Raw genomic sequence first — 56,366 nt, 5'->3', positions numbered from 1 at the left:
TTGAACGCCAGTTCGTCGACCGTCGAAAGTGCCCGGATGAGCACGTCCTGCCCGTGGCGCGCGGTCATCGGCGCGAGGCAGAGCAGCCGGGAGACGCCGTCCGCGCCTGCCGCGAGCGGGGCCGCGTCGGTGCCGGGTGTGGCGACGTAGACGCGGGTGGGGTCGAGGTCGTGCCGGTCGATCAGCTGCCGCGCGAGCCACGGCCCGGTGGCGACGGTCATTCCCGCGAGCCGCAGGGTCTCCCGCTCGCACGCGTCGAGTTCGGCGGCCTGCGCCGGGTCGAGCGCGGGGTCGTCGGCGAGCGGCTGGTGGACCAGGACGGCCAGCCGCAGCCGCCGGGCGTGCGGGACCACGATCTCAGGGACCCCGCAGGCGACCGTGCCGTCGATCAGGACCACGGTGTCGTCGGGCAGCGCGGCCAGCGATCGGGCCAATCTCGACCGGGACAAGGCCCTCGGCATCGGCCAGTCGCCGGCGATCGGCAGTTCGAGCAACGGGAGGCCGGTGGCCGGGAGGTTCTGGCACATGCGGCGGTCGTACTCACCGCTGGTGTCCCCGGCCTCCCCCGGCAGGACGAAGACGACCGGTTCGGTCACGCGGACATTCGAGGTGAACACGGTTACCTCCAGATGCGGGCGCCTTACCAGGGAACACGGACGCGGCGCCCGGCCGGTTCACACCGGAGGTGACAAACTTTTCACGCGCCGACGCGCGCGATCGCCGCCACGATCTCGTCCCGCAGCCCGGCGCCTACCGCGATGGTGGCCGCCGAACGCACCGTGTGATCGCCGCCGTCACTGTCGACGACCACTCCCCCGGCCTCGCGCACGAGGAGGACTCCCGCCATCGTGTCCCACGGTTTATTGGCGAGGATGACGCTCGCGTCGAGTTTGCCGTGCGCGACCCAGGCCAGGTCGATCGCCGCGGAGCCGAGAAAACGGACCCGTTGCACGCGGCCGCCGAGTTCGGCCAGCAACGCCATCCGGACCCGGTTCTTGACCTCCGCGCCCTCGCCGACCGCGAAGTCGCCGATGCTCACGATCGCGTCGGACAGTTTCGTCGCTTTCGAAGCTTCGAGACGCTCTTCGCCCGCGTACGCGCCTTGGCCCTCGGCAGCCGTGTACGTGACGTCGAGGAAGGGCAGGGAGATCGCCGCGACCGTGCTCTTCAGCCCGTCGACGAGGCCGAGCGAAACACCGCACAGCGGGATGCCGCGCGCGAAGTTCGCCGTTCCGTCGACCGGGTCGAGCGCCCACCACAGATCCGTGTTGCCTTCGTGCCCGCGTTCCTCCCCGAGGATGCCGATCTCCGGGGTCTCGCGCGCCAGGAACTCGCGGACGGCGTCCTCGACGGCGAGGTCGACGTCGGTCACCATGTCGCGATCGCCTTTGGCGGCAACGGAAAACGACGTCATCGAGCGGATGATCCCGGTGGCCTTGGCGACGGCCTCGCGGGCGACGGACAACAATGCGGCGTGGTCGGTCATGTGGGTACCGTAGCCGGGTGAACCTGTTCCCGACGGCCACGACGGCCGACGAGCGCGCCCGGGGCGCCGACGTCGCGGTGCTCCCCGTCGGCAGTTTCGAACAGCACGGCGCGCACCTCCCGCTCGCCACCGACGCGGTGATCGCGACGACCATCGCCGACGCCGTCGCCTCGGCGTATCCGGTGCTCCGGCTCCCGCCGATCACGATCGGCTGCTCGCACGAACACGCGGACTGGGCGGGCACGGTCAGTATCTCGGCCGCGACCCTGTACGCCGTGGTGAACGACGTCGCCGCCTCGCTGCGCCGGTCCGGCGTGCCGAAACTGGTGCTGGTGAACGCGCACGGCGGCAATTACGTCCTGTCCAATGTGGTCCAGGAATCGACCTCGCCGATGGCGCTGTTCCCCGGTGTCGAAGGCTGGCAAGCCGCGCACGACGCGGCCGGGCTCGAAACGTCGCTGGACAGCGACATGCACGCCGGGGAACTGGAGACTTCCCTTTTGCTGCACGCCCATCCTTCGCTGATCCGGCCCGGTTTCGAGAAGGCGGACCACCTGGCCGACGACAGGCGGCACCTGCTCACCGTCGGACTTCGGCCGTATTCGGAGTCCGGTGTGGTGGGGCGGCCTTCGCTGGCGACGGCGGAAAAGGGACGGCTGGTGCTGGAGTCACTGGTGGAGAGCTTCGGGGAGACTCTGGCCGCGCTGGGCTGAAGGGGACTTTCCCCGCATATCATGTGGCGAAGGGCGCTTTCGTCGCATGGCATGCGGCGAAGGGCCCCTTCAGCCCCCCGCCGCGCCCACCTGGCCGCGCTCTCCTGAGTCGACCAGGTCCAGATGCGGCAGGAAGTGGTGCATCCGTTCCTGTTTCGTCCGCAGGTACCGCAGGTTCTCGTCGTTCGGCGCCACCAGCAGCGGCACCCGCTCGCTGATCCGCACGCCGTGCCGCGTCAGCTGGTCGACCTTCGCCGGGTTGTTGGACAGCAGCCGCACCGAACGCACCCCGAGATCGGTCAGGATCGCCGCGGCCGCGCGGTAGTCACGCGCGTCCACCGGCAGCCCGAGCGCGATGTTCGCCTCGACGGTGTCGAGCCCTTCGTCCTGCAACCGCATCGCCTTCAGCTTCGCGAGCAGGCCGATCCCGCGTCCCTCGTGGCCTTGGGCGTATACGAGAACTCCGGCGCCTTCTTTGACGATCGCCATGAGCGCGGCGGCCAGCTGATCCCCGCATTCACAGTGCATCGAACTGAAGACGTCGCCGGTCAGGCATTCCGAATGGACTCGCGCCAGCGTGCCGAAACCGGCGATTTCGCCGTGTACCAGCGCCATCTGCTCGGTGCCGTCGGCGTCCAGGTATCCGTACGCGCGGAAAACGCCGTACCGGGTCGGCAGCCTGGTCTCCACCACTCTCTCGACGGTCATCGCGTGTCTCCTGTCTTGACGGGTGTCCTCGCCGCGAAGCGCGGTGCGGCCGGTGTGCGGGTCTTGAAGGAGCCGGCGAGCAGCACACCGGCACCGGGAAGGCTGGAGACGAGCGCGAGCACGCCGTAGACGACGGCCACGGTGACGCCCTGCGCCGAACCGAGCCCGGCCGCGCCGAACAGCAGCGCGCAAACGCCTTCGCGCGGGCCCCAGCCACCGATGTTCAGCGGCAGGCCCATCGCGAGCAGCGCGAGGATCATCAGCGGCAGCAGCTCGCCGGCCGGGGCGGTGACCCCGGCCGCCCGCGCGGCGACGACGAACAACGTGAGATGACCGGCCAGGGTGGCCACGGAAAGCAGGCTCACGCCGGGCCAGGTCTCCTTGGTCAGCAGGCCGAGCCGGACGTCGGCGAGCGTGACGGCGAATCCGCGGCGCCACTTCGATCCACTGTGGATCCAGTGTTTCCCCGCCGTCATCCCGGTGACGACGGCCGCGAAAGCGAGCACGACGACCACGATCCCGGCGACCATGACGACCCCGTCGATCGGCGGCGGCACCACGGACGGCGTACCGAGCACGACGGCGACCGACGCGCCGATCACCACGACCTGCCCGGCCGTCCGCTCCAGCACCACCGCGCGGACGCCGCGCAGGACGTCACCGGCGCCGCGGCCGTGCTGCACGGCGCGGTCGACGTCGCCGAGCACACCCGCGGGCAGGACCCCGTTGAGGAACAGCGCGCGGTAGTACTCGCCGACGGCCGTCGGCAGCGACAACTTCAGGCTGAGCCGCCGCGCGACCAGGCACCAGCGCCAGGCGCTGAAAACCGTGGTGGCGAAACCGATCGCGAGCGCGGCGGCGACACCGCCCGCGTCGACCTCACGGAGTCCGTCGAGGAACGCACGCGTGCCCAGCTGCCAGACGAGCACCCCGAGGATCGCGAGCGCGCCGAGGATCCTCAGCCAGGGCCAAAGTCGCTTCACGACGGCACCACCAGGAGGTCTTCGTGCTGGATCGTCGCGTTCAGTTCACCGGCCGCGCACTGCGCGAGCCGCCACTGGAGGTAGGCGTCGCCGTCCTGCGAAAGCTCCGGCCGCTGCTCGCAAGCGGCGGCGACCCAGCCGTTGAGCCATTCCGCGGTGAGCGCGGCCTGATCCGCCCCGAGCCGCCACAGGCTCGGCGCGCGCCGCACGGTGGCACCGAGCCGTTCGAAGACGCCGAACGCGACGTCCACCGCGTCCGGGCCGAGCAGCCACCGGCCGTTGGTCACGCGACGCTGGTGCGCGTTGAAGGCGTCGGAGATCTCGATGTCGAACTTGTCCTTGGGCGACAGCACCACCCGGCCCGAGACGCTCAACGTGAACAGGACCGCGCACCCCGCCTCGACGCAGGCCTCGGCCAGCCGCGACATCTCCTCGGCGGTGAGCAGATCGAGCAACGCCGACGCCGCCACGAGCGAGGTCCCGGCGAGGTCATCGGCGCCCAATTCGGTGATGTCACGCTCTTCGGTGACGACGGTGACCTCGCTCCCGTCCAACGCCTGCCCCGGACGGCTGGTGCGGGCCAGCGCGTGGGTGAGCAGGTCGGGGTCGCGGTCGTGCAGGATCCAGCGCTGCCTGCCGGGCAGCCGCCGGGCCAGCCAGCGGCCGAGCGAACCGGTCCCGCAGCCGAGGTCCCGGACGACGACCTCGTCCTTCCCGCGCAGGAACACCCGCACCGGCTCGATCAACTCGGTCGCGCGGGCGGCCGCGTCGGCGTCTTCCCGCAGTTGAAGCCAGCTCGGGGCGTACTTGGTCATGCCGCCGTCCGTTCGCTCAGCAGCACGGCGGCGACACCGCGGGCTGTCTCGTCCCAGCCGGTCAGCGTCTCGCGGCGAAGGCGAGCGGAGGCGCGAAGCTGTTCTCGGAGTTCAGGTTCGGTGAGCCAGCGGCGAAGAGCCTTCGCCAGCGCGCTGACGTCCTCACCCGGGACGAGCATCCCGGGGACACTGCCGTCGGGCGACCGGCCGAGGGTGTCCGGCAAGGCGTCGACAGCGGTCGCCAGCACGGGGATGCCGCGCGCGAGCGCTTCGGTGACGACCATACCGTAGGTCTCCGCGCGCGAAGGCAGCACGAGAAGGTCCGCGGCCGCGTACGTCGCTTCGAGCGCTTCGCCGGACCGCGGGCCGGTGAGGGTGAATCGGTCGCCGAGGGTGTGCCGCCGCAGGCGTTCGACGTAGCGGGTTTCGCGGCGGATGGCGCCGACGCATTCGCAGCTCCACGGGAGGTCCCTGAGCGACTTCAGCGCGTCCGCGAGCAGGCCCTGGCCTTTGCGCGGAGTCACGTTGGCGACGCACACGAGGTGTGTCCCGTCCAGGCTCCCGGAGGCGACTTCGGCCTTGTCGACCCCGGGCGGGACGGCGTGCACGCGATGCGGGGCGAGGTCGTGATGCTCGATCAGCCGCCGCGCCGCCCAGTCGCTGGTCGCGACCACGGCCTCGACAGCGCCGAGCGTTTCCCGCTCCAACCTGTCGAGTTCGGTGGCGAGCGAAGGCGAAAGTCCCGTTTCGTCGGCCAACGGCAGATGCACCAGCACCGCGATCGCCAGCCGCCGCGCCGCCGGCACGATCACTTCGGGCACCCCGCAGGCGACCAGTCCGTCGAGCAGGACCGCCGCACCGGCGGGCAGGTCGGCGAGTTCGCGCGCCAGCGCCTTGCGCGCCTCGGTGTCCGGCCGTGGCCAGTTCCCGGGCACGGCGATCTCGTGGACCTCCACTCCCGCCGCGGCGAGGCCGTCACAAAGCCTTCTGTCGTAGACGTTGCCGCCGCTGGGCGTGCTCGAGTCGTCGATGTCGTTCGGCAGGACGACGTGGAGGCCGTTCACAACGCACGCTCGTAACTCGCCCACGCGACGTGGGATTCGTGCAGCGAGACGGTGATCCCTTCGAGTCCGCGCGCGCCTTCGCCGAGCGCTCCCGCGTGGACGCGGCCGGCGAGCCTGTCGGCGATCACCTTGGCGAGGAACTCGGTCGAGGTGTTGATGCCGGCGAACTCGGGCACGTCGTCGAGGTTGCGGTAGTTCAGGTCGGCGAGGACGGCTTTGAGCTCTTCGGTCGCCTTGCCGATGTCGACGACGATGTTGTCCGCGTCCAGTTCGGACCGGCGGAAAGTCGCGTCCACCACGAAGGTCGCGCCGTGCAGGTTCTGCGCGGGTCCGAAGACCTCGCCGCGGAAGCTGTGGGCCACCATGACGTGGTCGCGGACGGTGATGCTGAACAACGGACCTCCCGGGTAGTGCCCTTAGCGCGTGTTCTCCCTCTGATAGGTGACACGGAGGCAGAGCGTTCCTGGTTCATTCGCGGCCAGACGCGGAAGGACGTCCGGTAGTTCATGGAACCGGCATTCCCCGTTGACCAGCACTTCAAAGGTGGGATCGGCGAGAATTTCCAGCGCGATCGCCAAGCGGTCCGCGTAGCTCCGGTTCAGGCGCCGGGCTGGCGAGACCATGCCGACCTGGCTGCACCGGATCGTCAGCCGTCGTGAGTGGAAGTTCTCGCCGAGCGGGACGCTGATCCGGCGGTCGCCGTACCAGCTCAGTTCGATGACCTCGCCTTCCGGCGCCAGGAGTTCCAGGGAACGCGCGAGCCCCGCTTCGCTCGCGCTGGCGTGCACGACGAGGTCACAGTCGCCCAGCGCGTCCTCCGGTGCCGAGAAGTCGACACCGAGCGCTTCGGCGACCTTCGCGCGCTCCGGGTCGACGTCGATCAGCTGCACCCTGGTCGCCGGGAAGCCGGACAGCAGCTTCGCGACGCTGCTGCCCACCATCCCGGCGCCGACGACGGCGATCCGGTCGCCGAGTTTCGGCGCCGCGTCCCAGACGGCGTTGACCGCGGTCTCGATGGTCCCGGCGAGGATCGCGCGCTCCGGCGGCACGCCGTGCGGCACCGGCGTGACGGCCGACGCCGGGACGACGTAACGCGTCTGATGTGGATAGAGGCAGAAAACGACTTGCCCGACGAGATTTTCGGGGCCACGTTCGACCACCCCGACGTTGAGGTAGCCGTACTTCACGGGCCCTGGGAAGTCGCCCTCCTGGAACGGCGCGCGCATGGCCGTTCGTTGACTGGCCGGGACCTCGCCGCGGAACACGAGCGTCTCGGTGCCCCGGCTCACGCCGCTGCACAGCGTGCGGACCAGCACCTCGCCGTCGCCGACCGGAGGGAGCGTGACCGGCCTGAGCTCGCCGTCACCGGAACCACTGAACCAGAAGGCGCGTTCCATCGTGTCCTCTCATGCCGGACCCCGGAGACGGGGTCGCCGTCACCATAACGAGGAGGCCTCGTGATCAACCCCGGTATTTTCCTGGGGGTCCTCGTCCAGCTGGCGTTGCTGGGGACGCTGGACGCCGTCGCCGGACTGGGCCCGCTGGGCTGGCTCGCCGGTGCGGCCTACGGCATCGCCGTCGGCGGATTCCTGACTTACGGCCTGCACCGGAGCACCGCGCGCTCCCTGGGTCCGGCCGACGCCGTCACGCTCGCCCGTTCCGGACTGGTCGGCTGTGTGACCGCGCTCGTCGTCGACACCGCGGGCCGGGAGATCGTCACGATGGTCGTCATCGCGTCGGTCGCCTGGACGCCGTCGACGGCCAGGTCGCGCGCCGCACCGGGACGGCGTCGCCGCTCGGCGCGCGTTTCGACATGGAGGTCGACGCGTATCTGATCCTGATCCTGAGCGTGGTCGTCGCGCAGTCGCTGGGCCCGTGGGTGCTCACGATCGGCGCGATGCGCTACGTCTTCGTCGCCGCGAGCAGGCTGTGGCCGTGGCTGAACGCCCCGCTGCCGCCGAGCATGGCGCGCAAGACGGTCGCGGCGGTGCAGGGCATCGTGCTGGTCGCGGTGGCTTCGACGGTGCTGCCGCTCTGGGCCGGTTTCGTGGTCACGCTGGGCGCGCTGGGGCTGCTGACGTGGTCTTTCGGCCGCGACACGTGGTGGCTGCTGGAGCAGCACACCTTCGCTCCCGTTCCCGCCTGATCAGGCGTACTGCGCTTCGCCGTTCCCGAACGACCAGTTGACCAGGTCCGTTTCGGAGATCGTGACGAACACGTTCCGCGGCTCGGTCCCCGCGTACTCCCCGGCGAGTTCCGCGATCCGGCGGTACAGCGACTTCTTCTGCTCGTCGGTGCGCCCGGGCCGCATGGTGATCGCGACGAACACGATCCCTTCGTCCCGATGGATCCCCAGGTAGTCCTCGTACTTCAGGGTGCTTTGGCCGTTGAGGACCTGGAAGCGGTCGTCGGCCGGGATGCCGAGCGTTTCGACCATCGCGTCGTGGACGGCGTTGCCGAGGGCTTCGAGCTTGTCGGTCCCGGCGGCGTCGATGCGGACGAAGGGCATGTCAGTTCTCCTTGGTGGTGAGCAGGCCGAGGGCGCCGTCGACGGCTTTCGCGAACACGTCCGGTGACCCGGCGGCGCGGGCGAGGACGTAACCGCCCTGCAGCACCGCCACCAGCGCGATCGCCGTGGCGAGCGGGTCGAGCGAGGCGTCGAGCTCACCGGCCGCGCGGCCCTCTTCGAGCAGTTCGGCGAGACGGCCGGTGACCCAGCCGAAGGCGTCCTCGACCGGCTTTCGCAGGTCCGCGTCGGCCATCACGTCGGGGTCCTGGGTGAGCTTGCCGACCGGACAGCCCTTGAGCGCGTCGCGCTCGCGGCGCAGGTAGGCCGTGACCCGCTCGACGACCGTGCCGGGCCCGGAGAACTCGGCCTCCGCCCTGGCGCGCAGCTCGTCGGCGTTGCGGCCGATCGCGGCGAGCGCGAGTCCGGATTTGCCCTGGAAGTGGTGGTACATGCTGCCCTGACCGGCGCCGGAGCGCTCCTGGATCGCCTTCGGGCTGGTGCCGACGTACCCGCGCTCCCACAGGAGCTCGCGAGTGCTCTCGATGAGCTGTTCCCTCTTGTCCACACCCAGACTGTACATACTAGTAGGTACAGCTACAACCCGAGGCAGCGGGAGCAAGGGACCTTTGCTATCACTTTCCCTCGAACCCGCAGGTCAGCGCTCCGCCACCCCCGCGACAGACGCATTTAGTCCTCTGAATGCGAGGCCACCCACCCAAGTACATGAAGGCCCCCATCCTTGCGCCCAGCTCCGTGAAGGACCCCTTCATGTACTTGGGCCATCGCGAAGGCCCCTTCACGCGCGCCTGATGTGACACATGAGACGACCGAGGTTCCTGAGGCGATTCGGCGGTCCGTGAAGGCCTCCTTGAGGGACCCAGGGTCCGTGAAGGGCCCCTTCACGGACTTGCCCCGGGACCACGCCGAGAACGCATTTAGTCCTCTAGATGCGGCCCGGGCTGTCCGTGAAGGCCTCCTTCCCTACCCTCAAAGTAGGGAAGGAGGCCTTCACGACCCACCCAAGTACATGAAGGCCCCCATCCTTGCGCCCAGCGTCGTGAAGGACCCCTTCATGTACTTGAGAGACCACCAAGGCCGGAGCCTTCAGCCCTCCGGACCCGACAACCGGCACGCTCAGGAAGGCGTCCAGTCCTGCCCGAGCCGCTCCCACTCCCGATCCCAGGCCGCCCGCCGCGCCCGGTTAAGCAGGCGCAGCGCGAACAGGTATCCCGAAGCCAGCAGCGTCACGCCGACCAGCCATACCCCCACCCCGACGCCGATCCCGGTACTCGCCGCGTCCAGCGGCATCACCGGCGGAGCGACGACGGCGTCGGACTCGTCGAGCCACACCGTCACCCCGTCACCCGCCGAAGCGCCGAGATCGGCGGTCGCGAGGCCATCCTGAAAGGTCCCGTCCGACAGCTCCCAGCGAGCCCGCACGCGAGCGGTCTCGGCGGACGGAGTCCCGTCGACGCCGACACGCGCCGGCGGAGCGTCTTCGAGCAGGACAGCGTTCGTCGCATGACGCGTGGCGGTCTCGAAGTCCGAGCGCGCCATCATGGTCGCGTAGGCCTCCGAACCGGCCGCGGCGGCCAGCGGGACGCCGAGCAGCGCCGCCAGGGCACCACCGATGAGGATGGCCGCCTCGATCCGGTCGGTGATCCGGGCGAGCGGGTTCCGGCCGGGGCAGACCCGGCGCCACAGGAAAACGAACGACACGACGGGCCTCCTCACCGGTTCCCCACCGACAAGACTGCGTCGCGAAGAGCCGGAGTGACAGGAGGCTTTGGTCCCGTCAGCCGCGAGGAACGATCTCAATCGGGATCACGTACGCGGCGGCCGCCCGGTTCACCGCACCACGTGCGGGTACTCGGGCTTCAGGTCCCCCAGCGGTCCCGGCGGCGCCACCAGCGGCCCCTTCGCCCAATCGCAGCCGAGTTCGTGCAGCACCTTCAACTGCTGCGCGGTCTCGACTCCCTCGGCGACCACCACGAGATCGACAGCGTGCGCCATCGCCATGATCCCGGCGACGATCGGCTCGGCGTCGCTCGAAATCCCGAGGTCTGCCACGAACGACCGGTCGATTTCGATCACGTTCAGGTCGAGTCTGCACAGCTGGGCGAGCGACGAGTACCCGGCGCCGAACCGTTCCGCGGTCACCCGCACGCCGGTCTTCCGCAGCGCGTCGACGGCGTCGGCCGCGTCCTTCAGCGCCGTCTCGTCGACGTCGAGGCTCAGATCCCCGGGCCCCAGCCCCGCCTTCTCCAAAGTTGTCTGTACCACTTGCAGCAACGTGGGATCGCCCAGTTGGCGGACCGAAAGGCTCACATTCACATTACAGTGCACACCATGATCGGCACGCCATCGCGAGATCTCGCCGGCGGCCTTGGCAAGGACTTTCGCACCGATGATCGTCAAAAGATCGCCGTCGTCGGCGATCTCGGCCAATTCCGCCGGATCGATCGACCCCCGGGCAGGGTGATTCCACCGGGACTTCGCCTTCACCGCGACCATTTCGCCGGTCCGCAAATCCACGACGGGCTGATAAACGGTCTCGACCAGGCCCTCCGCGACGGCGTTGCGCAGATCCTGCTCCAGTGCGAATCGGTCCCGTACTCGTTTCCGCATGAGTGGCGCATAGAAGGCATAGCGGCCCGGTCCGAATGTTTTTGCCTGGTACATCGCCAAATCGGCGTCTTCCAGCAATTCGTCGGCACTGCGGGTATCGCCGGGCTCTGCGATCACTATTCCGATACTCGTATTTATATGCAGTTCCCGGCCGTGCACCGTGAGCGATTCCGCGAGATGTCGCTGAAGGTGATCGGCCAGCGCCCGCACCTCGGCGGCTTCGGTATAACCGGTGGTGATGACCAGGAACTCGTCCCCGCCGAGCCGCCCGACCAGGTCCGATGGGCCGGCGGCGGCCCGCAGCCGGTCGCCGATGATGCGCAGCACCTGGTCGCCGACGGTATGACCGAGCGAGTCGTTGATGATCTTGAACTTGTCGAGATCGATGAACATCACGGTGGTCGTGCGAGCCGGATCGGCGATCGTGAGACGCAGCCGGTTCAGCGCGAGCGTGCGGTTCGCGAGCCGGGTCAGCGGATCGTGGGTGGCCTCGTAGGCCAGCCGCTCGCTGATCGCCCGCCGTTCGGTGATGTCGGCGAAGGACGTCAGCACCGAGGGCACGCTCTGCCCCGGCGCCATCAGCGGACCGGAGGTCAGCGAAAGCCAGCGGTGCGCACCGTCGCGCCGCCGCACCTGCACGACCCTCCCGGTCTCGACCTTCCCGGACCGCCGCACGCGCGCGGACGGCAGATCCTCGACGGGCACCGGGGCGCCGCTCTCGTCGTGCAGCCGCAGCGTCCGGCTCTCCAGTCCGACCAGGGAGCCTTCCGGGACACCGGAGATCCGGTGCGCCGCGGAGTTGGCCAGTTCGATCCGCCCGCTGGGGCCGACCACCAGCACCCCCTCGTCGAGCGTTTCGACGACGGTGGCGAATTCGGCCTCGGCCCGGCGCTGCGCGGTCTCGTCGGCGCACAGCAGCACGTAGCCGTCGAACATCTCGGCCGCGGAGACCCGCACCACCAGCGCCGTGCCGTCGGCGCTGTAATGCGTCGCCTGCACGACACCGCCCGCCGCGACGACCTCCCGCGGGCTCATCGGCGCGCCGACGACCTCGGCCACCGGCACACCGATGACCTGGTCGAGGTCGTGCCCGTAGACGGCCTCGGCCGCCGGATTCCAGCTCGTCACCAGCCCGTCGGGCGAGGTCGCGATGATCGCGTCACTCGCGTGTCCGACCAGCGCGGCCTGGAACCGCAGGCCGACCTCGGCCGCCTTCTGCGTGGTCAGATCGCGCATGATCACCTGATAGGCGGGTTCGCCCTCCCAAGTCGTCAGCACCGCCTGCGATTCGACGGTGACGCCGCGGCCACCGAGGGTCCGCAGCGTCATTTCGGTCGGTTCACTGAACGAGCCGGGCGAAACCAGCGAACCGATCCGCGCCAGCAGCGCGTCCTGCGAATCCGCCTCGACCAGGTCTGTGATGTGCATCCCGATGAGCTCCGTCGACACCTTCGCGCCGACGAACCGCATGGCGGCGGAGTTCACGAACACGATTTTGCCCCGCTGGTGGACACAGATCCCGTAAGGGCTCGCCTCGACCATCGTGAGATATTGCGTACCCAATGCGCCGCCGTCGGAATTTTGCTCCAAAAGGCGGTACCCCTGGCCGAGAAAGGCGAGCGCGGGTTCACCGCGGTGATCCCTCTCGGCGGACAACTCGGTCAGCAGACGGACGAGCGAGGCATGCCGGTCGGGTTCTCCAACCGTGCGGGTCGCGGCGCCGTTCGCTGGCGAGGAATCCTGATCCGAGGGCCGGTGGGTGTCGGGAGTCCCACCGTCGAGATCGTCAGGATCCATCTGATCCAAACCCCCTACTCGACTGCTGTAGCTTCCGATTAGATCACTAAATCGACGTAGCCGTCCCCCTCGGACAGCTGATCGGTGCGGCTATTCCACCCCAGCGTTGACTGAATGTAGTTGAAGGGAAACACGTGCGGAGCAAAACAGACATCTGCGGCATCGGCGCCGTAACCGCCTACGGCTGGGGCCGCGAATCACTCTGGGAGGGCCTCGCGAGCGGCGTCCCCTGCGCCCAGTTCACCGAAGGCTTCGGCGAGACACCGGATCTACCGGGCTGGGTCGCGCACGTCGCCGAGGGTGGCAGATCCCGTGACGGCAGTCTGCACGCCCGCGCTTTGCTCGCGGCGGCACGTGACGCGATCGAAGACGCCGGCTCACGGGGCTGGTCACCGGGACGACGGGTCGGCGTCATCGCCGGCGGCGTCCGCGAGGACCTGCGGAGCTGGGACAGGCTCACCGAGATGGGCGATCAGCTCATGTACCGGCGCGAGTTCATCGGCATGATGCCTTCGACCCCGATCGCTTCGCTGATGGCGGAGTTCGGCTTCCACGGCCCGTCGATGACCACGTCCGCCATGTGCGCGACCGGCAGCGCCGCGACCCTCACCGCGAAGATGTGGCTGGACGCGGGCATGGCCGACGACGTCGTGGTGCTCACCACCGACCTGTCCGCGACCAGGCCGGTGGTCCGCAACTTCGTGCACTGCGGAGTGGCGATCACCGACGTGCCGCCACTGGAGGCGTGCCGTCCTTTCCAAGAGGGCACAATGGGTTTCACCTTTTCCGAGGCCGCGGTCGCGATAGTGCTGACCCAGCGGAAGACCGATTCGTACGCGTCCGTGCTCGGCGGCGCCATGACCCACGAGGCGCACAACGCGATGGCGCTCGACCCCGACCCGACGACCGCGATCGCGGCGGTGACCGAGGGACTGGAGAACGCGAACGTCTCCGCCGCGGACATCCGCTACGTGAACGCGCACGGCACCGGCACGAAACTCTGTCACCGCACGGAATCCCGGATCCTCGAGACGGTCTTCCCCGGCAGCACCCGGATCTATTCGATCAAACCGCTGACCGGGCACAGCCAGTCGAGCAGCGCGCTCACCGAGATCGCGGCGAGCTGCCTGGCCGCGGAGCACGACCTGATCCCGGCGCCGAAACCGGTGGCCGACGGGCATCCGCAACTGCTGGAAGGCCCGACCCGGCCGGAAAGCGGGCTCACCGTCAAGACGTCGATCGGGATGGGCGGCTACGTGACCTCTGTCGTGCTGGACACCGCGTAGACGGCCAATTCGATAACACACGGTCTCAACGTCGTCACGAACCGTCATTTACCGTGCTCACGTGGTCGATACTCCCGAGTAGCGACAACGCATTGAGCACGGAGGCGATCATGAGCGCGCGAACGGCATCCGACAATCTCGTCCGCAACTACCTGTTCCTGCGGCGCGCCATAGGTTTCCTCGGGATCGGGCTGCCCTTCGTGCTGATCTTCGGGAAGCTGATCGTCGACGGCGGTGGCCTGCTCAACTCGATCAGCGGTTACTACTACTCGGGAATGCGTGACGTCTGGGTCGGCGTCATGTGCGCCATCGGCGTCTTCCTGTTGTCCTATCGGGGTTACGGCCGGGTCGACGACATCGCCGGGAACATCGCCGCGGTGGCCGCGGTCGGGGTGGCGCTCTTCCCCACCACACCGTCGAACGGTGACCGCGAGGACGTGTTCATCGGCTACCTGCACCTCGGTTTCGCCGCCGTCTTCTTCCTCACCTTGGCCTTCTTCTGCATCGTGCTGTTCACCAAGTCGGACAAGGAGATCCCCGGCGCCCGCAAACCCGAACGGAACCGGCTGTACGTCACCTCGGGCGTGATCATGCTGGTGTGCCTGGCCTTGATCGTGCTCTGCGGCCTCGTCTTCGACGACGCGACGAAGTCGCTCTACCCGGCGCTGTGGCTGGAATCGGTGGCGATCTTCGCGTTCGGCGTCGCGTGGCTCACCAAGGGCGGGACGCTGCTTCCCGACCGGACGGTGACACCGGAGACACCCGTGACGGCCTGACCAGTACCGGAGCCGAGCGGATCAAGGTAAAGGAACCTTTATCATCGGCCGGGTCGTTGAGGCCTTATGACCGATCGCATCGCACTCCAGCTCGGCCGGCGCGATCTGCTGGTGGTCGCGGGGATTCCCGGGGCCGGGAAGACCACACTGCTGTCCAGGGCGGCGACCGGCGCGCTACCGGTGCTCGATTCCGACCAGGTCCGCGCCCGGCTGCGCGGACGCCTGCCCGCCGCGCTGCCGTACCGGTGCTACCGGCCGGTGGTCCACGTGTGGCACCGCGCGCGAGTCGTCCGGTTCGCGCTGACGGACGGCGGCCCGCTGATCGTGCACGAGCCCTCGACCCGCGCGACGACACGCGGGCTGCTGGCCCTGCTCGGCCTGGTGAGCCGCCGCCCCGTCCGGCTGCTGTGGCTCGACGTCTCCCCGGAGGAGGCGCGCGCGGGCCAGATCGCGCGCGGGCGCGTCATCCGGCGGCATTCGTTCGCCCGTCACGTCAAAAGGGCCGAGAAGGTGCGGCGTGACCTGCGGGCGGGCTGGGTCCCGGCGGGCTGGCGCGGCGCGCGGATGGTGACCCGCGAGGTCACCGGCGCGCTGCGGTTCGTCACGGAAGAGGAGCCGGGAAGAGTCCGGCTCCTCCCGGTCGAGCGGCCTGCCGCTTAGGCGTTGTCCTGGCCCTCCTGGGCACGCAGCCTCGCGCGGCGTTTCCCTTCGTGCATCGCCACGACACGGGCGACCGGGATCGTGTGCCCCTGTTCGACGAGGTCGGCGGGCAGCGTCTGCGGCCCGGGCATCGCGTCGGCCCAAGGATCCTTGTCCCCCAACAGATCGGGCGCCGTGTAGACGGTGAAATCGGCGGGGACCACGTTTTCGAGATCGTCCCAGGACACCGGGAACGACACCGGAAGTCCCGGCCGCAGCCGCGGGCTGTACGCCGCCGCGACCGTGTTGCCGCCCGCCCGCGTCGAATCGAGGTACACCTTTCCCTCGCGGTCTTCCACGATGTACGCGGTCGTCGCGACCGACGGGTCGACCTGCTCCGCGCGGGCACCGAGCGCGCGAGTGGCGGCCGCGACGTCTTCGAAGCCCTGCCCCGGCACCAGCGGGACGAAGATGTGCACTCCCTTGGAACCACTGGTCTTCACCGCACCGGAGAGCCCGGAGTCCGAAAGTGCCTGCCGCACCAGCCCGGCCGCCTTCACGACATGCGCGAAATCGTCCCCGGCCGGCGGGTCGAGATCCAGCACGAGATGAGACGGGCCCGCTTCGGTGTCCGCGGTCATCAAGGTCGGGTGGTATTCGACCGCGCGCTGGTTCGCGAACCACAGCAGCGTGCGGCGGTCGTCGCAGAGGGCGTAGGACACCTGCCGCTTCGACGTCTCCGCCCACATCCCGTACCGCTTCACCCAGTCAGGTGTGTACTTGGGCAGGTTCTTCTGTATGAACGGGCCCTGGCCGCGCAGGACACGGATCACCGAAAGCGGCCTGTTCTCCAGCACCGGGAGGATCCGGTCCGCGACGGCGTCCAGGTAGTCCACGAGATCGCGTTTGGTCGCGCCCTCGAACAGCGGCTGGTCGAGATTGGTCAGCTTGACCCCGTCGCGCTCGTCATCGCTCATGGGGTGAGCCTTGCACAAAAAAACTCGTGGGTGGTGAAGCCGGTTCTCACCGTCTTCACCACCCACGAGCCCGACGCTTAGCTGATGTTGGCGTCGATGCAGGCGTAGAAGGCGTTCGCCGTGTCGTAGACGTTCCAGCGGGCGAGGATCTTGTGCCGCCCGCTCTGCTGCAGGTTCACACTGTGGGTGACCGTGGCCCCAGGCTGCGCACCGTTGTCGTTGATGGACGCGACCTTGGCGCCGTCGACGAAGTACTCCCAGGTGCTGGTGCGGTGGCGAGCCGTCAGCGTCCACCGGAAAGTGGTGGTACGGCCGAGGGAATGCACCTTCCAGCCCTTGCTGTCATCGTTGAGGTCGGCGAAACGACCGACACCACCGTTACAGCTCATGAGCCCCTTGGGACCCTCGACGCTTTGCGGCTCCCATTTGATGGAGCCACAGGAAACCGTGTTCTGGGCGCACTGTGCCTGCCTGCTCGGGGGCGAGGAAACGTAACCGTGCGCGCTGGCGGTTCCCGCCGGGATCGCAACCAGAGCCGCCGGCACCATTGCCGTACCCGCCGCCAGGGTCAAAAGCCGTCGTTTGAAGCTCATGCCTACCCCTTTCCCATCTCAACACCCACCGGTGACTCGAGATTCCTGGGCCACAGCGAGCGAAAAACCAATGAAGGTCGGGACCACATCCGCCGAAGCGCGGAGGCTGGCGAATGTGGTCTAGACCATAATTGGTTCAGACGACTCGGTCAAGAGTAACCAACCGGGCACTTGGAGTCGTGAAGATCGAACAGGGGTTGTCAAGCCGTACGTTCAGCCCGCACCCAAACAGACGAACGGTCGCCGGAACGGATCAACGGCGACGGTGTCCGCCAGGGCCGTCGCCGGTCCGGCGCCTTCCGCCAGTCCGCGATGGTAGTCGTCCATCGCCGCGGCCGCGGCCTCGTCACCGACTCGGCTCAACGGCGCGATCACCGTCCGCGAACCGCTCGCGAGCAACGCGCTGGCGAAACCGAGCACCTCGTCGCCGGGCCGGATCCGGTTCAGCGCCAGTTCGCACGCCGCGAACACCACCTGCGACGGCGGTTGCGCCAGCCCCGCCATCTCGTGCGCGAAGAGCGCCCCGTCGGCGAGTTCCAGCCGGGAGAACAAGGCGTTCTCGGGTTCGTGCGCGCCGTGCGCCGCGATGTGCGCGAGGTTCGCGCCGTCCAACGCCTGGAGCACGGACGTCACCGTCGCGTCGGGGCCGGTCAGCGTGTGCGCGTCCCGGTAATGCATGGTGAGCTTGTCCAGCTCGCCCCTGGTCCCCACGAGACCCGGGCCGCGGACGAGGACGATCTTCCGCGAGTCCGGCGTCGCCGAGCGCTCGGCCCACAGCCACGCCGTCGCGGACGGCGCGACGACGATCGGCCGCGAGCGCAGCGCCGGCAGCACGCCCCAAGGGACGGCGTACAACGGGCCGGTCGGCACGACGACCAGGCCGCGGTCCCCGAGCAGCTCTTCCAGCGGGCGGATCAGCTGGGTGTCGAGCCGTTCGGCTTGTTTCCGCGCCGAACCGAGTACCGACTGGACCAGGAGCGGCGGCAGCTGATCCGGCGCCAGGGCGTCGAGGTCGACGTTCAGCATCCGCGCGGACTCCGCCGCCCGCGCGGCCGAGCCGAGCCGCACCAGTTCGCACCGCCCACCGGCGACGACCACGGCCACCAGGTCGTCCCCGGAAGACGCGAAACTCACCAGCGCGCGCTCGCCCAGCTCCTCCGCGACCTCGGCGAGCCGCGCGATCGGCCGTGGCTTGCCCCACCGCCCGGTGTGCCACCCGAGCCGATGCGCCTCGCGCAACCGCTCGGCGTGCTTGGCGCGCAGGGCCGCCGTCGGGTGCCCGTCGTGCTGCGCCTGGTGGATCGCCTGATCGAGCCCCCGGACCTCACCGACGCGCTCCGCGAGGTCCGGATCGGTCGCGGCGACGGGTTCGTAGCGGTAGCTCTGCGCGCGAGTCCGTTCCGTCCAGCCGAACAACCGGGCCGCGTCGGCCCGCTCCAGCACGATCTTGACCGCCAGATCCGCCAGCTCCCGGCCGTGCAGCGCCGTCCCGGACACCAGCTCGAGGCCGCCCATCCGGTCTCGGACGCGGTCGAGTTCGGTGAGCCCGGCCCGGATCTCGGCCAAAGCCCTGGTCTTGTTCCCTTCGGCCACCGCGAGTTCCGCCAGGCAAAGCCTTCGCAGCATGCGGTAATCGACGGAGGTCAGCCGTCCCGGCCGCGGAATCCGGTCGAGCAATTCGGTGGCACGCTTGCGTTTTCCCTTCCGCAACTCGACACGGACGGCCAGCATGCGCGCCAGCGCGGCCTGATCGGAGAGCCGCGGCATCGGCATCCCGTTGGCCGCGCGGAGCGCGCGAGCTGTCAGCGTCGGCGGGATTTCGTTGGTGCGCAAGGCATCGCGCACGTCGGCGCGGAGACCGACGATGGTCGCGTTGGCGACACAGGTCTGGCACCCCCAGCGCAGCGTACGACGCCGCGCCGAAGCGGCATACGTTCGCGCGAGTTCCAGGTCGTCGGTCATCAGCGCGGCGGACGCGCGATACAGCTCCACGTCCGCGAGATCGCGGCTGATACTTCGTTGCGCAAGCATCGCCGGCAGTACTTCGTCAAGATGCCCTCCGGCCTCTTCCGCGAGCCCGGCCGTCAACAAGGCCTGGGCTTGAGCGAGCCGCAGGAGCGGAGGGACCTTCATGTCGAGCGCGCGATAGATGCGTTCACCCTTGTTGAAGATGCGCAGCGCCGCGGGAACATTCCCGACTCGAAGCTCCAGCGAGCCGAGCGGCCTCATCACATCGGCGGCCTGCGCTTTGAGCTCATACCGCTCCGCGAGATCGATGGAGCGCGTCAAGTCGTCGCGAGCCTTACGGACATCGCCCAATCGAGTATTGGCCAAGCCGCGTGTCGCCAGCGTGCCCAGATAAGGCCCCAAGAGCGAAGCCGGGTCTTCCGCGGAAGCCAGGACCACGTTCTTCTGCCCGATGGACGAATCGAAGTAGGCCAAGCTTTCTTGATTCCTGCCCGCGGCCATGAGCAGGAGAGCGTAATTGTGGTCCAGCTGTCCTCCGAGTTCGGCACGCAGAAGCGCGTCGGACACGGATTCGAGCAAGAGCCGGACTTCGTCGAGACCTGCCATGCCCGCCGCGACCTCACCCGCGGTCTCTGACGAAAGAGCCGCGATGGTGCAGGTCAGCCGGATCCTGGTCGCCAGCCAGTCGTTGTGATGTTCCGCGGCGACAGGGTGAATGGAGTCCAGCAATGCCATACCTCTGCGGAGCAGACGAATGCCTTCGCGCTGGCGGGCCGAACACGCCGCATCGACACCGGCACGATGCAGCCCCCGAGCCTCACGGATGACCTCGGAGTGCTTCAGCTCAATCACAGCCACTGAACTATGACAACACACGCTGTAGCCGAAGGAGGCCCGGCCGTTGAACAACTTCACGACCGGACCCCTTCGAGTCACGGATCAGGGAGTGGGCGGCGGAGTCTGCACGCAACCGCCTGAGCATTCCAGCAGCTTGTCACGATAGTGATCGCAGTCCGGGCTGTGCTGGTGTTCCCCCTGGTCAGGCGTGGGCTGAGCCGGGTCGACCGGCTCCTCCTCACCGATGGGATCCTTGACGTCCGTAGGCGTCGACATTCGACGATCTCCTCCCCTGATGATCTTTCTTTGTCGTACCAGGCAGCCCTTGAACGCCGGGCCCCCTCTGTTCACAGGCCCTCTTCCTGCGAACGGGGCAATAGTGCCACAACGGAGCAGTGATCGGGAGTTTTTACCTACACTGAGTCATCGGCGGCACCCATTAGAGGGACGCCTGGTTAGCGAGCCTTACGACCTGATCCGAATGGCCGACAAGGGCTTACCCCGCTCACCGGAACAAGGCCGGATCGAGGTCATTTCACTGCGCCATCCGGCCTAAGATCCAAAACTTCTTGCGGCACAAGGGTTTCCGCTCACGAAGGCGCGGGCACTCATGGCCCGTCGGGGGTTGACCGGCGAGAAATCCGGAGGAGATAACGATGCCAACGTGGTTGGTCGTCATCATCGTGATCGCCGCGGTCCTGGTTGTGGGAGCGGCTGCCTGGTTCGTGATCCAGGGGCAGCGCAGGCGGCGATTACAAGAGACGTTCGGACCCGAATACGACCGGGCCGTCAAGGAACACGAGAGCCCGCGGGAAGCGGAACGCGACCTCACGTCGCGGATGAAACGGCATTCCGATCTCGACATCCGGCCGCTGTCTTCGTCCACAAAGGACCGGTACGCGCAGGAATGGGCGCTGATCCAGGAACAGTTCGTCGACCGTCCGTCCGGCGCCGTCGTCGAGGCGGATCGGGTACTGGTCTCCCTGATGGCCGAGCGCGGTTACCCGACCGAAGGGTACGACCAGCAGCTCGCGGATCTGTCCGTCCGGCACGCGAACGCCTTGCGGCACTATCGCGCCGGACACGACACGCTGGAGCGTCATCGGGAATCCGAAATGTCCACAGAGGACATGCGCGAGGCGATGAAGCACTACCGAGAGGTGTTCGAAGATCTTTTGACCGACGACGGTGGCGAAGGAGCGAAGAGTCATGGACAGCAGGCCGCTCGGAACCGAGGAAACGGAACCGCGGACAACGGACAACGTCGCGGGGACGACGGATCGGCCCGACGAGGAACGGACCGCTGACGGGGGCCACACGCTGAGCACCGAAGACCTGGTGGCGGCGGCGCCCGAGCGCGCGGGCGATACGGCGGCCGAGCACCGTGAGGACGAGGCGCAGACGTTGTTCGACAACGTCGACGTCGACCGGTTCCGGGATAGCTGGCAGGGCATCCAGACGGCCTTTGTGGACGATCCGCAACGGGCCGTCAGGGAGGCCGACGAACTGGTCGCCGTGGTGATCCAGAACCTGGCCACGACCTTCGCGGACCACAAGAAGGAACTGGAAGCCGAGTGGAGCCAGGGCGAACCGGCCACCGAGGATCTCCGGATCGCGTTGCGCCGCTACCGCTCGTTCTTCAATCAGCTGCTCAACGCCTGACGAAGCCTCGTGAGTGGTGGGGACGGTTGCCCTGAACCGTCCCCACCATTCACGCGCCGGTGGTGGAGCCGGGCCGCACGATCATCAGCACCGTCACCACGGCCCAGAGCAGGTTGAACATCCCGGTGTACATCGCCACGCGGCCGGCCGTGACCGGCTCCGACGGCGGCTCGGCGGCCAGCGCCGCGAGGATGGCGTTCTGCCCGGGCAGGACCAGCAGCGCCAGCACACCGGCGGCCGCGGCGGTGAGCACGATCGACACGATCACCCACAGGTCACCGAACACCCGCATACTCCCCGCCGTCGCCAAGCCGAAGAACGGCACCGCCAGCCCGAGAATCGCGTAGACGCGGCAAATCCGGTTCAGCAGGCGCGGCACTGCAAGACCGGAACCCGGTTCGGCGAACGCTTTTCTGACGGCGGCGGGGAACATGCTGGCCGCGACGGTGACCGGACCGATCGCGATGACGGCGGCGAGCACGTGGATGATCAAAAGGACTTTCGACACGCCACCGAGCCTAGAATCGTCTCCCCGGTGCCCGGTACCGGTGTTTTCGACAGATGTCGCAGGATTCCGGCCATCACCTACGTCCCCTGACGTACGCGTGGTGCCGCCTGGGAACGGATGTGGCGAAGGCCTCTCGCGAGACACCATTCGTCACCATGAACCTTCCCGTGGACACAGACGAACTCACGAAACGGTACGGAGAACAGCTCGCCGTCGACCGGATGAAGCTGACCGTGCTGCCCGGCGAGATCTACGGCTTCCTCGGCCCGAACGGCGCGGGCAAGACGACGACGTTGCGGATGCTGCTGGGTCTCGTCCGGCCGACGTCGGGCAGCGTACGGCTGTTCGGCAAACCGCCCGGCGATCTCGGCGGAGTCGGCGCGCTGATCGAATCACCCGGGTTCTACCCCTACCTGTCCGGCGCGGAGAACCTCAAGGTGCTGGCCCGCTACAGCGGAACGGATCCGCTCCGCGTCGGCGAAGTCCTCGCGATGGTCGATCTCGCCGACCGCGGCAAGGACCGGTATTCGGCCTACTCCCTCGGCATGAAGCAGCGGCTGGGGGTCGCTGCGGCGTTGCTGAAGGATCCGCGGCTGCTGATCCTCGACGAGCCCACCAATGGGCTCGACCCGGCAGGAATGGCCGACATGCGCGTGCTGATCCGGCGGCTCGGCGCGGAGGGCTGCACCGTGCTGCTGTCGAGTCATCTGCTGGGCGAGGTCCAGCAGATCTGCGACCGGGTGGGCGTCGTCTCCCGCGGCAGGCTGGTCGCGGAGAACACGGTGGCCGAACTCCGCGGCGGCACGGTGCTGCACATCGAGACCGACGAGAACCCGCGCGCCGCCGATCTGGTGCGCCGCTGGATCGGCGCGGAGAACGTGCGGGCGAGCGGGACCGGGCTCGATCTGACGGTCGATCCGGAGCGCGCGTCGTGGCTGAACCGCGAACTCGTCACGGAAGGGATCGCGGTGCGCGAACTGCACGCCCGCGAACGGGATCTGGAGCAGGTCTTCTTCGAGCTCACCGGAGAGGTGGCAAGTCATGTGGGGTAGCTGCACCGCCGAGCTCGCGAAACTCGTCCGGCGTCCGGCGAACTGGTTCATGCTGGGGATCGCGGTCGTGCTCGGCCTGACCTTCACCTACCTGCTGCCGCTCGCGGGCGCGGCGGGGTCGTCGAGCGGGGCGCCCGGCACGGATCGCGGACTGGCCTCGACCATGCCGTCGAACCTGGTCGGCAACTCGATCGGCGGGCTGCCGGTGTTCCTCGGGGCGATCATGCTCGTGATCGGGGTGCTGGCCGTCGGCACCGAATACGGCTGGAGCACGTGGAAGACCGTGCTGACACAAGGTCCCTCGCGGCTGACTGTCTACAGTGGAAAGTTGTTCGCGCTGGCTGCCGCGACCCTGACGGTCGTGTTGACGAGCTTCGCGACCGGCGCGGTCACGAGCGCGGTCATCGCCTCCTCCGAGGGCGAGCCGATGAACTGGCCCACGATCGGCTCGCTGCTGACGGGAATCGGCGCGGGCTGGCTGATCGCGATGACCTGGGCGGCGTTCGGCGCGGTGCTCGCCATCGCGATGCGCGGGGTGGCGCTGCCGATCGGGCTCGGCCTGGTGTGGCTGCTGGTGGTGCAGAACCTGCTGTTCGGGGTCGCGGCCCCGCTGCTCTCCTGGGTCGACACGCTGCAGCGGGCGCTTCCGGGGGCCAACGCCGGTTCACTGGCCGCGTCGCTCGGCGCTTCGAGTGGGACGCCGGGGATCGGGGAACTGGTCGGCGTCTCCCAGGCGACGCTGGTGGTGGCCGCGTACCTGGTGGTCTTCGCCGCCCTCGGCGGCTGGCTGCTGCGGCGCCGGGATGTCCTCTGAAGTCCGTGAAGGCCTCCTTGAGGGACCCTCAAGGTCAGGGTCCCGACAAAGTCGCGTAAGCGGGTCGTGAGTGGCGTTTCGGGTTCTCTTGAGGGGCAATGTGGCGTGTCCGCGGAACGGGCCAGTGACTCCGCGTGGCACCAGACCTCGGGCACCGACTGTGTGGATTTTGGTGCGTTGGACGCGCAGAAATCCACACAGTCCCGCGTGACCGGACCGGTCACGGCCAGGTGGCCCGAAAGGCTCGAGGGGTGCGGTGTCGGGGTGCGCCATGTCGCGAAAGCCACTTTCGCAACCTTCAACGTTGCGAAAGTGGCTTTCACAACCTCCCTGACCAGCGGAGAGGCGACTTCGCCGGGGCCCTGACCCTCAGGCCTTCACGGACCGCTAGGCGAGGGCGTCGAGGTCCGCGACGACGTCCGCGGGCAGTTCCAGGTCCGCGGCGGCGACGTTCTCACGCAGGTGCGACACCGACGACGTGCCCGGGATCAGCAGGATGTTCGGCGACCGCCGGAGCAGCCACGCGAGCGCGACCTGCATCGGCGTCGCGTCGACCCGGCGGGCGCAGTCGTCGAGCACACCGGACTGCAACGGCGTGAACCCGCCGAGCGGGAAGTACGGCACGAACGGGATGTTGATGGCCGCGAGCGCGTCGAGAAGACCGTCGTTGGCACGGTTCGCCACGTTGTACTCGTTCTGCACACAGACGACCGGCGCGATCGAGCGGGCTTCCTTGACCTGCTCCGCCGAAACGTGGCTGAGACCGAGATGCCGGATCAAGCCCTGCTGCTGGAGCTCGGCGAGGACCTCGAACGGCTCCGTGATCGAGACCGGGATCGGGAAGACCCCGTGCTCCCCCGCGAGCCGCAGGTTGACGACGTCGAGCACGTCGAGGCCGAGGTTGCGGAGGTTGTCGTGGACCGCGGAGGTCAGCTCCTCACGCGAGAGCGCCGCGGGCCAGCCCTTGTCCGGAGTCCGCTTCGCGCCGACCTTCGTGACGAGGTGCAGGCTGTCCGCGTACGGGTGCAGTGCCTCGCGGATGAGCTCGTTGGTCGTGTGCGGGCCGTAGAAGTCGCTGGTGTCGATGTGGGTCACGCCCAGCTCGACGGCCTCGCGGAGGACGGCGATCGCGGCGTCGCGATCGTCCGGCGGGCCCCAGATGCCGGGGCCGGACAGCCGCATGGCGCCGTAGCCCATCCGGCTCACGGTGAGATCGCCGAGGGTGTGGGTGCCGCCTGGGCTCATGATCGCTCCTTGTACGAGTGGGTTCCGCTCACCTTAAGCAGCTCCGGCCGGTCCGGCTCGTGCGGGAAGGGAGCAAGGGACCTTTGCTGTCACCCGAGGCTCTGACCTGCGCGAACAGCGAGGCCGACCAGCTGGTTCGCCAGTCCCTCGGTCAGCCCGTCGACGAACATCTCGCGGCCGGCGGGCGCTCCCCGTTCGGCCAGGACCGTCGCCACGGCCTCCCCCGGGTTCGCGTAAGGCCACAGCCCCGCGACGAGGATGAAGACGGCCTTCGCGAAGTGCCCGGCCGCTTCGGCGCCCAACGGGACCTGGGCGCGGACGACCTCGGCGAGCCGTTCGGTCCGTTCGGCCGCCCGGGTCTTGAAGGTCCGGGCGGTCTCCACGGAGATGTTGCGTTCGAGCACGGCGGCCATCGTGCTGATCAGCTCGCAGAGCAGGCGCTGCCGCGAGATCGACGTCGCGATGACGGCGGCGACGCGTTCGTGATCAAGGTCCCCGAGCGCGTCCAGCTCGGCTTCGAGCTCGTCGAGCCACGCGACCCAGACCGAGTCGAGGACTTCCAGGAAAATCGCCTCGCGGCTGTCGAAGTACCGCAGCACGTTCGACTTCGCCAGGCCGACGCGGTCACTCAGTTCCCGCAGGCTGATCCGGGAGACGGGCCGCTCGGCCAGGAGTTCGCGCGCCACCCCGAGGATCGCCGTGCGCCGGGCTTCCACCTGTTCCGGCCGCCTGGCGCGCTGGAAGTCGGGGGACACGCGCCGCACGGTACCAGACCACCCGGCTGTTATTCGGCGTTCGCGGCCCTCTTGGCCTGCACTCGCTTGTAGCTCCAGATCAGCAGAGCGAACAGGATGAGCCCGGACAGGATCAGGCTCGAACCGGTGCTCCAGCCGGCGAGCGGCAGCCCGGGCACGAGACCCCAGACGACGCCCGCGGCGAGCAGGCACAGCCCGGCCAGCACGGAACCCGCGATCCGCAGCGGAGACGAAACGCTGTCCTCGGCCGCCTTCATCGCCCTGTCGCGGATGGGGTCGACGTATTTCTCCACCGCCGGGAACTCCGAAGCCAGCACGAGCAGCCCCGCGAGCACCAGCAGCAGACCCGGCCCGGGCAGCACGAGGAGCGCGATGCCGACCAGCAGGAGGATGACGCCCGCGATGAGGATCAGGACCTGCTTCACGGGTTTTCCGATGCCCACGTCTACTCCTCGCCGTCGTTCCTCTGCCCGATTGTGCCGGGAACGCGCTGGTCTCGCCCGATCTGAAAACTCTTCGCGGGGCCTGTCGGTTCCCGGGGAAGTCGTTCGTCGTTGGGTGGAACGCAGGCGAAGAAGCCGAGCCGATGGAGGACTGATGCGCTACCTGTTGCTGATCTGCGGGACCCCTTACCCCGGCGCGGACGACAGCGACGTCCCGCTCGACGAGAAGACGCAGGCCTGGGTCGACGAGATGACCGCTCGCGGGGTGCGGCTGTCCGGCAGCAGGCTCCGGTCGGCGGCCACCGCGACCACCGTGCGCCACCGCGACGGCGACCTGCTCGTCTCGGACGGGCCGTTCGCGGAGACGAAGGAACAGATCCTCGGCTACGACTTGATCGACTGCGCCGATCTCGACGAGGCGATCGAGGTCGCGGCGAAGCATCCGGTCACGAAGTTCGCGACCATCGAGATCCGGCCGATCTGGCCGACCCCCTGAAGCCCCCGATCCGCACGTCGTGTCATGAGGGGTCCCCTTGAGACGAATTTCGTCCCAAGGGGACCCCTCATGACATCAGTGAGCGCCAAGCAACGGCCTTCCCCCGCCTTCACCGCGCACCCCTAGGCAAGTGATAGCAAAGGTCCCTTGCTCACTCCCCGCCGGTCAGCAGCTGCTCGAACGGCACGAACCCGCTGCTCACCGGCGCGACCGGCGAAGACGACAGCCGCGCGGCGAACTCCCGTCCCGCCCGCGAAGCCCGCGTATCGAGATCCCCCGGAGAAGCCCAGTCCGACGAAGCGGCGTACACCGCCGTCGCGACAGGCTCCGCGCGAAGGTAGGCGAAGAGCGGGCGCAGCGCGAAGTCGAGCACCAGCGAGTGCCGTTCGGTGCCGCCCGTGGCGCCGATCAGCACCGGCTTCCCGTCGAGCGCCTTCTGGTCCAGCACGTCGAAGAACGACTTGAACAGCCCGCTGTACGACGCGGTGAACACCGGTGTCACGGCGATCAGGCCGTCCGCGGCGGTCACCGTGTCGATGGCCGCGCGCAGCGCCGGGGAAGGAAACCCGGTCAGCATGTTCTTCGTGACGTCGATGGCCAGGTCGCGGAGTTCGACCACCTCGATCTTCACGTCCGGCAGCGCGGAAGAAACCGCCGCGGCGAGTTTGTCGGCGAGCAGCCGCGTCGAAGACGGCTGGCTCAACCCCGCGGTCACGACAGCGATCGTCGTCATACCGTCACCTCCGAAGACACAGAAGCCGCCGAAAGAAGCGAAGCGTGCGTAGGAGCCTCAGGCACGTGCGCCGGGCGAAGCGCGTCAAGTTCCTTACGCAGCACCGGGATCACGTGCTCGCCCAGCAGGTCGAGCTGTTCCAGCACGGTCTTCAGTGGCAGCCCGGCGTGGTCCATCAGGAACAGCTGACGCTGGTAGTCGCCGAAGTGCTCGCGGAAGCTCAGCGTCTTGTCGATGACCTCTTGCGGGCTGCCGACGGTCAGCGGCGTCTGCTCGGTGAACTCCTCCAGCGACGGCCCGTGCCCGTACACTGGCGCGTTGTCGAAGTACGGCCGGAATTCCCGCACCGCGTCCTGCGACTTCGGCCGCAGGAAGACCTGGCCGCCGAGTCCGACGATCGCCTGGTCCGCCTTGCCGTGCCCGTAGTGCTCGTACCGCTCGCGGTACAGGTTGATGAGCGACTGGAAGTGCTCCTTCGGCCAGAAGATGTGGTTCGCGAAGAACCCGTCGCCGTAGTAGGCGGCCTGTTCCGCGATCTCCGGGCTGCGGATCGAACCGTGCCAGACGAACGGCGGGACACCGTCGAGCGGCCGCGGGGTCGAGGTGAACTCCTGCAGCGGCGTCCGGAACTTGCCGGACCAGCTGACCACGTCCTCGCGCCACAACCGGTGCAGCAGGTGGTAGTTCTCGATCGCGAGGGGGATTCCCTGGCGGATGTCCTGCCCGAACCACGGGTACACCGGGCCGGTGTTGCCGCGGCCCATCATCAGGTCTACGCGGCCGTCGGCGAGGTGCTGCAGCATCGCGAAGTCCTCGGCGATCTTCACCGGGTCGTTCGTGGTGATCAGCGTGGTCGAGGTGGAAAGGATGAGTTTCGACGTCCGCGCGGCGATGTAGCCGAGCATCGTCGTCGGCGACGAAGGCACGAAGGGCGGGTTGTGGTGCTCGCCGGTCGCGAAGACGTCGAGGCCGACCTCTTCGGCCTTGAGCGCGATCCGCACCATCGCCTTGATCCGCTCGTACTCGCTGGGCGCCTCCCCGGTGGTCGGGTCGGTCGTCACATCGCCCACCGTGAAGATTCCGAACTGCATGACCTGCTCCCTAAGCCGGGTTGTTGTTGCTTGAGCGTTCAACCTCACGCGCGCAAGAAGTATTCCAGACCATCGACGCAGGCCGAAAGGGTGACTTGATCGGCCCGGAAAGTGGTCGCCCTCACACTCGGATCCATGTGGATCGCTTCCCTGCTTGTGACAACGTTGACATTCGCTCTCACGCCGGCCACCACCACTCCCGAACCCACCGTCTCGGCGACGATCTGCGCCAAGTACTGCGACAGCCGCGATCCCGCGCTGGCCGTCGGCGACAGAAGATCCAGTACGGCGACGGTCTGGGGCCGCGGCATCACGCTGCACCTGTCCGACGGCGACGACATGGGCTGGGGCAGCATCGCCGACGGCGACCCCGGCGACGAGCTCTGGCTCGACCGCTCCTTCGACGGCGGCCGCACCTGGTCCGGCGACAGCCGCATCGGCGACACGAAGATCCCCGCCGGACAACGCGGCTGGCGAACCCTCATGTACAACGTGGACGATCCCGGCGCCCACCGCTTCGGCGCCCTGCGAGCCTGCGGGAAGGCGGGCAACCGGCCGGAAATCGCCTGTACGCCGTGGTTCCGCACCACGGTCGCCGCGAACGACCGCGCCGAAGCCGCCGCCACCGCGCTCATGCAGTTCTACGACAACGGCACCGGCCTCTGGCAGACCACGGGCTGGTGGAACTCGGCCAACGCGCTCACCGCGATCCTCGACTACAGCACCCGAACCGGCTCGCGGAACTACCACTACGCCATCGGCAACACCTTCGACCGCAACCGCGGGAACAACTTCACCAACGAATACATCGACGACACCGGCTGGTGGGCGCTGGCCTGGATCCGCGCCTACGACCTGACCAAGGACCGCCGCTACCTCGACACCGCCGTCATCGCGGCGGACTACATGTACTCCTACCGCGACGGGACCTGCGGCGGCGGCCTCTGGTGGTCGACCGCGAAGACGTACAAGAACGCCGTCACCAACGAGCTGTACGTCAAGGTCGCCGCGTCGCTGCACAACCGGCTCCCCGGCGACACGGTCCAGCTCACGCGGGCCCGCGAGGTCTGGGACTGGTTCCGCGCGAGCGGCATGATCAACGGGAGCGACCTGGTCAACGACGGGCTGAACGCCTCCTGCGTCAACAACGGGCAGGCCGTCTGGAGTTACAACCAGGGCATCGTCCTCGGCGCGCTGGTCGAATTGAACCGCGCGACCGGTGACGCCGCCCTGCTCACCCGAGCCCGCCGGCTCGCGGACGCCTCCACCACGACCTCACAGCTTCACTCGAACGGGATTCTGCGCGACCCGTGCGAGTCCGGCGACTGCGGCGCCGACGGGCCGTCGTTCAAGGGCGCGTACGCCCGCGGCCTCGGCGAGCTGGACCGCGCGCTGGCGGGCAGGCCGTACCGCGCTTACCTGACCCGCCAAGCGAACGCGACGATCGCGAACAACCGCACGTCGCTCGATCAGCACGGCCTGCGCTGGGCGGGACCGGTCGACAAGATCGACGCCGCCCGGCAGCACAGCGCGCTGGAGGTCCTCACGGCAGCGCTCTGAACACCGGATCCGGGACGTGCAGCCAGGCGCGGACCTCGGTCTCCTTCTCGTGCACGAGCACCTGCCGGTAGCTCATCGTGTCGAGACCGGGGCCGCCCTGGTCCTGGACGTCCTCGTGGAACCGGTCCGAGACGAGCACCACCACGGGCGACTCGTCCGGCGCCTCCGCGAGCGCGTCCCGCAGAACCCGCGAATCGAGCAGCCGGGCGAGCAGCACCTTCGGCCGCCCCGTGACGCCGTACTCGTCGAGCGTGACCTCGCCGGCGTGGATCGCCACCCGCACCCGGATCCGCAGGCCGGACTCGGTGACGACGTTGTGCCGGGCGAGTTCGGCGGTCAGCCGGGAGACCAACGGGTACACCAGGCGGAACTTCGGGAAATGCGGCGGGACCACGACGATCATGCCGTCCCCGGTGTCGCGTTTCAGGCAGGCTTCCCAGGCGATCCCGCTGGTCTCGAAGGCATTGGCCAGCAGGCCGAAGAGCATCCGCCGGACCTGGACGAAGATCTCGCTGCTGCGACCGACCTGGCCGAATCCGGCGATGTCGATCGAGAACAGCCCGCAGTGCATGCCGGACTCGACCCACGCCGTCGGCGGCGGGTAGAGGATCTTCTTCCGCAGCAGCGCGAGGTGGACGCAGGACACGGTGATCAACAGGATCGTGCCGAAGAACCACGAGAGGGCCATGACCGTCTCGACCGAACCGTCCGCCTCCTCGCGGGAGAGCAGGTAGAGCAGCCCGTAGGAGACCCCGCCGTAGAGGAACACGTACAGCACCACGAACGTGCGGCGCAGCCGGATCGCCGCGTGCACGAACGGTAGCGGCGCGAGCAGCCCGAGCGAGCCGATGACCACCACGAAATACCAGAGACTCACGACGCGTTGTGCGGTCGAGACGCGCGTGGGACCGGTTCCGACGGCCACCTTCTTCCCCCCGTCACCCTGTGACACCGGAAACGATAACGCCTCATCCAAGCCTTGAGGAAGTCGCTTTCCCCAGCCGTGACCCGGCCACCGGGACGGCGTGGTCCGCCACACCGGAGGCTTCGGAAGAGGAAGCTGTCGGAGGGGACGGATATCCTCCAGTACGGTGTCGCGTTGAACGCCACCGTCACGAGCTAGTTCGCGAGCCACGACTCCAGGAGAAGTACCCAGTGACTGCTGAGACCCTGTACGGGGCCGACGACCTGACGCATCTCGAGGGTCTGGAAGCGGTCCGCAAGCGCCCCGGGATGTACATCGGCTCCACCGACAGCCGCGGTATCAACCACCTGTTCTCCGAGGTCGTGGACAACTCGACCGATGAAGGTGTGGCGGGTCACGCCGCGAAGATCGTGGTCACCCTGCACGCGGACGGCAGTGTCCAGGTCGACGACGACGGCCGTGGCATCCCCACCGGCACGCACGCGAAATCCGGTTTGTCCGGTGTCGAGCTGGTGCTGACCAGGCTGCACGCCGGCGGCAAGTTCGGCGGATCCGGCTACAAGACCTCCGGTGGTCTGCACGGCGTCGGCGCTTCGGCGGTGAACGCGCTGTCGCACCGCTTCGACGTCACGGTGAAGCAGAGCGGCAAGGTCCACCAGATGTCGTTCGCGCACGGCGTGCCCGGCGTCTTCGACGGGCCCGGCCCGAAGGCCAAGTTCACCCGCCGGTCCGGGCTGAACGTCACCGGCAAGATGAAGCGCGGCGAGCGCTCCGGCACCTCGATCCGATACTGGTACGACTCGCGCTACTTCGAGAGCGGCGCCGCCCTCGACGTCGAGGGCGTCCGCGCGAAGATGCGCAACACCGCGTTCCTGGTCCCCGGCGTCACGTACGTGCTGCGCACGGCCGTCGACGACTCGATCAGCGAAGAGACCTTCCACTTCCCCAACGGCCTCGCCGACATGGTCGACTTCCTCGCCCCGGACAGCGAAAAACCCGTCTGCGGCACGCTGATCATCAACGGCGAGGGCACGTACAAGGAGAACGCCGCCGACGCCAGCGGTGTCATGCAGTCCAATGTGGAGCGTCACGCGGAGATCGAGGTCGCGCTCCGCTGGGGCACCGGCTACGAGCGCACGGTGGAATGCTTCACCAACACCATCCGCAACGTGCACGGCGGCACGCACCGCCGCGGCTTCGATCGCGCGGTGCTGAAAGCCTTACAGGACGCCATTTCCAAGACCCGCGGGCTGCTGAAGCCCAAGGAAGACATGCCGACCGTCGAGGACGTCCTCGAAGGCATGACGGCGGTCGTCCACGTCCGGCTGCCGGAGCCGCAGTTCACCTCGCAGACCAAGGACGAGCTGTCCACCGCCGGCATCACCCGCGTCATCCAGGGCATCGTCGACAAGCACATCCGCGCCTGGACAGAGGAGCGCAAGACCAAGTCCGAGGCGAAGATCGTGCTGCAGAAGGTGGTCGACGCGGCACGCGTCCGGCTCACCCAGAAGCAGCAGAAGGACGCCGCTCGGCGCAAGACCGCCCTCGAAGGCGCGGCCATGCCGCCGAAGCTGGTCGACTGCCGCACCACCGGCGTCTCCCGCAGCGAGCTGTTCCTCGTCGAGGGTGACAGCGCGCTCGGTTCGGCGCGGATGGCGCGCGTGTCGGAGTACCAGGCACTGCTTCCCTTGCGCGGCAAGATCCTCAACGTCCAGAAGGCGTCGCTCGGCGACACCTTGAAGAACGCCGAGATCGCCTCGATCGTGCAGGTGCTCGGCGCGGGCAGCGGGCGCACGTTCGACCTGTCGACCATGCGCTACGGCCGGGTGATCCTGATGGCCGACGCGGACGTCGACGGTTCGCACATCCGGACGTTGCTGATCACGCTGTTCGCCAAGTACATGCGGCCGGTGATCGAGGACGGCAGGCTGTACGCCGCGATGCCGCCGCTGCACAAACTGGTCACCAAGGGCCGTAACCCGGAGACCCACTTCACCTTCACCCAGAAGGAGATGGAGACCAAGTTCGCGGCGCTGGAGCGGGCGGGCAAGCAGATCGTCACCCCGGTGCCGCGGTTCAAGGGCCTCGGCGAGATGGACGCCGACGAACTGTGGGACACCACGATGAACCCCGCCACCCGCTCGGTCCGCCGGATCACCCTCGACGACGTCGAAGCCGCGGAGAACGCACTGGAGCTGTTGATGGGCGAGAAGGTCGAGCCACGCCGCAACTGGCTGGTCGAATCCTCCGACCGGGTCGACCGCGAAGCCATCGACGCCTGATTTCGTTGCTATTCAAGGAGCTTTGAGCAATGGCACGCCGTAAGGGCACCACCACCAAGGTCGACCCGTCAGCGTTCGACCAGCCCGGCGCGAACGTCTTCGACAACTCGCTGAAGACGGAGATCGAGGATTCGTACCTGGAGTACGCCTACTCGGTCATCCACTCGCGGGCGCTCCCGGACGCGCGGGACGGGCTGAAGCCGGTGCACCGCCGGATCATGTACTCGATGAACGAGAACGGCTACCGGCCGACGCACGCGTACGTGAAGTCGTCCCGCGTGGTCGGCGACGTGATGGGCAAGTACCACCCGCACGGCGACACGGCGATCTACGACGCCATGGTCCGGCTCGCGCAGGACTTCTCGCTCAACGTCCCGCTGGTCGACGGGCACGGCAACTTCGGCTCCCCCGACGACGGCCCGGCCGCCTCGCGGTACACCGAGGCGCGGCTGTCCCCGGAGGCGATGCTGCTGGTCGGCGAACTCGGCGAGGACACCGTCGACTTCCGGCCGAACTACGACGGTTCGCTCGAAGAGCCGTCGGTGCTGCCAGCCGCGTTCCCGAACCTGCTGGTCAACGGCACTTCCGGGATCGCGGTCGGGATGGCGACCAACATGATCCCGCACAACCTGACCGAGGTCATCGGGGCGGCGCGGTGGCTGATCAACCACCCGAACGCCACCCTCGACAAGCTGATGGAGTTCGTGCCGGGCCCGGATCTGCCGACCGGTGGTTCACTGCTGGGGCTGGACGAGGTCCGCCGCGCGTACGAGACCGGCCGCGGTGTGGTGCGCATGCGCGCCAGCGCCGAGACCGGTCCGCTGGAGGGCAGCCGCGGCCGTCAGGCGATCACCGTCACCGAACTGCCGTACGGCGTCGGCCCGGAGAAGGTGATCGAGAAGATCACCGACGAGGTCAACAAGTCCAAGCGGCTCACCGGCATCGCCGACGTCAAGGACCTCACCGACCGTGAGAACGGCACGCGGCTGGTCATCGAATGCAAGGTCGGCGTGAACCCGCAGGCGCTGCTGGCGGATCTGTACCGGCTGACGCCGCTGGAGCAGTCGTTCGGCATCAACAACCTGGTGCTGGTGGACGGGCAGCCGCAGACGCTGGGGCTCAAGGCGCTGCTGGAGGTCTTCCTCAGCCACCGCTACGAGGTCGTCACCCGCCGCACGCGCTACCGCCGCCGCAAGCGCGAAGAGCGCCTGCACCTGGTCGACGGTCTGCTGATCGCCCTGCTCAACATCGACAAGGTGATCAAGCTGATCCGCGAGAGCGAGAACGCCGCGGCCGCGAAGGACGGCCTGATGAAGCGGTTCAAGCTCTCGGAGATCCAGGCCACGTACATCCTCGATACCCCGCTGCGGCGGCTCACGAAGTACGACCGGATCGAGCTCGAAGCCGAGCAGGACAAGCTGCGCGACGAGATCGCCGAGCTGTCGAAGATCCTCGACGACGAGTCGGTGCTGAAGAAGGTCGTCTCGGCCGAGCTGGCCAAGGTCGCCAAGGACTCCCCCACCGAACGCCGCACCGCGCTGATCGACGGTGACCTCAAGGAGGTCCTCGCCGCGTCGAAGCCGTCGGGTCCGCTGGAGGTCGCCGACGATCCGTGCCAGGTGATCCTTTCGGCCACCGGGCTGGTCGCGCGGACGGCGGCGGAATCGGAGGAGTCGTCGGAAGTGCGGCGCCGCAACGGCCGCGTCAAACACGACTCGGTGTCCGCGGTCGTGCACTCGACCGCGCGCGGCCAGGTGCTGCTGGTGACCAACCGCGGCCGCGCGTTCAAGACCGACGTGCTGCCGCTGCCGGTGCTGCCCGAGCAGGCGGGCACCGTGTCGCTGCGCGGCGGGATGGCCGCGAAGGAACTGGTGCCGCTGGAGAAGGGCGAGCGCGTCATCGGCCTGGCGCCGCTCGGCGAGCAGGCGTCCGGCTCTCCGGGTCTCGCGCTCGGCACGAAACACGGTGTCGTGAAGGTGTGCGCGCCGGAGTGGCCGGTCCGCTCGGACGAGTTCGACGTGATCAGCCTGAAGGACGGCGACGAGGTCGTCGGCGCCACTTGGCTCACCGACGGCAACGAGACTCTGGCGTTCCTGTCGTCCGAAGCGTCACTGCTGCGCTACGCCGCTTCGCTGGTGCGGCCGCAAGGTCTCAAGGGCGGCGGCATGGCCGGCATCGTCGTACGCGGCGAGGCGGAAGTGGTCTTCTTCGGCGCGATCCGGACCGATGACGCCGAACACGGCGAGCCGATGGTCGTCACCGCGACAGGCGCGAGCGTGAAGGTGACGCCGTTCAGCGAATACCCGGCGAAGGGTCGCGCGACCGGCGGTGTCCGGGCACAGCGGTTCCTCAAGGGTGAGACGCGGTTGGTCGTCGGCTGGATCGGCCCGCGTCCGGCCGGTGCCTCGCGCACCGGTGACCCGGTGGAACTGCCGGAAGTCGACGTGCGGCGCGACGGCTCCGGCCACGCCCACCCGGGCCCCGAGGTCGTCGGTCACCTCATCGAACGCGACTGACCCCGTCCCACGCGTGCTTGGGGGCGGATCACGCGTGCTCGAGCACGAAACTCGCGTGCTGGGAGCCGGAACACCCCCGCGGCGAACCCCGCCGCGAGTTCCGCCCCCAAGCACGCGAGTTCCGCCCCCAGACACGCGAGTTCCGCCCCCAAGCACGCTTGTCGTCCGCTCAATCACACGTGTCGTCCGTCTGGGCACCCGTGCCGTCCATCCAGACACACGTGTCGTCCGTCTGGTCACCCGTGCCGTCCATCCAAGTCACTGCGTGTCGACCGTCTGGGCACACGTGTCGACAGCGGGCGACGGGCACCCCCGGACCCCAACGCGATAGCAAAGGTCCCTTGCTCCCCCGGCGCCCGCGCCCACCGCATTCAGAGGACTAAACGCGACGCTCCAGCAGGCCCTTCGCGATGTGCGTCACCTGGATCTCGTTGGAGCCCGCGTAGATCATCAGCGACTTCGCGTCCCGCGCCAGCTGCTCCACCCGGTACTCCGCCATGTACCCGTTCCCGCCGAACAGCTGCACGGCCTCCATCGCGACCTCGGTGGCCGCCTCCGACGAGTACAGCTTCATCGCCGAAGCCTCGGCCAGCGTCGGCATCTTGCCCGCGCGCAGCGTCTCGATCAGCTGGAACACCATGTTCTGCACGTTGATCCGTGCGACCTCCATCTTCGCCAGCTTCAGCTGGATCAGCTGGAACCGACCGATCTCCTGGCCCCACAGCTTCCGGTTCTTCGCGTAGTCCACGCACAGCCGGTGGCATTCGTTGATGATCCCGAGCGCCAGCGCCGCGACCCCGACCCGCTCGACGGCGAACCCGGACTTCACCTCGGCCTTGCTGTCGCCGTCGCGACCGGCCTCGGACTCGCCGAGCAGCCTGTCCCGCCCGAGCCGGACGTCGCTGAAGAACAGCTCCCCGGTCGGCGAGGACATCATGCCCATCTTCTTGAACGGCTTGCCCTGCGTGAGCCCCGGCATGCCCTTGTCGAGCACGAACGTGAGCACCTTGCGATCACGCACAGCCGAGCCGTCGTCGAGCTTCGCGTAGACGATGATCGTGTCGGCGTAGGGCCCGTTGGTGATGAACGTCTTCTGTCCATTGAGGACGTACTCGTCACCGTCGCGCCGCACCGACGTCTTCATCCCGCCGAAAGCGTCCGAGCCGGAGTCGGGTTCGGTGATCGCCCACGCGCCGACCTTCTCGAACGTCGCCAGCCCGGGCAGCCAGCGTTCCTTCTGTGCCTGCGTGCCCTTGGTGAGAATCGTCTGCGCGGTCAGCCCGATGCTCACCCCGAGCGAGGCGACGATGCCGAGGCTGACCCCGGCCAGTTCGCTCACCGCGATGAGCGCCATCGCCTCCTGCCCGCCGAAAGCCAGACCGCCACCACCAGAGCCGGAGCCGCGCTCCTTGGACAGCAGCTTCGTCACCGATTCCCGCGCGAGCGCGTCGATGCCGAAGGACGCGAACATCTTGCGGATGAGGTCGTACGGCGGCAGCGTCCCGCTTTCCAGCTCGTCCAGCCGCGGCCGGATCTCCTTGTCGACGAACTCACGGATCGCGTCCCGGATCAGCAGTTCGGTCTCGGACCACTCGATCACGGCAGCCTCGCGGCGATGTCGTCGATCGACCAGGCTTCCTCGGTTTCGATCACTTTCACGTCGTGCCAGCCCGCGAGTTCCGAGATCGCGCCGCCCTGCACCGCGAACACCTTGCCGGTGAGCGGGCATTTTTCGGTGGCGAGATAAGCCACCAGTGGCGAGATGTTGGCCGGGGAGAACGCGTCGAACTCCCCTTCTTCGACCTCCTGCGCGAAGATCGCGCCCATGCCCGGCGTCGCCAGCGTGAGCCGGGTGCGCGCGATCGGCGCGATCGCGTTGACCCGCACGCCGTACCGCTCCAGCTCCTCGGCGGCCACCAGTGTCAGCGCGGCGATCCCCGCCTTCGCCGCGCCGTAGTTCGCCTGTCCCGCGTTCGGCAGCGTGGTCCCGGACGCCGAGGCGGTGTTGATCACCGAACCCGCCACCGGCTCACCGGCCTTGCTCGCGGTCTTCCAGTACGCGGCCGCGTGCCGCAGCACCGCCGCGTGCCCCTTGAGGTGCACCGCGATCACGGAATCCCACTGTGCTTCCTCAAGCCCGGCAAGGAAAGCGTCGCGCAGGATGCCGGCGTTGTTCACGACGACGTCGAGCCTGCCGAACTCGCCCACCGCCTGCGCGACCAGTTCCTCGGCGCCCGCCCAGTCGGCGACGTTGGCGGTGTTGGCCACGGCCTTCCCGCCCGCCGCGCGGATCTCGTCGACGACCTCCTGCGCCGGGCCGACGTCGGCCCCGCTTCCGTCGTTCGCTCCGCCGAGGTCGTTGACCACGACGCTCGCGCCTTCGGCCGCGAACAGCAGCGCGTGCTCGCGGCCGATCCCGCGGCCGGCACCGGTGATGACGGCTACCCGCCCGTCGAGTGCTCCCATGGCTTTGCTCCTACTCCGCGAATTCCGCGAGACCGTCCTTGATCACGACGGTTTCGCCGACGGTGGTTTCGAACGCGTAGCTCCCGGCGCCCGCGCGCCAGATGTTCGTCGTCAGGTCCTGCCCGGGCAGCACCGGCTTGGCGAACCGGACGGCGAACCGCTTCAGTCTGTCCACATCGGACCCGGCGACCTCGGTCAGCAGCGCCCACGACGTGAACGCCATGGTGCACAGGCCGTGCGCGATGATCCCCGGCAATCCCGAATCCTTCGCGACCTCTTCGTCGAGATGGATCGGCATCGGGTCGCCGGCGGCGGGCGCGTAGCGGTACGTCTGGTCGTCGTCGACGTGCTGGTTCACCTTCGCGATCGGTGCCCGCGAGCGCAGCGCGTCGTCGAACTTGTGCTCCGGCCCGAGTTCGCCGCGCGTCTCGCCGGTGTCGAAACCGCGTACGAACAGGGTCACGTACTGCTCGTTGACGAGGTCGCCGTCCTCGGTCCGGCATTCGAGGTGGATGGTGCCGCGAGTGCCGTTCGACAGGCCCTCGTAGCCGGTCATCCGCGCTCGCGACACGAGCTTGTCACCGGGCCGGATCGGCCGGTGGAACCGGAATTCCTGTTCCCCGTGCACGATCCGGCCGAACAGCCCGACCGGGACGACCTCCAGCGCGGGTTCCATCAGCGACTCGAACACCGGCACGATCGCGAACACTGGGCTCGCGACGTCCCCGGCGAGATGTGCCGGGATCGGGTCGTTGGTGGCCTTCGCGTACTCGATCAGCCGCTCGCGGGTCACCTCGAACCGGGACTCGTCGGTCCACTTGCCGAGCCCGCCGGGATCGAACCGCTCGTCGGTCACGCGACCAGCGCCTTGAAGTTCTCCAGCGACGCGTCGAGGTTCTTCTTGCCGTCCTTCTCGACGGCCTTGCCGAGCGCGCCGATGATCATCTGGCCGGCGAACTCCGCGTCGATGCTCGCGAGCGAGCCTTCGCCGGACGCCTCCACGGAAAGCTCGAACTTGACCTTCACCCCGGCCATCCCGGTCCCGGAGATCGCCAGCTTCGACGGCGCTTCGAACTCGTCGACGGTCCAGGTGATCGTGTTCGGCATCCCGAGCATCGTGACAACCTCGGAAGCCTGCGCCCCCTTGGAGAACTCCGCCGGGACCTCGCCCTTCCACTTGGTGTGGATGGTCAGCCACTTCTCGAAGTTGTTGGGGTTGGAGAACTCCGCCCAGACCTTGTCGGGGGCCGCGGGGAGTTCGACGGAGGCACTGATCTTGCCCATGGTTGTTCCTTTCGGTGAGATCAGCGCTCGGCGCGCTGGTAGGCGGTGACGACGGCGGCGCCGCCGAGTCCGATGTTGTGCTGCAGCGCGGCTTCGACGCCGTCGACCTGCCGTTTGTCGGCGGTCCCGCGCAGCTGCCAGGTCAGTTCGGCGCATTGCGCGAGGCCGGTAGCGCCGAGCGGATGCCCCTTGGAGATCAGCCCGCCGGACGGGTTGACGACCCATTTGCCGCCGTAGGTGGTGTCCCCGGAGTCGACGAGCTTCCCCGCTTCCCCTTCGGCACAAAGTCCGAGGGCTTCGTAAAGCAGGAGTTCGTTGGCGGAGAAGCAGTCGTGCAGCTCGATGACCTGGAAGTCCTCCGCCCCGAGCCCGGCCTGGTCGTACACCTGACGCGCGGCCTGGACGTTCATGTCGTAGCCGATGATGTTCTTCGCCGTGCCGTCGAAGGTGCTGGCGAAGTCGGTGGTCATCGCCTGCCCGACGATCTCGACGGCCTGCCCGGCCAGCCCGTGCGAGTCCACAAAGGACTCGCTGGCGAGGATCGCCGCGCCCGAACCGTCCGAGGTCGGCGAGCACTGGAGCTTGGTGAGCGGGTCGTAGATCATCCGCGAGTCGAGGATGTCCTGCAGCGAATAGCTTTCCTGGAACTGCGCGTACGGATTGTTCACCGAATGCCGGTGGTTCTTCTCGCCGATCTTGGCGAAGTGCTCGGCGGTGGTGCCGTAGGTCTTCATGTGCTCGCGGCCTGCCGCGCCGAACATCCACGGCGCGGGCGGGAAGAGCACCTCGGAGATCTCCGCGAGCGCCTGGATGTGCCTGCCCATCGGCTGCTCACGGTCGTCGTAGGTCGAGCCGAGCGAGCCCGGCTGCATCTTCTCGAACCCGAGCGCGAGCGCGCAGTCCGCCCGGCCGCCGCGGATCGCTTCCGCGGCCAGGTACAGCGCCGTCGACCCGGTCGAACAGTTGTTGTTGACGTTGACCACCGGGATCCCGGTCATGCCCAGTTCGTAGACCGCGCGCTGCCCCGCGGTCGACTCGCCGTAGACGTAGCCGACGTAGGCCTGCCGCACCTCGTCGAACGAGATCCCGGCGTCGGCGAGCGCCTTCGTCCCGGACTCCTTGGCCATCTGCGGATAATCCCAGTCCTCGCGGCGTCCGGGTTTCTCGAACTTCGTCATGCCCACGCCGACGACGTACACCTTGTTGGCCACCACGACGCTCCTTGTCGTTGCCGGGTCGCTGCTGAAACTGAAGATACAGACAGGTCTGTATTTATCAACCCCTTACATACATACCTGAACGGATGTTATCGATCACACGCTGAGTGTCAGGTGACGCAGACGAGCGGCCCGCACCCCCGTTAAACAGGGCGAACACCACTCACAGGGGGTCTTCGATGAAAAGAACGAGCATGGTCCTGGCCGCCACCGTCGCCGCCGGGCTGCTGTCGGCGGGCACCGCGTCGGCGAGCGACTGGACGATGAGCTACCTGCCGCTCCCGCCCGGCAGCAGCGGGATCGCACAGGTGAACGCCACGAACGGCGCCGGGGACTACGCGGGGACGGCCGACGGGAAGCTGGTCACCTGGACGGGCGGGACCGTCACGGACCACGGCATCCCGGCGGGCTACCTCTCGGTCGACACGGTGGACGAGAACGCGTCGGGTTCGGTCCTCGGCAACGCCGTCTACTACCAGGACGGGAGCCGCTACCCGAGCAAGCACGCCTTCGTCTTCGAGAACGGCGGCTTCCAGTTCCTGGGGAAGGTTCCGGGCTACTCCAACACGCAAGCCGTCGGCACGAACGACCGCGGCGACGTCGTCGGCACGGTGTTCAACGACATCCGCTACGGCTCCACCCCCGCGTTTTGGCCATCCGGCGACCACGCGCACCCGGTGCTGCTGGATGTCCCGCCGGTGCTCACCCCCATCGACATCGACCACGACGGCACGATCCTGCTGAACGAGCAGTACGGCGGCACCTGGCTCTGGAAGGACGGCGTCCTGCGGCAGCTCGTTCTCCCGGACGGCCTCCGGGAGTCACGTGGGATCGCGATCCGGAACGGGAAGGTGCTGGCCTCGACCCAGCTGGGCGACCGGCTCTGGACGGCGTTCGACACGTCCGTGGAGGTCCCGGACAACATGTCCACGATGGCACTCAACGGGTCCGGCCTGGTCACGGGATGGATCTCGCCGAGGACTCCCACGGTGTGGTCCCCGGGCGGCTCGGTGACGACGCTTCCCTCCCCCGGCAACGCGTACGGCACCGTCGTGGGCGACAACGGCGAGATCGCCGGAACGCTGGAGGGCGGCGGCTCCGGTAACACTCCTGTGGTGTGGCGCCGTGGCTAAAGTCGGGATATGGATCCCGAAGAGCTTCGGCAACGGTTCGCGCTGTTGACCACCGCGCATCTGACCGACGGCTGCGTCCGCGCCGGCGTCCCGGTCCGATGCGCGCCCGCCGGCACGCACGCGGTCGTGCCCGGTAGCCGGCTCGCTGGGCGGGTCACCCCCGCCCGGCACGTCGGCAGCGTCGACGTCTTCCTGGAGGCGTACGAGACCGCGAACCCCGGTGACGTCCTCGTCGTCGACAACGGCGGCAGGCTCGATGAAAGCTGCGTCGGGGACCTCGCCGTCCTCGAAGCCGAAGCGGCCGGGCTGAGCGGTGTGGTCATCTGGGGGTTGCACCGCGACACCCGCGACATCGAGAAGATCGGGCTGCCGGTGTTCAGCCTCGGCTCGATCCCGACCGGCCCGCTCTCCGTCTCCGCCCGCCCCGACGGCGCGCTCGACTCGGCCGTCGTCGGGGAATGGACGGTGACGCGGGAGGATCTCGTGTTCGGCGACGAAGACGGGGTCCTGTTCGTCCCGGCCGACCGGGCGGACGAGGTCCTGGACCGGGCCGAGGCCATCCGCGACGTCGAGCGGCTCCAGGCCGAGCGGATCCGCTCCGGAGAGTCCCTTCGCGAGCAGGTCCGCTTCGCCGACTTCCTCGCGGAGCGCACGAAGTCGCCTTCGCTGACGTTCCGGGAGCACCTGCGCGCGGTCGGCGGCGCCATCGAGGAGTAGCAAGGGACCTTTGCTATCGCCCGGCGGCCTGGGTGCGCGGGGCACCGGGCCGGGCTGTGAAGGCCCTCTTGAGGGACTCAGAGTCCGTGAAGGCCTCCTTCACTACCTTCAGGGTCAGGGTCTCGGCAAAGTCGCGTATGCGGGTGTCGTGATCAACGGAGGATCGGGGACGTTGAGTGTCCCGGATCTTCCGTTGATCAAGGTCCAAGACCGGGCATCCCCGGCGACGATGTAGGAATTGGGACGTTCAACGTCCCAATTCCTACATCGTCACGCCCTGGCAGCCGCGAAACCACCACTCACGCCAAGTCAGGCGTGGGTAGGTAAACACCCGGTCCGCTCTAACCCGAAACATCACTCACGACGACCTGGACCGACCTATGCGTGGGTGGTGTCGGGGGGGGTGTTGTGAAAGCCACTTTCGCAACCTTCAACGTTGCGAAAGTGGCTTTCACAACCTCCTTGACCAGTGGAGAGGCGACTTTGCCGAGACCCTGACCTTCAAGGTAGGCAAGGAGGCCTTCACGACGCACGAGGCCAGGCCGCGGGGGAAGCAAGGGACCTTTGCTATCGCCTAGGCCTCTGACCTGCGAAAAGACAGCAAGGGACCTTTGCTGTCGCGTCGCCGGGCCCACCGCTGTGGCAGTCTGGAGTTCATGCAGGTCAAGACCGGCCGTTGGGCCCGGCTCGCCACGGTCGGCCAGGCCCACTGGTTCTTCGGGAACCTCTACGAAGCCGTCGTCGACGTTCCCCGCCTCACCGGCGATCGCTCCCCCGGGCTCCTCGCGTCCGGCAGCCCCGCGCGCTACTTCATCCCGGCGGCGCCCGCGACGATCGCGTCGACGGCGCTCGCCCTCACCGGCAGCTGGCACGACGGCGGCGATCGGCGCGCGATCGTCACCGCCGCCGCGGGCACGGCCGTCGCCACCGGCATCACGGTCCACCTCGTGCGTTCGGTCAACTTGACGCTGCTGAGGGAACAGCCGGACCAGGTCCGGCGCGAAGAACTCGCCAAGAAATGGCATCGCGCGAACCTGGTCCGGCTGGCTCTGCTCATCGTCGTACGGTTTGCTTTCCGCCGAGCCACAGCAGACCGTCGACGGTGAAACGGTTCTGCACCTCACTCGCGAAGGTCGACGAGAGCGGCTGGTTCGTCTCGTAGTTCATCTTGTTGTGCCCGAAGTTGGCGTACAGCATCTTGTACTTGTTGTTGGTCCAGAGGATCGGGTAGTACCCGCTGTACCAGGACTGGTTCGGATCGCTCCCCAGCGGGAAGCTCACCGGGTCCACCGACGCGAGGATCCTGATGTCCGGATTCTTGCGCAGGTCGTTGTTCCAGGCGTACCACTCGCTCACCGAAGAGGTGAACGTCGCGGGCAGCCGCGTGGTCGACGGGTGCGGCCGGTTCTCCACCTTGAGCGTCGCCGTCGTCGGACCCCAGGTGTTGGACTTGAACCCGCCGGTGCCCAGGAACCTGTTGTGGTACCAGTCCCAAGCCGACGGGTTGGTGTTGAAAGCCGCCACGTGGAAACCGAAGAACGCGCCGCCCGCGTTCATGTACCGCTCGAAGCCCGAGCGCTGCGCCGAGGTCTGCGGCAGGTCGTCCAGGAACAGCGCGACCTGGTATTGCGAGGGCTGAAGCGAGTTGAGCTGGTTCCAGTTGTTGGTCGCGGTGTAGCTGAAGTTGTTCTGTGAAGCGGTTTTCGGGAACCACTGGTTGGCTTCCTTGACGAAGCTGATGTGCGCCGCGTCGTAGGTTCCGTTGTAGAAGGCCAGCACCTTGAACGCGGGTGCCGCCTGCGCCGTCACCGGCGCCATCGCCAGCGCGAGACACGAAACGAACAGCAGAGCGAGCCGGACCGCGAATCTCCTCATACCTCACCACCCATGCCGATAGCGAAGGCCGAACCCGAACGGGAACAGCCCGGACTTTCCATCACCGACGTTGATCGGCTGCTGGTCGGCGCTGCGCATCCACGTCACCGGCAACTTGCCGGTGGGGTTGTAGTCACCGAAGAGGACGTCCGCGACGCCCTGGCCTTCCGAGCCGGGCAGCCACGACGCGATCAGCCCGTCCCAGTCCGGCAGCTGCGGAGCGATGTCCAGCGGCCGCCCGGAAACGAGCACCACCACGGTCGGCACCCCGCTGTCCTGAAGGCGCTTCAAGGTCGCCAGATCTTCGGCGTCGAGCCCCATTCCCTCCGGCTTGTCACCGCGCCCCTCGGCGTACGGCGTCTCCCCGACCACCGCGACCGCGACGTCATAGGACCCGTCGATCCCGTTCGCGTCCTTGTCGAAGGTGACCGTGGACGAGGGTTTCGCGGTGTGCCGGATCCCTTGCAGGATGGTCGTTCCCTCGGTGACCGGGCCGCTCTTGCCTTGCCAGCCGACGGTCCAGCCGCCGCTCTGGTTGCCGATGTCGTCGGCGCTCTTGCCCGCGACGAAGATCCGGTTGCGTGCCTTGTCCAGCGGCAGCACCCGGTTCTCGTTCTTCAGCAGTACCTGCGATTCGCGGACGGCCTTCCGCGCGAGGGCGCGATGCTCGTCGCTGCCGATGGTCTTGACGAACCGGCGATCGGTCAGCGGCCGCTCGAAAAGGCCCAGCTCGAACTTCTTCGTGAGGATGCGCCGGTTCGCGTCGTCGATCCGCTCCCGCGTGACCCGCCCGGCGAGGACTTCGGCCTTCAGCGTGTCCATGAACTTCTGGTATTCGAAGGGTACCATGACCATGTCGATGCCGGCGTTGATCGACGCGGTGACCTCGGCCGGGGTGAAGCCGGGTTGCCGGTCGATCTGGTCGATGCCGTTGTAGTCCGAGATCACGAGGCCGGAGAACCCGAGCTCGCCCTTGAGCACGTCGTTGATCAGGTAGGAACCGGCGTGCATCTTGAGGCCGTTCCAGCTGCTGTAGGAGATCATCACCGACCCGACGCCGCGGCGCACGGCCTCACGGAACGGCGGTAAGTGCACCGCGCGGAGTTCGGCTTCGCTGATGTCGGTCTCGCCCTGATCGTCGCCGCCGGTCGTGCCGCCGTCGCCGATGTAGTGTTTCGCGGTCGCGAGAACCGAGCCCGGCGCGGACAGTGAACGGCCCTGCATGCCATCGATGGCCGTCGTCATCGCGGTGGCGATTTCCGGTACCTCACCGAAGGATTCGTACGTCCGGCCCCACCGATCGTTGCGCGCGACGCACAGGCAGGGCGCGAAGTTCCAGTCGATCCCGGTGCCCGACACCTCTTCCGCGGTCGCGCGGCCGATCTTCTCGACCAGTTCTGGATCGCGCGTCGCGCCGAGCCCGATGTTATGCGGGAAGACGGTGGCGCCGTAGAGCCCGTTGTGGCCGTGGACGGCGTCGACGCCGTAGATCAGCGGAATGCCGAGCCGGGTGGCGAGCGCTTCTTTCTGGAAACCGTCGTACATGTCGGCCCAGGTCACCGCGTTGTTCGGGGTCGGCTGGGAGCTGCCGCCGGAGAGCAGGGAGCCGAGCAGCCCCCTGGTGACGTCGCCGGGCGCCTTGATGCCGAGGCGTTCGGCCTGCGTCATCTGGCCGATCTTCTCTTCGAGCGTCATGCGTGACAGCAGATCGGCGACGCGGACCTTCACCGGCCGCCAGGCGTCCCGGTACGCGGGGCCGTTTCCGGCCAGTGCCGGGGTGTGCGACCCCAGCACGAGCGCGGCGGTCACTATCCCCAGGGTGAATCTCCGCATCCGGGTCCTCCTCGACACACGGGCGTAAGTTCAAGGCTTGAATTAACGCATGACACGGCGTCCATGGTCTAGACCTGCGAAAAACACGGTTCCCACTGACCGACATCGGCCCGGATCGATAACCTGGGAATTATGGAACTGCGGGATATCGAGATCTTCCTGGCGCTGGCCGACGAACTGCATTTCGGCCGCACCGCGGAACGGCTGCACGTCTCGCAGGCACGGGTGAGCCAGTCGATCAAACAGGTCGAGCGCCGGATCGGCGCGCCGCTGTTCGCCCGCACCAGCAGGCGGGTCCGGCTCACGCCGATCGGCGAACGGCTCCGGGACGACCTCGGCCCCGCGTACCGCGCGCTGCACGAGGGGATCGATCGCGCGGTCGCGGCCGGACGCGGGATCGGCGGCGTGCTGCGACTGGGCTTCGAGGCACCCGGCGTCGCCGATCTGATCGAAGAACCGCTCAACCGTTTCCGGCAGCGCTACCCGGACACGGAACTGCTCATCCGCGAGGCCGATTTCGCCGACCCGTTCGCGATGCTGCGCTCGAGTGAAATCGACGTACTGGTGACCCTGCTGCCGGTCGACGAAGCCGATCTCGCCACCGGACCGGCCGTGTACACCGAACCGATGGTGCTCGCGGTGTCGTCGAAACACCCTTTCGCGCGACGAAAATCCGTCACCCTGGACGACCTCGCCCGCGACACGGTCCTCCGCGCGGCGCATCCGCCGGAGCCGTACTGGATCGAGGAACCGCGGCGCTGGCTGACCCCGGCCGGGCACCCCGTGACCCGGGGCAAGCCCTTCGCGACGTTTCAGGAACTGCTCGCCGCGACCGCCACCGGCGCCGGCATCTGCCCGCTAGCCGCACACGCGCGCGAGTACTTCAGCCACCCGCGAATCCGCTTCGTGCCCTTCGCCGGTTCGCCCGACGTCGAGTGGGGGCTCGTCTGGCCGCGCTCCGCCGAGACTGCCCGCGTACAGGCCTTCGCGACCGTCGCCTCCGCTTCGCTCCCCTGACTTCCCGCACTCCGACTCCCGCATTTCGTCCTCTGAATGCGGCGGGAGGGAACACGAATCGCCACTTGCGGCCCCCTCTGTGGAAGCGGCGCCGGCTCGCGGCCAATGCCGGTGTCGCGAAAGCCACTTTCGGGACGTCCGATGTCCCGAAAGTGGCTTTCGCGACGTCCGAGGTCGGGTGGGGGATGCGAGGAATTCAGCACTCACGATCGCCCCCCCATCACTCTTACCGATGCCTCTGGCCCACAGGAACGCGTTGCGAAAGCCTCTTTCACAACGTTGAAGGTTGCGAAAGAGGCTTTCGCAACGCGTCCCTCACCGCCTCAAGTACATGAAGGCCCCCTTCCCGCACCTAGGCGCAAGGAAGGGGGCCTTCATGTACTTCCGATGAGCTAGCCGAGGGTCTTCTCGACCCAGTCCTGCTCCAGCTTCACGACCTGACCGTTCACAGCCACTGTCGGCGTGCCGAAACCGGGCCCGCTGCCGAAGTCCTGCTGCAACGAGGGATCCGTCGAGATCTTCTTGTACGCGTCCTGGATCTGCTGCTCGTAGACGCCGGTGTTGATCGCCGTCACGAAGGCCGGGTCGGTGATCCCGACGTCCTGCCCGAGCTTGATCAGCTGCGCCTTGTCGAACCCGCGCGCGCCCTCCTGCGGCTGATCCTTGAACAGCGCGTCGTGGAAGGCGAGGAACTTGCCCGCGTCGGCCGCGGCGAGCGAGGCGTTGGCCGAGTCCATCGAGTAACCCGGCGGGTCGGAGCGCTGGTTGAGCATCGGCAGCATGTGGTACCGGATGGTCAGCGTCCCGTTGTTCACCTGCTCGTGGAGCTTGTCCTTGAACGTCTCCTCGAACTGCTTGCAGATCGGGCACAGGAAGTCGGCGTAGACGTCGATGGTCTTCGCGGCCCCGGGCTTGCCGGCGCTCACGACGGCTCCGTCGCGCTTCTCGACGACACCGGGTGCCCAGGTGCCCGTCGGTACCGCGATGTCCTTGCCTTCGGTGGAGTTCTTGCTGGACGTCGTCCAGATCACGCCGCCGATCACCAGCGCGGCGAGCACGACCACCGCGACGGTGATCGCGACGACCTTCTTCTTGTCGCCGCCCGCGACGCCCCTGGCCTGTGCCACCGAGCGTGCCGCCGTTTCCTGCTGCTTGCGTTTCCGAGCGTTGCGCTCAGCTCCACCCACGATTATTCGTTCCCTTCAGCGATACCCACATAGTCGTCGTCGGCGGGGCCCCCGGAGTTCCCGAGCCAGCCGTCCACCGACAGCCAGGTCCGCGGCCGCACGATCAGCCAGACACCGAGGAGCGCGAACCCGAGGTCCCTGGCGATCTCCTGCGGATACTGCGTCTGATCCGCGGCGATCTGACCGCCACCGCCGAAGCAGCCGCAGTCGATGCTCAGCCCGCGCGCCCAGGATTGGGCGATCGCGGCGATGAGCACCGCCAGCAGCAGCACCGACAGCACCGACACCCACCGGGTCACGAACCCGGCGAGCAGCAACAGGCCGAGCGCCAGCTCGATGAGCGGCATCCCGATCGCGACCGGTCGGACGAACCCGTCCGGCAGGACGTCGAAGGCCTGCACCGCGATGTAGGTCTGCCCCGGATCGCTGATCTTCAGCGCTCCGGAGACCAACCAGACGGCGGCGAGTCCGAGCCGGGCGAGTGTGCCCACGGCGTCGAGTACGACTTGGGGCGGTCTACGCACGGGCTTAGGCTAGCCGTCGACCCTGAGAACAACGTGAGGCGGCGGACGGAGGCACCCGATGAGGGGACGCGCCCTGCTGATGGCCTGGTTGATGCTGGTCACAGCGGCGGCGGCCTGCGGCAAGGAGGCCGGTCCGTCGGATTCCCTGGTCGCCCGCGCCGTCGCGTTCAACAAACTCACCATCGGCATCCGCTTCGACCAGCCGGGACTCTCCAAACAGACGGTCGACGGCCGCTATGTCGGTTTCGACGTCGACGTGGCGAAATACATCGCGAGTGAATTGGGCGTCGACGAAGATCACATCACCTGGCACGACAGCAGGCCGTCGTCGCGCGAGACCGACATCACCTCCGGGATCACGGATCTGATGGTGGCGACCTATTCGATCACCGAAAAGCGCAAACAGGTCGTCGCTTTCGCCGGGCCCTATTTCGACACCGGCCAGGACCTGCTCGTCCGGCTCCGGTCGACCGACATCACCGGTCCCGAAAACCTCAACGGCCGCAAGCTGTGCGCCGTGGGCGGCACCACCTCGGCCGAGCAGGTGCGCGACAAGTTCGCGCAGGCCGTCCAGCTCGTCGAGTACCCGCGCTACCAGGATTGCGTCACCGCGCTGCTCGCGGGACAGGTGGACGCGGTGACCACCGACGACGTCATCCTCGCCGGTTACGTGGCACAGAACCCGGAGTTGCTGAGGGTCGTCGGCAAACCGTTCTCGAAGGAGAAATACGGCGTCGGCCTGCGCAAGGACGACATCGAGGGCCGGGCGGCGGTGGCCAAGGCCGTCCGGAAGATGATCTCGTCCGGGGAATGGCTCGAATCGCTGAACCGCAACATCGGCCCGTCCGGCTACCGGATCCCGCCCCCGCCGCAGGTCACCGAGCAGTGACCCTTCCCGATCTGCCGGTTCGCGCCGTCCTGCCCGAACTCGAAGCCGCGCTCGACGCCCACGGCACCGCTGTCCTCGTCGCGCCTCCTGGAACCGGCAAGACCACGCTGGTGCCGCTCGCCCTGGACAACGGCGAAGGGCGGGTGATCGTCGCCGAGCCGAGGCGACTCGCCGCGCGCGCCGCGGCGTCGCGGATGGCGTCGCTGCTGGGCGAACGGGTCGGTGAGACGGTCGGCTATTCGGTGCGCGGAGACCGGAAGGTGTCTTCTTCGACGCGGATCGAAGTGGTCACCTCGGGGCTGCTGGTCCGGCGGGTGCAGAGCGATCCCGAACTGGCCGGGGTTTCGACCGTCCTGCTCGACGAATGCCACGAACGCCACCTCGACGCGGATCTGTTGCTCGCGCTGCTGCTGGACGTCCGCGCCGGGCTGCGGGACGATCTGCGCCTGCTCGCGACGTCCGCCACCGTGGCCGCGGGACGGCTGGCGGCCCTGCTCGGGGACGCGCCGGTGATCACCGCTCAGGCGCGGACCTATCCGGTCGACGTCTCGTACTCCCCGCCCGTGCGCGGTGAGCGGATCGAGGCGACCGTGGTCCGCGCGATCCACAAAGCACTGTCCGAAGGAGACGGTGACGTGCTCGCTTTCCTGCCGGGCGCGGGCGAGATCGCCAGGGTGAGCGGGTTGCTCGACGGCCTGGACGCGGACGTGCTGCCGCTGCACGGACGGCTTTCGGCGGCGAGTCAGGACGACGCGCTGCGCCCGCGCGCCCGCCACCGGGTGGTGCTTTCGACGTCGGTCGCCGAATCGAGTCTGACCGTGCCAGGCGTACGCGCGGTGGTGGACTGCGGGCTGTCCCGGGTGCCGCGGGTCGATCACCGGCGCGGCCTGCCGGGGCTGGCGACGGTCCGGGTTTCGGCCGCGGTGGCGGAACAGCGTGCCGGTCGCGCCGGACGTGAGGCGCCGGGACGCGCGTACCGGTGCTGGGCGGCGCACGAACAGGGTTCCCTGCCCGCGTATCCCGAACCCGAGATCAAGACGGCGGAACTGGCGCGGTTCGCGCTCGAACTCGCGTGCTGGTCCACTCCGGACGGTTCCGGCCTCGCCTGGTGGGATCCGCCCGGCGAAGGCGCGCTGGCCGCCGGTCGCGCGTTGCTGATCACGCTCGGGGCGACCGCGGAAGACGGGACGGTGACCGAACGCGGGCGGAAGATGGCCGGGCTGGGCCTGCATCCGCGGCTGGCGCGGGCGCTGCTCGACGGCGCGGCGCGGACCAACGCGCGTTCGGCCGCCGAGGTCGTCGCGCTGCTGGACAGCGGTGGCACACTGACCGACCTCGAAGCCGAACTGCGCCGGGTGCGGAGCGACGAACGCTGGAAATCCGACGTGCGGCGGCTCTCCAAGCTGGTGCCCGACGGTGGCGGCGCGGCCGATCCGGCGCTGGTCGTGGCGCTGGCGCATCCCGAACGGCTCGCGCGACGACGTTCCGCGGGAACGCCGGTCTATCTGATGGCCGGTGGGACCGCGGCCGAACTGCCGCGCGGCAGCGGGCTGGCCGACGTCGAATGGCTGGCGGTGGCCGAAGCGACCCGGGATCCCGGCCGCGCGCAGGGCGTCATCCGGCTGGCCGCGCCCGCGGACGAGGATCTCGCCGTCCGCGCGGCGCCGAATCTGGTTTCGGCGGCGGACGAAGTGCGCTGGGCTTCGGGCGACGTCGTGGCACGTTCGGTGCGACGGCTCGGGGCGATCGTGCTGTCGGAGAAGCCGTTGCGCTCACCCGCGCCGGACGCGATCCGAGCCGCCCTGCTGGACGGTTTGCGCGCCGAAGGGCTCGGTCTGCTGCGGTGGTCGGAGGACGGGCGTCGCCTGCGCGAACGGTTGTCGTTCCTGCATCGGGTGCTGGGCTCGCCTTGGCCGGCGGTCTCCGACACCGCGCTGCTGTCCACTTTGGACAACTGGCTCGATCTCGGCTCGGCGCGGCGGCGATCGGATCTCGCCTCACTGGACGCGGGTGCCGCTTTGCGCGGACTGTTGCCCTGGCCCGAAGCGTCGCGTTTGGACGAGCTGGCGCCGGACCGGCTGGAAGTCCCGTCGGGTTCGCGGATCCGGGTCGACTACTCGAGTGAACAGCCGGTGCTGGCCGTGAAACTCCAGGAAACCTTCGGCTGGCTCGCGACGCCGGAACTGGCCGGCGTTCCCGTCGTCCTGCACCTGCTCTCCCCCGCCGGACGGCCCGCCGCCGTCACCGCCGACCTGGAGTCTTTCTGGCGCAACGGTTACGCGGCCGTGCGCGCCGACCTTCGCGGGCGCTACCCGAAGCATCCCTGGCCGGAGGACCCGCTGAGCGCCGCGCCGACCCGGCGGACCACCCAGCGCCGGATGTCATGAAAGGGGCTTTCAGGACATCTTTCGTCCTGAAAGCCCCTTTCATGACACTCGCGAGAGACGTGACCGGTCAGTCCATCATCTGGTGCTGAGGCCGGGTCGGCAGCTGTGACGCCAGTTCCTCGTCGTCCTCACGCTCGTTCAACCCGAGCTGCACCGCGCTCCGGATCTGCTCGCGGTTCTCCCGCACCACATGCGCGAAGAACTCGTCGATGCGCGGGTCCGTCAGCACCTCGAGGATCACCCGCATCGCGGTGTCGATCACCGAACGCACCACCTCGTCGTGGAACGGGAGCTTCGAAAGCCGCCCCGCCTGCGGGTCGTTCTTGAGCTTCTCGGCGATGATCCCGCGCAGCAGCGTCTGGTTGTCGCCCAATGAGCGCGCGAGATTCTGGGGGTAGTTCCCGGTTTCCAGCACTTTGACGACCTCGTCGAGCACCGCGATCGTGATCGGCTTCTTGATCGCCAGCACGATCGGCCGCGAAAGCCGTTCGACCAGGCGCTGGGTGAACCGTTCCCCGAAAGCGCGGTCGGCCGTGCGCGCGAGCCGGACGAGCACGACCAGGACCCGCAGCAGCCGGAAGCCGCGCAGCGCCGGATGCGCGATCGGGATCATGCCGAGGATCTCGTACCAGTTGCGCAGCGGAAACCACTTCTCCCAGCCGTTGCGCCGCCACCGCCACAGGAATTCGAGCGCGAAGATCCCGCACACCGTCGTGTCGATGATGAAGACGGTGTGCGCCGTCTCGTCCGAATGCGGGAAGAACGTCACGTAGACGAGCAGTCCGACGGAGAACACGGCGAGGACGAGCATCACCAGGTCGAGCGGATTCACGCGCCGTTGTTCGCGGGTGGTCATGGCGCCGATTCTGCCTTTTCGCGGGGACTCGTGCCGAGCGGCACCTGCCGAAAGTAAGGGGTGACCGATGACTTCGGGGCAATGTCCGCAGGTGCCTCCGCACAGAAGACTTCAGGGACCACGAAGGAGGACGCGGATGATCACGCTTCGAGGACTGACGAAGCGCTACGGCGAGAAGACGGTGGTCGACGGGCTGACCTTCGCCGTCGAGCCGGGCAAGGTGACCGGCTTCCTCGGTCCCAACGGCGCGGGCAAGTCGACGACCATGCGGATGACGCTCGGCCTCGACGCGCCGAGTGCGGGCGAGGTCCGCATCGACGGCAAGAAGTACGTGGACCTGCGGCACCCGCTGCGCGAGGTCGGCGCGCTGCTGGAGGCCAAGGCACTGCACCCCGGCCGGAGCGCGGGCAAGCACCTCCTGGCGATGGCGCGCAGCAACGGCATCCCGGATTCCCGGGTGGACGAGGTGCTCGCGACGGTCGGGCTCACCGAGGTCGCGGGCAAACGAGCCGGGGCGTTCTCCCTCGGCATGGGGCAGCGGCTCGGCATCGCCGGCGCGCTGTTGGGCGATCCGCGGGTGCTGATGTTCGACGAGCCGGTCAACGGCCTCGACCCCGACGGCGTCCGCTGGGTGCGGCACCTGATGCGGTCACTCGCGGCGGAGGGCCGCACGGTGTTCGTGTCCAGCCATCTGATGAGCGAAATGCAGCTGACCGCCGACAGGCTGGTCATCATCGGCAAGGGAAAGCTGCTGGCAGACGCGCCTGTCGACGAGTTCATCGCGGGCAATTCGCGGACGTCGGTCGCGGTGCGGGTGCCCGTTCCCGGCGAACTGCGAGCGCTCGAACAGCGTCTGCGCGCCCTCGGCGCGACCACGGAAACCGACCGGGACGAACTGCTCGTGCACGACCTGCCCGTGCAGCGCGTCGGCGACACCGTGCACGAACTCGGCATCCGCGTGCACGAGCTGGCCGAGCGGACAGCGTCACTCGAACAGGCCTACATGGAACTGACCGCGTCGTCGGTCGAATACGGAACGGGAGTAGCGGCATGAAGTCCTTCCTGGTCATCGCTGCGGTGGTCGCCGGTCTGCTGGGGGTACCGGCGACCGCGTCGGCGGCGACCGCACCTGATCTGTCGCTGCCCGCGCCGGGCGGCCCGCTCCCGATCGGGCTGCGCACGCTGCATCTCACCGATCAGCAGCGCGCCGACCCTTGGGTGCCGGAAAAGCGGCGTGAGCTGATGGTCAACGTCTGGTACCCGGCCGTCTCGATCGGGCGTACTCCGCTGTACATGACCGGAGCGGAGTCCGCGGCGGCGGTCGCCGGACGGAAACTCGACCTGCCGCCGGACGCGCTGAGCAAGGTGCGGGTCCACTCGAAGGAGAACGCGCCTTCGCTGCCCGGACGACGTCCGCTGGTGGTGCTGTCGCCCGGGGCGGGCAACAACCGGATCACCCTGACCTCCGTGGCGGAACACCTTGCCTCGCAAGGTTTCGTGGTCGCCGGGATCGACCACGCCTACGAAGCCTGGGCGACGGAGTTCCCCGACGGGCTGCGCCAGTGTGTCGCTTGTGGACAGTCGCCCGACCCTTGGCCCGCCGCGATCGCGAACCGCGCCATCGACACGACGTTCGTCGTCGACACCTTGCTGAAGGACCGGCGCTGGTCGATCGACGCCAAGAAGATCGGGATGGCCGGTCACTCGGCCGGGGGTTCGGCGACCGCCGCCTCGATGGTCGCCGACCGGCGGATCAAGGCGGGCGTGAACGTCGACGGCCCGTTCTTCGGCACCGTTTCCCTCGACCGGCCGTTCCTGCTGATGTCCAGCCCGACCGGCAAGAAGTACTACGGAGCCTCTTGGGACGAGACCTGGCCTCGGCTCACCGGACCGAAGAAGGACCTCCCGGTCGAGAACAGCGGTCATTCGTCGGTGACCGACGCGGCGATCCTCATCGACCAACTGGGACTGCGGGCGCGACTTCCCGAGGAAGAGGTCGAGAGGCAGTACGGCTCGATCGACTCGCGGGAAGCGCTGCGGATCTTCCGTGACGAGCTGACCGGTTTCTTCAAGCAGTGGAGCGCACGATGAACGCGGTCTCTTCGGAATGGACGAAGTTCTGGTCGGTCCGCTCGACCTGGTGGTGCCTGATCAGCGGTGTCCTGCTGATGCTCGCCTACTCCGGCGCGGTGGGCCTGGCCGCGAACGCGGGCGTCGAACGCTCGATGGCCCCGCACGCCGTGGTGACCGGGGCGGCTTTCTACCTCACGCAGTTCGCCGTGGTCGCGCTGGCGACGCTGTTCGTCACGAGCGAATACGCCAGCGGCAGCATCCGCTCGACCTTGCAGTGGGTCCCGGTGCGGAACCGGGTCCTCGCGGCGAAGTCCGCCGTCCTGGTGCCGGTGCTGTTCGGCTACGGCGTCCTGAACACGCTCGCCGGCGTGGCGATCTCGGCGCCGCTGATCCCGGCGCGGGATTCCTCGGTGAGCGACGTCCTCGCGACCTCGGCGGGCATGGGCGGCTACTTCGCTCTGTTGGGCCTGCTGTGCCTCGGCCTGGGGACGGCGTTGCGGAGCACGGCGGGGACGATCGTGACGGTGTTCGTGCTGCTGGTGATGATCCCGATGTTCGCCGGTTCGCTCGGCGGGGAGGACATCGTGAACTACTTCCCCGGCTTCGCAGGTGTCAACGCGATGCTCACTTCAGGGGAGCCGAACCCGATCTTCGGCGGCGTCGCGCCCTACGCGCCCTGGGTCGGCATCGCGCTCTGTATGGCTTGGGCGGCCGCCGGTCTCCTCACCGGTTCCACCGTCCTGCGGCGGCGCGACGCCTGACGGGGAAGCAAGGGACCTTTGCTCCCGCTTGTCTCAACATCGAGAGAAGCGAGAGCAAAGGTCCCTTGCTCTCTTTTCGCAGGTGGACGCTGTGACTGTGTGGATTTCCGCTCATCCAACGCACCAAAATCCACACAGTCGCCGGACATCGAGGGTGTGTGGAAACAGGGACACTCAACGTCCCTATTTCCACACACCCCCTCGCGACAGCAAAGGTCCCTTGCTCCCTTCCCCGCCAAAACCGCAGGTCAGCGCCCCCGGCGATAGCAAAGGTCCCCTGCTACCC

General features: G+C 68.2%; 55 protein-coding genes (1 of these 55 running past the window's edge). 23 read left to right on the top strand and 32 right to left on the bottom strand.

The window, feature by feature from the left end; all coding sequences use genetic code 11:
- Both CFP71_RS23800 and CFP71_RS23795 read right to left on the bottom strand, forming a co-directional pair.
- Positions 1-617 carry part of the coding region annotated (locus CFP71_RS23800; protein WP_093936164.1) for a glycosyltransferase family 4 protein on the bottom strand (this coding region is incomplete at its 3' end). Its footprint begins 418 nt before the window's first position, so 617 of the 1,035 annotated nt are shown.
- An 80-nt stretch (positions 618-697) separates the two neighbouring features.
- Positions 698-1,486: an inositol monophosphatase family protein gene (locus tag CFP71_RS23795; RefSeq protein WP_093936163.1), complete on the bottom strand. Its 789-nt coding sequence runs from the start codon at positions 1,484-1,486 to the stop codon at positions 698-700.
- A gap of 17 nt (positions 1,487-1,503) precedes the next feature.
- On the opposite strand from CFP71_RS23795, the gene CFP71_RS23790 reads away from it, so the two are divergent.
- Positions 1,504-2,199, top strand: a complete 696-nt coding sequence (locus tag CFP71_RS23790) for a creatininase family protein (RefSeq protein WP_167406248.1) — start codon at positions 1,504-1,506, stop codon at positions 2,197-2,199.
- 69 nt (positions 2,200-2,268) lie between these two features.
- Here the strand turns inward: CFP71_RS23790 and ribA are convergent, their stop codons facing one another.
- Genes ribA through CFP71_RS23760 form a run of 6 tightly spaced genes read right to left on the bottom strand, consistent with a single transcriptional unit; the run spans position 2,269 to position 7,166 of the window.
- Complete coding sequence (ribA, locus tag CFP71_RS23785) at positions 2,269-2,907, bottom strand: GTP cyclohydrolase II (protein ID WP_093936161.1); 639 nt, start codon at positions 2,905-2,907, stop codon at positions 2,269-2,271.
- Complete coding sequence (locus CFP71_RS23780; RefSeq protein WP_093936160.1) at positions 2,904-3,890, bottom strand: lysylphosphatidylglycerol synthase transmembrane domain-containing protein; 987 nt, start codon at positions 3,888-3,890, stop codon at positions 2,904-2,906. Before CFP71_RS23780 ends, ribA begins: the two co-directional genes overlap by 4 nt.
- A complete protein-coding gene (locus tag CFP71_RS23775; protein WP_093936159.1) occupies positions 3,887-4,705 on the bottom strand; it encodes a class I SAM-dependent methyltransferase in 819 nt (272 codons plus the stop codon). The genes CFP71_RS23780 and CFP71_RS23775 overlap by 4 nt, the downstream gene beginning before the upstream one ends.
- Positions 4,702-5,769, bottom strand: coding sequence for a glycosyltransferase family 4 protein (locus tag CFP71_RS23770; RefSeq protein WP_093936158.1), 1,068 nt, complete (start codon positions 5,767-5,769; stop codon positions 4,702-4,704). Before CFP71_RS23770 ends, CFP71_RS23775 begins: the two co-directional genes overlap by 4 nt.
- On the bottom strand, positions 5,766-6,164 hold the full coding sequence (locus CFP71_RS23765; RefSeq protein ID WP_093936157.1) for a 6-pyruvoyl trahydropterin synthase family protein: 399 nt from the start codon (positions 6,162-6,164) through the stop codon (positions 5,766-5,768). Before CFP71_RS23765 ends, CFP71_RS23770 begins: the two co-directional genes overlap by 4 nt.
- 21 nt (positions 6,165-6,185) lie before the next feature.
- The gene (locus CFP71_RS23760; RefSeq protein WP_093936156.1) at positions 6,186-7,166 is read right to left on the bottom strand and encodes a zinc-dependent alcohol dehydrogenase; all 981 of its coding nucleotides are present in this window, start codon (positions 7,164-7,166) and stop codon (positions 6,186-6,188) included.
- A gap of 60 nt (positions 7,167-7,226) precedes the next feature.
- Here CFP71_RS23760 and CFP71_RS45635 point away from each other — a divergent pair, with 60 nt between their 5' ends.
- Positions 7,227-7,604 (top strand): hypothetical protein, encoded by a 378-nt coding sequence (locus CFP71_RS45635; protein ID WP_425266635.1) that lies wholly within the window; start codon positions 7,227-7,229, stop codon positions 7,602-7,604.
- Positions 7,514-7,915 carry a CDP-alcohol phosphatidyltransferase family protein gene (locus tag CFP71_RS45630; protein WP_425266634.1) on the top strand — a complete coding sequence of 134 codons (402 nt, stop codon included), beginning with the start codon at positions 7,514-7,516 and terminating at the stop codon, positions 7,913-7,915. Before CFP71_RS45635 ends, CFP71_RS45630 begins: the two co-directional genes overlap by 91 nt.
- Here the strand turns inward: CFP71_RS45630 and CFP71_RS23750 are convergent, their stop codons facing one another.
- From CFP71_RS23750 to CFP71_RS23735, 4 genes are all read right to left on the bottom strand, one after another.
- Positions 7,916-8,278: a tautomerase family protein gene (locus CFP71_RS23750; protein ID WP_093936155.1), complete on the bottom strand. Its 363-nt coding sequence runs from the start codon at positions 8,276-8,278 to the stop codon at positions 7,916-7,918.
- Between the two features lies 1 nt (position 8,279).
- A complete protein-coding gene (locus CFP71_RS23745; protein WP_208636022.1) occupies positions 8,280-8,843 on the bottom strand; it encodes a TetR/AcrR family transcriptional regulator in 564 nt (187 codons plus the stop codon).
- Between the two features lie 569 nt (positions 8,844-9,412).
- The gene (locus tag CFP71_RS23740; RefSeq protein ID WP_093936153.1) at positions 9,413-9,997 is read right to left on the bottom strand and encodes an Rv1733c family protein; all 585 of its coding nucleotides are present in this window, start codon (positions 9,995-9,997) and stop codon (positions 9,413-9,415) included.
- Between the two features lie 129 nt (positions 9,998-10,126).
- Positions 10,127-12,703 (bottom strand): sensor domain-containing protein, encoded by a 2,577-nt coding sequence (locus CFP71_RS23735; protein ID WP_093936152.1) that lies wholly within the window; start codon positions 12,701-12,703, stop codon positions 10,127-10,129.
- A gap of 134 nt (positions 12,704-12,837) precedes the next feature.
- On the opposite strand from CFP71_RS23735, the gene CFP71_RS23730 reads away from it, so the two are divergent.
- The 3 genes from CFP71_RS23730 to CFP71_RS23720 all read left to right on the top strand — a co-directional run bounded on the left by CFP71_RS23730 (position 12,838) and on the right by CFP71_RS23720 (position 15,425).
- Complete coding sequence (locus CFP71_RS23730) at positions 12,838-13,989, top strand: beta-ketoacyl synthase N-terminal-like domain-containing protein (protein ID WP_093936151.1); 1,152 nt, start codon at positions 12,838-12,840, stop codon at positions 13,987-13,989.
- A 110-nt stretch (positions 13,990-14,099) separates the two neighbouring features.
- A complete protein-coding gene (locus CFP71_RS23725) occupies positions 14,100-14,765 on the top strand; it encodes a DUF998 domain-containing protein (RefSeq protein WP_093936167.1) in 666 nt (221 codons plus the stop codon).
- Positions 14,766-14,831: 66 nt separating this feature from the next.
- Positions 14,832-15,425 (top strand): AAA family ATPase, encoded by a 594-nt coding sequence (locus tag CFP71_RS23720; RefSeq protein WP_093936150.1) that lies wholly within the window; start codon positions 14,832-14,834, stop codon positions 15,423-15,425.
- On the opposite strand, the gene CFP71_RS23715 is transcribed toward CFP71_RS23720, so the two are convergent.
- The 3 genes from CFP71_RS23715 to CFP71_RS23705 form a co-directional block, all read right to left on the bottom strand.
- Positions 15,422-16,381 (bottom strand): DNA polymerase domain-containing protein, encoded by a 960-nt coding sequence (locus CFP71_RS23715; protein ID WP_093936149.1) that lies wholly within the window; start codon positions 16,379-16,381, stop codon positions 15,422-15,424. The genes CFP71_RS23720 and CFP71_RS23715 overlap by 4 nt on opposite strands.
- Positions 16,382-16,458: 77 nt before the next feature.
- Positions 16,459-16,974 carry a lytic polysaccharide monooxygenase auxiliary activity family 9 protein gene (locus tag CFP71_RS23710; RefSeq protein ID WP_093936148.1) on the bottom strand — a complete coding sequence of 172 codons (516 nt, stop codon included), beginning with the start codon at positions 16,972-16,974 and terminating at the stop codon, positions 16,459-16,461.
- Between the two features lie 213 nt (positions 16,975-17,187).
- Positions 17,188-19,677 carry a CHAT domain-containing protein gene (locus CFP71_RS23705; RefSeq protein WP_244199803.1) on the bottom strand — a complete coding sequence of 830 codons (2,490 nt, stop codon included), beginning with the start codon at positions 19,675-19,677 and terminating at the stop codon, positions 17,188-17,190.
- A gap of 758 nt (positions 19,678-20,435) precedes the next feature.
- Between CFP71_RS23705 and CFP71_RS23700 the strand changes: the two genes are divergently transcribed.
- Positions 20,436-21,086 (top strand): hypothetical protein, encoded by a 651-nt coding sequence (locus CFP71_RS23700; RefSeq protein ID WP_093936146.1) that lies wholly within the window; start codon positions 20,436-20,438, stop codon positions 21,084-21,086.
- Complete coding sequence (locus CFP71_RS23695) at positions 20,989-21,441, top strand: hypothetical protein (RefSeq protein ID WP_093936145.1); 453 nt, start codon at positions 20,989-20,991, stop codon at positions 21,439-21,441. Before CFP71_RS23700 ends, CFP71_RS23695 begins: the two co-directional genes overlap by 98 nt.
- 49 nt (positions 21,442-21,490) lie before the next feature.
- On the opposite strand, the gene CFP71_RS23690 is transcribed toward CFP71_RS23695, so the two are convergent.
- Positions 21,491-21,949 (bottom strand): hypothetical protein, encoded by a 459-nt coding sequence (locus CFP71_RS23690; protein WP_093936144.1) that lies wholly within the window; start codon positions 21,947-21,949, stop codon positions 21,491-21,493.
- 155 nt (positions 21,950-22,104) lie between these two features.
- On the opposite strand from CFP71_RS23690, the gene CFP71_RS23685 reads away from it, so the two are divergent.
- Positions 22,105-23,001 (top strand): ABC transporter ATP-binding protein, encoded by an 897-nt coding sequence (locus CFP71_RS23685; protein WP_093936143.1) that lies wholly within the window; start codon positions 22,105-22,107, stop codon positions 22,999-23,001.
- Complete coding sequence (locus CFP71_RS23680) at positions 22,991-23,815, top strand: ABC transporter permease (RefSeq protein ID WP_093936142.1); 825 nt, start codon at positions 22,991-22,993, stop codon at positions 23,813-23,815. Before CFP71_RS23685 ends, CFP71_RS23680 begins: the two co-directional genes overlap by 11 nt.
- 387 nt (positions 23,816-24,202) lie before the next feature.
- On the opposite strand, the gene CFP71_RS23675 is transcribed toward CFP71_RS23680, so the two are convergent.
- From CFP71_RS23675 to CFP71_RS23665, 3 genes are all read right to left on the bottom strand, one after another.
- Positions 24,203-25,060: an oxidoreductase gene (locus tag CFP71_RS23675; RefSeq protein ID WP_093936141.1), complete on the bottom strand. Its 858-nt coding sequence runs from the start codon at positions 25,058-25,060 to the stop codon at positions 24,203-24,205.
- An 89-nt stretch (positions 25,061-25,149) separates the two neighbouring features.
- Entirely contained in the window at positions 25,150-25,824 is a 675-nt protein-coding gene (locus CFP71_RS23670; protein ID WP_093936140.1) for a TetR/AcrR family transcriptional regulator, read from the bottom strand.
- A 20-nt stretch (positions 25,825-25,844) separates the two neighbouring features.
- Entirely contained in the window at positions 25,845-26,258 is a 414-nt protein-coding gene (locus CFP71_RS23665) for a PGPGW domain-containing protein (RefSeq protein WP_093936139.1), read from the bottom strand.
- Between the two features lie 154 nt (positions 26,259-26,412).
- Between CFP71_RS23665 and CFP71_RS23660 the strand changes: the two genes are divergently transcribed.
- Positions 26,413-26,754, top strand: a complete 342-nt coding sequence (locus CFP71_RS23660; protein ID WP_093936138.1) for a YciI family protein — start codon at positions 26,413-26,415, stop codon at positions 26,752-26,754.
- 151 nt (positions 26,755-26,905) lie between these two features.
- On the opposite strand, the gene CFP71_RS23655 is transcribed toward CFP71_RS23660, so the two are convergent.
- Together CFP71_RS23655 and CFP71_RS23650 are read right to left on the bottom strand one after the other, a co-directional pair.
- Positions 26,906-27,487, bottom strand: coding sequence for an FMN reductase (locus CFP71_RS23655; RefSeq protein ID WP_093936137.1), 582 nt, complete (start codon positions 27,485-27,487; stop codon positions 26,906-26,908).
- The gene (locus CFP71_RS23650) at positions 27,484-28,578 is read right to left on the bottom strand and encodes an LLM class flavin-dependent oxidoreductase (RefSeq protein WP_093936136.1); all 1,095 of its coding nucleotides are present in this window, start codon (positions 28,576-28,578) and stop codon (positions 27,484-27,486) included. Before CFP71_RS23650 ends, CFP71_RS23655 begins: the two co-directional genes overlap by 4 nt.
- Before the next feature lie 135 nt (positions 28,579-28,713).
- Here CFP71_RS23650 and CFP71_RS23645 point away from each other — a divergent pair, with 135 nt between their 5' ends.
- Positions 28,714-30,138 carry a glycoside hydrolase family 76 protein gene (locus tag CFP71_RS23645; protein ID WP_093936135.1) on the top strand — a complete coding sequence of 475 codons (1,425 nt, stop codon included), beginning with the start codon at positions 28,714-28,716 and terminating at the stop codon, positions 30,136-30,138.
- On the opposite strand, the gene CFP71_RS23640 is transcribed toward CFP71_RS23645, so the two are convergent.
- A complete protein-coding gene (locus CFP71_RS23640; RefSeq protein WP_244199802.1) occupies positions 30,122-31,015 on the bottom strand; it encodes a nucleotidyl cyclase domain-containing protein in 894 nt (297 codons plus the stop codon). The two genes, CFP71_RS23645 and CFP71_RS23640, sit on opposite strands and share 17 nt — an antisense overlap.
- A 278-nt stretch (positions 31,016-31,293) precedes the next feature.
- Here CFP71_RS23640 and CFP71_RS23635 point away from each other — a divergent pair, with 278 nt between their 5' ends.
- Together CFP71_RS23635 and CFP71_RS23630 are read left to right on the top strand one after the other, a co-directional pair.
- A complete protein-coding gene (locus tag CFP71_RS23635) occupies positions 31,294-33,345 on the top strand; it encodes a DNA gyrase/topoisomerase IV subunit B (RefSeq protein WP_093936133.1) in 2,052 nt (683 codons plus the stop codon).
- A gap of 29 nt (positions 33,346-33,374) precedes the next feature.
- A complete protein-coding gene (locus CFP71_RS23630; RefSeq protein WP_093936132.1) occupies positions 33,375-35,861 on the top strand; it encodes a DNA gyrase/topoisomerase IV subunit A in 2,487 nt (828 codons plus the stop codon).
- Positions 35,862-36,240: 379 nt separating this feature from the next.
- Here the strand turns inward: CFP71_RS23630 and CFP71_RS23625 are convergent, their stop codons facing one another.
- From CFP71_RS23625 to CFP71_RS23605, 5 genes are read right to left on the bottom strand one after another with little or no spacing between them, the layout of a single operon-like run.
- A complete protein-coding gene (locus CFP71_RS23625; protein WP_093936131.1) occupies positions 36,241-37,461 on the bottom strand; it encodes an acyl-CoA dehydrogenase family protein in 1,221 nt (406 codons plus the stop codon).
- Positions 37,458-38,327: an SDR family oxidoreductase gene (locus tag CFP71_RS23620; protein ID WP_093936130.1), complete on the bottom strand. Its 870-nt coding sequence runs from the start codon at positions 38,325-38,327 to the stop codon at positions 37,458-37,460. Before CFP71_RS23620 ends, CFP71_RS23625 begins: the two co-directional genes overlap by 4 nt.
- Before the next feature lie 10 nt (positions 38,328-38,337).
- Entirely contained in the window at positions 38,338-39,183 is an 846-nt protein-coding gene (locus CFP71_RS23615) for a MaoC/PaaZ C-terminal domain-containing protein (RefSeq protein WP_093936129.1), read from the bottom strand.
- Entirely contained in the window at positions 39,180-39,611 is a 432-nt protein-coding gene (locus CFP71_RS23610) for a type II toxin-antitoxin system Rv0910 family toxin (RefSeq protein WP_093936128.1), read from the bottom strand. Before CFP71_RS23610 ends, CFP71_RS23615 begins: the two co-directional genes overlap by 4 nt.
- Positions 39,612-39,631: 20 nt before the next feature.
- Positions 39,632-40,825 carry a lipid-transfer protein gene (locus tag CFP71_RS23605; RefSeq protein WP_208636021.1) on the bottom strand — a complete coding sequence of 398 codons (1,194 nt, stop codon included), beginning with the start codon at positions 40,823-40,825 and terminating at the stop codon, positions 39,632-39,634.
- A 182-nt stretch (positions 40,826-41,007) separates the two neighbouring features.
- Here CFP71_RS23605 and CFP71_RS23600 point away from each other — a divergent pair, with 182 nt between their 5' ends.
- From CFP71_RS23600 to CFP71_RS23590, 3 genes are all read left to right on the top strand, one after another.
- Positions 41,008-41,961 carry a hypothetical protein gene (locus tag CFP71_RS23600; RefSeq protein WP_244199801.1) on the top strand — a complete coding sequence of 318 codons (954 nt, stop codon included), beginning with the start codon at positions 41,008-41,010 and terminating at the stop codon, positions 41,959-41,961.
- A gap of 9 nt (positions 41,962-41,970) precedes the next feature.
- Positions 41,971-42,678 (top strand): RraA family protein, encoded by a 708-nt coding sequence (locus CFP71_RS23595; RefSeq protein WP_093936126.1) that lies wholly within the window; start codon positions 41,971-41,973, stop codon positions 42,676-42,678.
- 656 nt (positions 42,679-43,334) lie between these two features.
- Complete coding sequence (locus CFP71_RS23590) at positions 43,335-43,784, top strand: anthrone oxygenase family protein (protein ID WP_093936125.1); 450 nt, start codon at positions 43,335-43,337, stop codon at positions 43,782-43,784.
- Here CFP71_RS23590 and CFP71_RS23585 read toward each other — a convergent pair.
- Both CFP71_RS23585 and CFP71_RS23580 read right to left on the bottom strand, forming a co-directional pair.
- Positions 43,732-44,553 (bottom strand): ThuA domain-containing protein, encoded by an 822-nt coding sequence (locus CFP71_RS23585; RefSeq protein WP_093936124.1) that lies wholly within the window; start codon positions 44,551-44,553, stop codon positions 43,732-43,734. The two genes, CFP71_RS23590 and CFP71_RS23585, sit on opposite strands and share 53 nt — an antisense overlap.
- Before the next feature lie 3 nt (positions 44,554-44,556).
- Positions 44,557-46,386: a glycoside hydrolase family 3 protein gene (locus CFP71_RS23580; RefSeq protein ID WP_093936123.1), complete on the bottom strand. Its 1,830-nt coding sequence runs from the start codon at positions 46,384-46,386 to the stop codon at positions 44,557-44,559.
- 132 nt (positions 46,387-46,518) lie between these two features.
- On the opposite strand from CFP71_RS23580, the gene CFP71_RS23575 reads away from it, so the two are divergent.
- A complete protein-coding gene (locus CFP71_RS23575) occupies positions 46,519-47,403 on the top strand; it encodes a LysR family transcriptional regulator (protein ID WP_093936122.1) in 885 nt (294 codons plus the stop codon).
- A gap of 392 nt (positions 47,404-47,795) precedes the next feature.
- On the opposite strand, the gene CFP71_RS23570 is transcribed toward CFP71_RS23575, so the two are convergent.
- Together CFP71_RS23570 and CFP71_RS23565 are read right to left on the bottom strand one after the other, a co-directional pair.
- Positions 47,796-48,590, bottom strand: coding sequence for a DsbA family protein (locus CFP71_RS23570; RefSeq protein WP_093936121.1), 795 nt, complete (start codon positions 48,588-48,590; stop codon positions 47,796-47,798).
- Between the two features lie 2 nt (positions 48,591-48,592).
- The gene (locus CFP71_RS23565) at positions 48,593-49,081 is read right to left on the bottom strand and encodes a MauE/DoxX family redox-associated membrane protein (protein ID WP_093936120.1); all 489 of its coding nucleotides are present in this window, start codon (positions 49,079-49,081) and stop codon (positions 48,593-48,595) included.
- 91 nt (positions 49,082-49,172) lie between these two features.
- Between CFP71_RS23565 and CFP71_RS23560 the strand changes: the two genes are divergently transcribed.
- Positions 49,173-50,003: a glutamate ABC transporter substrate-binding protein gene (locus CFP71_RS23560; protein WP_093936119.1), complete on the top strand. Its 831-nt coding sequence runs from the start codon at positions 49,173-49,175 to the stop codon at positions 50,001-50,003.
- On the top strand, positions 50,000-52,390 hold the full coding sequence (gene hrpB, locus CFP71_RS23555) for an ATP-dependent helicase HrpB (protein ID WP_093936118.1): 2,391 nt from the start codon (positions 50,000-50,002) through the stop codon (positions 52,388-52,390). Before CFP71_RS23560 ends, hrpB begins: the two co-directional genes overlap by 4 nt.
- A gap of 67 nt (positions 52,391-52,457) precedes the next feature.
- Here the strand turns inward: hrpB and CFP71_RS23550 are convergent, their stop codons facing one another.
- Positions 52,458-53,246 carry a hypothetical protein gene (locus tag CFP71_RS23550; RefSeq protein WP_093936117.1) on the bottom strand — a complete coding sequence of 263 codons (789 nt, stop codon included), beginning with the start codon at positions 53,244-53,246 and terminating at the stop codon, positions 52,458-52,460.
- 136 nt (positions 53,247-53,382) lie between these two features.
- Here CFP71_RS23550 and CFP71_RS23545 point away from each other — a divergent pair, with 136 nt between their 5' ends.
- The 3 genes from CFP71_RS23545 to CFP71_RS23535 are packed head-to-tail and all read left to right on the top strand — an operon-like array spanning position 53,383 to position 56,080.
- Positions 53,383-54,300 (top strand): ABC transporter ATP-binding protein, encoded by a 918-nt coding sequence (locus tag CFP71_RS23545; protein WP_093936116.1) that lies wholly within the window; start codon positions 53,383-53,385, stop codon positions 54,298-54,300.
- Positions 54,297-55,337 (top strand): alpha/beta hydrolase family protein, encoded by a 1,041-nt coding sequence (locus CFP71_RS23540; protein WP_093936115.1) that lies wholly within the window; start codon positions 54,297-54,299, stop codon positions 55,335-55,337. Before CFP71_RS23545 ends, CFP71_RS23540 begins: the two co-directional genes overlap by 4 nt.
- On the top strand, positions 55,334-56,080 hold the full coding sequence (locus tag CFP71_RS23535) for an ABC transporter permease (RefSeq protein WP_093936165.1): 747 nt from the start codon (positions 55,334-55,336) through the stop codon (positions 56,078-56,080). The genes CFP71_RS23540 and CFP71_RS23535 overlap by 4 nt, the downstream gene beginning before the upstream one ends.
- Positions 56,081-56,366: the final 286 nt, after the last annotated feature.

It is taken from the genome of Amycolatopsis thailandensis, assembly GCF_002234405.1.
GTDB classification, from domain to species: Bacteria; Actinomycetota; Actinomycetes; order Mycobacteriales; family Pseudonocardiaceae; genus Amycolatopsis; species Amycolatopsis thailandensis.
This window is presented reverse-complemented; position numbering and strand designations above follow the sequence as displayed.

What these genes read in the sequence shown, in the direction of transcription:
- CFP71_RS23795 (WP_093936163.1), bottom strand. Translation starts at nt 1,486, where the DNA reads ATGACCGACCACGCCGCATTGTTGTCCGTCGCCCGCGAGGCCGTCGCC.
- ribA (WP_093936161.1), bottom strand. Translation starts at nt 2,907, where the DNA reads ATGACCGTCGAGAGAGTGGTGGAGACCAGGCTGCCGACCCGGTACGGC.
- CFP71_RS23775 (WP_093936159.1), bottom strand. Translation starts at nt 4,705, where the DNA reads ATGACCAAGTACGCCCCGAGCTGGCTTCAACTGCGGGAAGACGCCGAC.
- CFP71_RS23760 (WP_093936156.1), bottom strand. Translation starts at nt 7,166, where the DNA reads ATGGAACGCGCCTTCTGGTTCAGTGGTTCCGGTGACGGCGAGCTCAGG.
- CFP71_RS23750 (WP_093936155.1), bottom strand. Translation starts at nt 8,278, where the DNA reads ATGCCCTTCGTCCGCATCGACGCCGCCGGGACCGACAAGCTCGAAGCC.
- CFP71_RS23735 (WP_093936152.1), bottom strand. Translation starts at nt 12,703, where the DNA reads ATGGATCCTGACGATCTCGACGGTGGGACTCCCGACACCCACCGGCCC.
- CFP71_RS23725 (WP_093936167.1), top strand. Translation starts at nt 14,100, where the DNA reads ATGAGCGCGCGAACGGCATCCGACAATCTCGTCCGCAACTACCTGTTC.
- CFP71_RS23720 (WP_093936150.1), top strand. Translation starts at nt 14,832, where the DNA reads ATGACCGATCGCATCGCACTCCAGCTCGGCCGGCGCGATCTGCTGGTG.
- CFP71_RS23715 (WP_093936149.1), bottom strand. Translation starts at nt 16,381, where the DNA reads ATGAGCGATGACGAGCGCGACGGGGTCAAGCTGACCAATCTCGACCAG.
- CFP71_RS23710 (WP_093936148.1), bottom strand. Translation starts at nt 16,974, where the DNA reads ATGAGCTTCAAACGACGGCTTTTGACCCTGGCGGCGGGTACGGCAATG.
- CFP71_RS23705 (WP_244199803.1), bottom strand. Translation starts at nt 19,677, where the DNA reads ATGGCATTGCTGGACTCCATTCACCCTGTCGCCGCGGAACATCACAAC.
- CFP71_RS23700 (WP_093936146.1), top strand. Translation starts at nt 20,436, where the DNA reads ATGCCAACGTGGTTGGTCGTCATCATCGTGATCGCCGCGGTCCTGGTT.
- CFP71_RS23695 (WP_093936145.1), top strand. Translation starts at nt 20,989, where the DNA reads ATGGACAGCAGGCCGCTCGGAACCGAGGAAACGGAACCGCGGACAACG.
- CFP71_RS23685 (WP_093936143.1), top strand. Translation starts at nt 22,105, where the DNA reads ATGAACCTTCCCGTGGACACAGACGAACTCACGAAACGGTACGGAGAA.
- CFP71_RS23680 (WP_093936142.1), top strand. Translation starts at nt 22,991, where the DNA reads ATGTGGGGTAGCTGCACCGCCGAGCTCGCGAAACTCGTCCGGCGTCCG.
- CFP71_RS23675 (WP_093936141.1), bottom strand. Translation starts at nt 25,060, where the DNA reads ATGAGCCCAGGCGGCACCCACACCCTCGGCGATCTCACCGTGAGCCGG.
- CFP71_RS23660 (WP_093936138.1), top strand. Translation starts at nt 26,413, where the DNA reads ATGCGCTACCTGTTGCTGATCTGCGGGACCCCTTACCCCGGCGCGGAC.
- CFP71_RS23655 (WP_093936137.1), bottom strand. Translation starts at nt 27,487, where the DNA reads ATGACGACGATCGCTGTCGTGACCGCGGGGTTGAGCCAGCCGTCTTCG.
- CFP71_RS23650 (WP_093936136.1), bottom strand. Translation starts at nt 28,578, where the DNA reads ATGCAGTTCGGAATCTTCACGGTGGGCGATGTGACGACCGACCCGACC.
- CFP71_RS23645 (WP_093936135.1), top strand. Translation starts at nt 28,714, where the DNA reads ATGTGGATCGCTTCCCTGCTTGTGACAACGTTGACATTCGCTCTCACG.
- CFP71_RS23630 (WP_093936132.1), top strand. Translation starts at nt 33,375, where the DNA reads ATGGCACGCCGTAAGGGCACCACCACCAAGGTCGACCCGTCAGCGTTC.
- CFP71_RS23620 (WP_093936130.1), bottom strand. Translation starts at nt 38,327, where the DNA reads ATGGGAGCACTCGACGGGCGGGTAGCCGTCATCACCGGTGCCGGCCGC.
- CFP71_RS23610 (WP_093936128.1), bottom strand. Translation starts at nt 39,611, where the DNA reads ATGGGCAAGATCAGTGCCTCCGTCGAACTCCCCGCGGCCCCCGACAAG.
- CFP71_RS23600 (WP_244199801.1), top strand. Translation starts at nt 41,008, where the DNA reads ATGAAAAGAACGAGCATGGTCCTGGCCGCCACCGTCGCCGCCGGGCTG.
- CFP71_RS23595 (WP_093936126.1), top strand. Translation starts at nt 41,971, where the DNA reads ATGGATCCCGAAGAGCTTCGGCAACGGTTCGCGCTGTTGACCACCGCG.
- CFP71_RS23590 (WP_093936125.1), top strand. Translation starts at nt 43,335, where the DNA reads ATGCAGGTCAAGACCGGCCGTTGGGCCCGGCTCGCCACGGTCGGCCAG.
- CFP71_RS23585 (WP_093936124.1), bottom strand. Translation starts at nt 44,553, where the DNA reads ATGAGGAGATTCGCGGTCCGGCTCGCTCTGCTGTTCGTTTCGTGTCTC.
- CFP71_RS23580 (WP_093936123.1), bottom strand. Translation starts at nt 46,386, where the DNA reads ATGCGGAGATTCACCCTGGGGATAGTGACCGCCGCGCTCGTGCTGGGG.
- CFP71_RS23575 (WP_093936122.1), top strand. Translation starts at nt 46,519, where the DNA reads ATGGAACTGCGGGATATCGAGATCTTCCTGGCGCTGGCCGACGAACTG.
- CFP71_RS23560 (WP_093936119.1), top strand. Translation starts at nt 49,173, where the DNA reads ATGAGGGGACGCGCCCTGCTGATGGCCTGGTTGATGCTGGTCACAGCG.
- CFP71_RS23550 (WP_093936117.1), bottom strand. Translation starts at nt 53,246, where the DNA reads ATGACCACCCGCGAACAACGGCGCGTGAATCCGCTCGACCTGGTGATG.
- CFP71_RS23545 (WP_093936116.1), top strand. Translation starts at nt 53,383, where the DNA reads ATGATCACGCTTCGAGGACTGACGAAGCGCTACGGCGAGAAGACGGTG.
- CFP71_RS23540 (WP_093936115.1), top strand. Translation starts at nt 54,297, where the DNA reads ATGAAGTCCTTCCTGGTCATCGCTGCGGTGGTCGCCGGTCTGCTGGGG.
- CFP71_RS23535 (WP_093936165.1), top strand. Translation starts at nt 55,334, where the DNA reads ATGAACGCGGTCTCTTCGGAATGGACGAAGTTCTGGTCGGTCCGCTCG.